Consider the following 57,671-nt stretch of genomic DNA (forward strand, 5'->3'; position numbering starts at 1 on the left):
GGCGCGGACGTGTGGGCGGCCGGCGGGGCCGCGGTGGGCGTCGAGGAGGGCGCCGGGGCGGGCGTACGTCCCGGGGCGCCCCCGGTCGGCCGGTCCGGCATCGGCAGCCCGTCGAGCCGGGCCGAGAGCTCCGCGCCGCCCCTCGCCACCGGGGAGGAGGGGCCGGGATCGTCGGCGGCTTGGGCGGGCACCGCCATCGCACCGGCCACGGCGACCCCGCAGAGGACGAGCAGCACCCGACGCAGCGCCGCCGGGCACCCGGCACGGGCGGTCAGGTCGCGGCCCGCCCCGCGCTCGAGCGCCAGCAGCGCGGTGAGCAGCGTCAGCCAGGACAGGGCGAGGAGGACCGCGACGCCCGCCAGTGCGGTGACCAGCTCGACCAGCGTCGGTGCGGGCCCGAGAGCGGTGGCGCGGTCGCCCGCCGTGCCCCGCCAGACCAGGACGACGAGCGCGGCCAGGCATGCGGTCAGGAGGAGTGCCCTGCTGCGCTGTGAGGCGGTCATCGTCTCGATCCTTGCGTTTGCGTGTGTTTGCTTCATGCAACGCGCGTTCACCTGTGGTGTCAAGAGATGCGACTCGACACCTGTGGAGAACCTCGCCGTGGCATTGACCAGCGGCCCGACGCCGGTTAGGGATGCGGGGTGGCGAGGACGGCGGGACCGGGTGGTGGCGAGCGATCGATCCTGGCGCTCCTCGACGACCTCGAGCAGCAGGCGCAGGGGGCCGCCCTGCTGGAGCGGGACCTCGAGGTGGAGGACCGGGCCCGAGCGGAGTTCGCCCGGGTCTCGTTCGGGTCGCGCGTGCACGCGCTCGACGGGCGCTGGGTGCGACTGCGGCTGCTCGGCGGCCTGCACCTGGAGGGTGCCGTCCTGCGGACGGGCGACGGCTGGCTGCTCCTCGGCGAGCAGACCGGGCGGGAGTGGGTGGTGCGCTCAGGGGCGCTGGCCGCGGTGCACGGCGCGCCGGCGCGGGCGGTCGCCGAGGAGGCCCTGGGGGTCGTCCGCCGGCTCTCGCTGACCTCCGTGCTGCGTGGGCTCGCCGCCGAGGACGGGGAGTGCCTGCTGCACCTCGTCGATGGCGCTCGACTGGAGGGTGCCCTGCGGCGGGTGGGCGCCGACTTCGTCGAGGCGCGGCTGCTCCCGCAGCCGGCCGACGGGCACGACCTCGTGCCCTTCACCGCGCTCGCGGCGGTGCAGCAGCGCCGGTGAGCGGCAGCGCTCAGTCCTGACGAGGACCCTCGGAGTCGGCCTCGACGAACGGGTGGTCGGCCACGAACCGGTCGGCCTCGGCGTACATCCGCTCGATGTAGGCCTCGAGCTCGGTGGCCTCGACCCGCCACTGTCCGCGGCCGCCGATCTTGATGGCACGCAGGTCGCCGCGGCGCACGAGGGCGTAGACCTGCGCGCTGGAGGTGTTGAGCACCTCGGCCACGTCGCTCAGCTGCAGGAATCGCGGCGCGCTCGGCATGCGCACACTGTGCCACCCGCGCCGTCCGGTGCGGTACGACGGCCCGCCGCCTGTGGAGAACCGTGCCGAGTCGGCGAAAACCAGGCACTCTTGACTCCGGCGCCACCGGAACGGATCGGTGGATACTCGCCGATCTCGGACCAGGAGCTCTCGATGAACGACTCCACCACCTCGCCGAACCGCTCCGCCGGAGCCGCGGTGGCACCCACCGCCAGCCGTCCTCGACGGCAGGGCTGGCGAGATCCACGGCTCCTGGTCGGGGTCCTGATCGTGGCGGTGTCGGTCCTCCTCGGCGTGCGGGTCCTAGCCTCGGCCGACGACACGGTCGCGGTCTGGGCGGCGACCAAGGACCTGCCCTCGGGCACCGAGGTGGGCCGCGGTGACCTCGTCAGCCGGCAGCTGCGGTTCACCCGGTCCGAGGACGCCGACCGCTACCTCTCCGCCGACGAGGCGCTGCCGAGCGACCGGGTGCTCGGCCGTGCCGTGGGATCCGGGGAGCTGCTGCCGCGGGCGGCGCTGGACGACTCCTCCGACGAGCTGGTGGAGGTGCCGCTCGCGGTCGAGGTCGACGCGGTGCCGGCGACCGTCCGGGAGGGGTCGGTGGTGGACGTGTGGGTGACGCCGGACGCCGCGAGTGCCGCGGGTGCCGGCGGCAGGCTCACCGAGGCGGAGCGGATCCTCGACGACGTGACGGTCGTGCGGGCGGCACGTGTCGAGGACACCCTCGCCCCGAGCGGCACCCGCCAGATCATCGTCGGCGTCACGCAGTCCCAGGCCGACGAGCTGGGACCCGCCCTCGGACGCAGCGCGGCGGGGCACGTGGTCATCACCAGGCAGGCCTGAGGTGGGGGTGCTCGACGGCGAGCGGCCGACGGTGCTGCTCGCGGCCGCCGGTGCCGGCTGGGAGCCCGCGGCGCTCGCCGTGCTCGCCTCGGCGTCGGTGGTCGTCGTCAAGCGCTGCGTCGACCTGGCGGACCTGCTGGCCAGTGCGAGTGCCGGCCAGGCCGACGTGGCGGTGGTGGCTGCCGAGACGCCCGGCCTGGACGCCAGCGCGGTGACCGACCTGCTGCGCCACGACGTCCGCACCGTCGCCGTGGGGGAGGAGGGGCGGGTCGCTCTGTCCCGGATCGGCGTCGTCGAGCTCGTGCCCGCCACCGACCTCGCTCACCTGCCCGACGCGGTGGAGAGCGCCGGGCGGCGCGACCTCGTATGCGACCCGGAGCCCGAGCCGGACGTCCCGGAGCTGCCGGGCGACGACGCCGTCCCGGGGCGGGTGGTCGTGGTGTGGGGGCCGACCGGAGGGCCTGGTCGGACGACCGTCGCGCTCGGCCTGGCGGCGGAGCGCGCGCACCGCGGGGTCGGACCGGGACGCCGGGCGGTGCGCGTGGTGCTCGCCGACCTCGACCCGTACGGCGGGTCCCTGGCTCAGCACCTCGGGGCCGTCGACGAGGTCTCCGGCGTGCTGGCCGCGGCCAGGTTCGCCAACCTGGGCGAGCTCGACGAGAGGCGCTTCACCGGGGCCCGTCGCCAGGTCTCGCCTGGGCTCGAGCTGCTCAGCGGCCTGCCGCGCGCCGACCGCTGGGTGGAGGTGCGTGAGGGTGTCACCGCGGACATCGTCACCGCCGCGGCTCGGATCGGTGACGTCGTCGCGGACACCGGTTTCTGCCTGGAGGACCTCGACACCGAGCTCGGCCGCGCGGGCGGCGGCCGCAACCGGATGACCCTCGAGGCGCTGGCGGTCGCCGACGAGGTGGTCGTCGTCGGGGCGGCCGACCCGGTCGGGCTCTCCCGTCTCGCCCGCGGCCTCCACGAGCTCGGCGAGGCGGTGCCCGGCACCCCCGTCCGCGTCGTCGTCAACCGGATGCGCGAGAGCCTCGGCTGGGACGAGGGCGACGTGACCCGGATGGTCGGGGGGTTCGCCCGCCCGCTCGGCGTGCACTTCCTCCCCGACGACCGACCGTCCTGCGACGCCGCCCTCGCCGAGGGCCTGTCGCTGGTAGAGGGCCGCGACGGTCCCCTGCGCCGGGCGATCGCAGAGCTGACCAGCGCCGTCTTCCCCGAGTCGGTCGCCGCCGCGGCGGGTCGTCGTACGTCACGGGGGGCGCGCCGGCGCCGCGGGTGAGGCCGGCCGATCAGGACGCGAACAGCAGCCAGAGTCCGCCGCCGGTGTAGGCCATCATCAGCACCACCATCGCCAGCTGGCCGACGACCCGGTGGCCGCGAGGCAGCAGCGTGAGGGCGCGGTCGTGCGCGGCGACGGCGCCGGTGACGTGCCCCACCACCACGGCGAGCACCTTGACCGTGGCCAGCAGGGACGGGTGCGAGGAGAGCCAGTAGCCGATCGTCCACCCGCCGGTGCCGAGGTAGTCCGAGCCGTCGACCATCGGGTCGCTGAGCTGGACCAGCGTGGTCTGCCCCTGCTCGACGAAGTACGTCAGGTAGTGCGCGACGAGGTAGCCGACGACGATCGGCACCACCGCGTGCACGAGTCGGCGCGGCAGCTCGCGGCGCGGGTACGACGACCCGACCCGCGTCGCTGCCGCTGCCGCGGTGAAGGTCACGAGCACCACGAGGCAGAAGCCGACCAGGGCGAGCGTCGAGGCCAGCGTCTGCGGCAGCGGCTGCGCCTGGAGGAGGTCGACCCACCGCAGCTGGTCCTTGAAGCTGTCGAACGCCGTGCTGCCGAACATCACCGCGAGCACCGCGACGGTGCCGGCGCGCACCGGGGTGCCCTCCAGCCCGGCGAGAGGGCTGCGCAGCACCAACCGGCCGTCCGCTCGCCGCCCGATCGGCGCGAGCCGTCCGACCAGCTCCGACCAGACCTCGAACGGGTCGGCCCGCGCGAACCAGGTGTCCCCGAAGACGGCGGCGCCGACCAGCATGATCGCGGCGTAGAGGACCAGCCAGAGACGTACCGAGTCCAGGAGCGTCGAGCTCGGGTCGACCAGCTCCTGCCAGACGAAGGCGAGCAGCCCGAGTGCGGCCGGCCACAGCCCCAGGCGGGCCGGGTAGGTCAGCAGCCCCCGTGAGGGGTGGCCGCCCGCGGCACGCACCACCAGCCGGTGCACGGTGCGCACCGGGCTGAGCAGCCGGTACGCCGGACCGATCAGCAGCGACGCGGGCACGATCCCGACCCACAGCAGCACGTAGAAGACCCCGAACACCGGGTTGGTGACCACGTCGGGGCCGGCGAACAGGGGCCAGGCGACGTACCCGGCGAACGCCAGCCCGACCGCGCGCAGCACCCAGCGGGTGACGGGGGAGTCGAGCACCCGGGCCGCGCCGGCCGGCAGCGGCCGGCCCGCCGTACGGGCGTCGTAGCGCGGGGTGCGCCAGGCCAGCGCGAGCACGACGAACGACGCGGCCAGCGCGGCGACGCCGGCCGCGACGGCGAGACCGGCCGGCACCGGGAGGTCGCGCGCGCCACCGACGCCGTGCAGCGGCAGCCAGACCGCGGGGGTCACCTCAGCGGGCCTCGAGCTGAGCGACCAGCGTGTCGCTCACGTGCTCCTCCATCTCGACGATCCCGGGCCGCGCGATGGTGAACGTCTTCGTGCTCGTGCCCGGGCCGAAGTCGAAGGTGGTCTCGGGGGAGGAGTGGACGTGCAGCTCGCCGTCCCGGTCGGAGACCACCCGGACGGTGAGCGGCTGCCCTGCCTCCACCTGGATCCGCTTGTTGCGCGGCGTCACCTTCTCGCCCTCGATCCGGACCGCGACGGTCTGCGACGAGGACGAGGACGAGGGCGAGGACGAGGGGGCCGAGGCGAGTGACGACGCCGACGACGACGGCGCAGCAGTGGACCCGGAGGACCCGGAGGACTCCGAGCCACAGCCGGCCAGGAGGAGGAGGGCGGCCGCGGCGAGGGCGGCGGCGTACGGGCGGCGGGGGAGCGTCGCAGGCATGCACCCATCCTGCCGGGTGGGTGGTTCTGGCAGACTCGCCGCGGCCCGTGCCGAGCAGCGCGGAACCCGAGCGGGAGGAGGAGGCGGTGGCCCAGCAGCTCAGCTCCGACGACCTCACGATCCTCGCCCGGGAGACCGCGCGCACGCCGCTGCACAACGCCACCCTCGAGATCTTCCAGCCCGGCCCGGACGGCTTCGGGTACGACGAGGTGCTCGCACACATCGAGGACCGGATCGCGTTCGTCCCGCGCTACCGCCAGCGGGTCCGCTCCTCGCCGGGACGCCTGACCAACCCGGTGTGGCTCGACGACACCGACTTCGACCTGACCTACCACGTACGCCGCTCGGCGCTGCCCCGGCCGGGGTCGATGGACCAGCTGCGCGACCTGGTCGCCCGGGTGGTCTCGCGGCGGCTGGACCGCACGCGTCCGCTGTGGGAGACGTACGTCGTCGAGGGCCTCGAGGGCGGCCGCGTCGCGCTGTTCTCCAAGTCCCACCAGGTGCTCGTCGACGGGGTGCGCACCGTCGACATCGGCCAGGTGCTGCTCGACGTCGACCCGGGGCCGCGTCAGCTCGTCCGGGAGGACTGGACCCCACGCCCCGCGCCGACCGGCCCGGGGCTCCTCGTCGACGGCGTGCGGGAGCTCGTGCTCGACCCGGCTCGCGCGGTCGACACCGTACGCAGCACCGTGGGGTCCGTGCGCCGTGGTGCGCAGGTGCTCGGTGAGCGGGCCGGGGTCGCCGTCGGGGTGCATCGACGTCGCCCGGGGGGTGACCTGCCGTTCACGCTGGACCCCAGCGAGCAGCGGCGGGTGGCACTCGTGCGTACCTCGCTGCGCGACTACCGCAGGGTGCGCCGGGTCCACGGAGGCACGGTGAACGACGTCATCCTCGCGACCGTCGCCGGTGCCGTCCGGGCCTGGCTGATGACCCGGGCCGAGGCGGTCGGTGCCGGGCGCCGGCTCCGGGCGCTGGTCCCGATGAGCGTGATCGACGAGGAGAGCGAGCCGACCAGCCTGGGCAGCAGCGTGATCGGTCACCTGATCGACCTGCCGATCGGCGAGGCGTCGCCGGTGGTGCGGCTGCACCAGGTGTCGTACGCCCTCCGCGCGCACTCCGAGACCGGACGGGCGGTCGCGGCGGACCGGATCGCGGGGGTCGCCGGCTTCGCGCCCACCACCTTCCACGCGCTGGGCACCCGGGTCGCGCTCGAGGACGACCACGACGTGCACCTCGTGCTGACCAACGTCCCGGGACCACAGTTCCCGATGTTCGCCGCCCGGGCCGAGATGACGCAGTCGTACCCGGTCCCGCCGCTGCTGCCCGGCTTCGGCCTCAGCATCGGCGTGACGTCGTACGACGGGTCGGTCAGCTACGGCCTGGTCGCCGACCGCGAGGCGCTGCCCGACGTGGAGGTGCTCGCCCAGTGCGTGCGCGAGTCCCTCGACGAGCTGGTCGACACGGCCAGCGACGACCGCAGCCGAGCCCCGAGAGGACGAGCATGACGACGAGCAGCGTGCGCACCTACCTCCCCACCACCCTGCGTGGCTTGGCCGAGCTGGCGGCGTCCGGCGAGGTCGCGCCCACCGGTGGTCACGCGGTCACCGACGCGGTACGCGCCGAGTGGCAGGACAGCTCGGAGGAGGAGTGGGAGTACGAGGCCCTCTGCCTGGCCGCCGACGACTGCGCCGCGCTGTGGGCCGAGGACGACGAGCGCCGCCGGGTCGTCCTGGCCGTCGACGTCGACGCGGCCGCGGTGCGGCTCGCCGAGAGCGGTGACAGGACGGGGGCGGGCGACCCCACCGAGGTGGTGGTGACCCGGGCGGTGCCGCTGCGCGACGTGGCGGCCGTGCACGCCGACCTGTCCGAGGCCGACGCCGAGCGGCGCGACGACCTGTGCTGGTTCGCCACCCAGGAGCTGGACCAGCTGCTGGACCGAGCCTGAACCCACCCCGGGCGGCTTTGGCGCCCGGGCGCGGTGAGTGACACGATCGACGGCATGGACGCCGTCACCACCCCTCCCGCACCCCGCAACGAGCCCACCCTGTCTTACGCCCCCGGCAGCCCCGAGCGCGCGAGCCTCGAGAAGGAGCTCGCCCGGCTGCAGGCGCAGGGCCCGATCGACCTGACCGCCACCATCGGCGGCGAGCAGCGCCTGGGCGGCGGCGAGGAGATCCCGGTCGTGCAGCCGCACGCGCACGCCAAGGTGCTCGGCACGATCCGCAACAGCACCAAGGCCGACGCGCAGGCCGCGATCGAGGCGGCGTCGGCGGCGGCTCCCGCATGGCGCGCCCTGTCCTTCGACGAGCGGGCCGCGGTCCTGCTGAAGGCCGCCGACCTGCTGACCGGGCCGTGGCGGGCGACGATGAACGCCGCCACGATGCTGGGCCAGTCGAAGACCGCGTGGCAGGCCGAGATCGAGGCCGCCTGCGAGCTGGCCGACTTCTGGCGCTTCAACGTCCACTTCGCTCGTCAGCTGCTCACCGACCAGCCGCCGATGAACCCCGAGGGCATCTGGAACCGCTCCGACCACCGTCCGCTCGAGGGCTTCGTCTACGCGATCGCGCCGTTCAACTTCACCGCCATCGCGGCCAACCTGCCGACGGCGCCCGCCCTGATGGGCAACACGGTCATCTGGAAGCCGTCGCCGACCCAGCAGTTCGCCGCGCACTACACGATGCGGCTGCTGGAGGAGGCCGGGATGCCTCCGGGCGTGATCAACATGCTGCCCGGCGACGGGATCGAGGTCTCGGACGTCGCGCTGGACCACCCCGACCTCGCCGGGATCCACTTCACCGGCTCCACCCCGACCTTCCAGCGCCTGTGGGGCACCGTCGGCGCGAACATCTCCTCCTACCGCTCCTACCCGCGCATCGTCGGCGAGACCGGCGGCAAGGACTTCGTCGTCGCCCACCCCTCGGCGGACGTCGACGTGCTGCGCACGGCGCTGATCCGCGGGGCGTTCGAGTACCAGGGCCAGAAGTGCTCGGCGGCCTCGCGTGCGTACGTCCCGGCCTCGTTGTGGCCGGAGCTCAAGGACGAGCTTGTCGCCGAGACGGACGCGATCGCGATGGGCGACCCGACCGACCTGTCCAACTTCATGGGCGCGGTGATCGACGACCGGGCCTTCGCCAAGCACAAGGCGGCCATCGAGCACGCGCGGAGCACGCCCGGGCTCGAGGTGGTCGCCGGCGGCACGGTCGACGACTCGGTCGGCTACTTCGTCCGACCCACGATCGTCGTCGCCGAGGACCCGACCGACCCGATGTTCAAGGACGAGTACTTCGGCCCGATCCTCGCCGTCCACGTGTACGACGACGCCGACTACGACGCGGTCGTGGACCAGATGGAGTCGTTCGCGCCGTACGCCCTCACCGGCGCGATCATCGCCCAGGACCGGCACGCGATCGCGGAGCTGAGCGAGCGGCTGCGCTTCGCCGCCGGCAACTTCTACATCAACGACAAGCCCACCGGTGCCGTCGTCGGGCAGCAGCCCTTCGGTGGCGCCCGGGCCTCCGGCACCAACGACAAGGCCGGCTCGGTGGGCAACCTGATGCGCTGGACGTCACCGCGCTCGATCAAGGAGACGATGGTGCCGCCGAAGGACTACCGCTACCCGCACATGGGCTGAGCGAGGCCCGACCATGAGGCTCCCGCACGAGAACGTCGCGACCGTGCTGGTCGCGCCGTCCGTGCTGGGCGACCTCGAGCTGGAGCTGATGGGCCACGACCTGTGGCTGTGGCGGGTGGCCACGGCACCGTTCGTCGTCGACGGCCAGCGGCGCGCCTTCCAGGTGCGCCGCCGGCTGCTGATGGCCAAGCGGGGGGAGTGGGACCTCGCGGCCGACTGGGTGCCGGTGTGGATCTCCTTCGGTCCGCGCTGGTACGACGCGAAGGACCCCGAGGCGCCGCTCCCGTGGTCGGCGCACGAGGTGCTGTGGGGTCTGCTGGCCCGCTACCCCGACAGCACCCGCTACCGCCTCGGGCTGGGCGGGGTCCCGCGCCTGCGCGTGCCCACCGAGGGCGACCGCGAGGACGGTTCTCAGCGGGCGAGGTAGTCCCGGCCGACCTTGTTCTCGGCCTTGAGGGCCTTGACCAGCAGGTCGGTGATCAGGCCCTCGAGCTTGCCCCCGACCAGCGGGATGCTCACCTTCGCGGTGACGGCGACGGTCTCGGTAACCCCGCCGTCGTCCTCGGCGAGGGTGATGGTGCCGGTCATCTCGCCCGGCTTGCCGGGGATGGCGACCGTCAGCCCGGCCTGGTCGGTCGAGGTCCAGTCCTCCTCCTGCAGGATGCCGATCTCGTCGCCGACGATCTTCTGGGCGAAGGACGGGATCCCGTGCGGGGTCTGCACCTGGTCGACGGTGACGTCCATGCCGTTCGCGACGTCGCCGCCCTTGGGAGCGATGACGACGTCGTGCCGCTTGACCCGCTGGAACTCGCAGACCTCCTCGCGGAAGGACTTGTCGGCCAGCATCGCGTAGACCTGCGCGACGGTGGCGCCGTCGTACCTCATCTCGTGGCGGATCGACTTGCTCACAGCACGGGTCCTTCCTGGTGCGGTACGGGGAACGCGCACATCATGCCCGAGGCGGGGTCAGCCGTCGGCGGGACTCTCGAGGATCAGCGTCGTCGGACCGTCGTTGACGCTCTCGACCGTCATGTCGGCGCCGAAGACGCCGCGCTCGACGAGCGCGCCGAGCCGCTCGAGCTCGGCGCAGACGGCGTCGTACGCGGGCTCGCTCACCGGCCCCGGCGCGGCGGCCGCCCAGGTGGGTCGCCGCCCCTTGCGGGCGTCGCCGTACAGCGTGAACTGGCTGACCACCAGCACGCCCGCCTCCTCGCCCGCCTCGGCGAGGTCGGAGAGGGCGCGTTCCCCGCGCAGCACCCGCAGGCCCCAGATCTTGCGAGCGGTCCAGGAGACGTCCTCGGGCCCGTCCTCGTGGGTGACGCCGAGGTAGACCAGCAGACCCGGCGCGGTCAGCTCGCCGACGACGGTCCCCTCGACGACGACGCGGGCTCGGCTGACACGCTGCAGGACGGCTCGCACAGGACTAGCGTCTCGCACCGTGAGCGTGCAGGAGACAGCGCCGGCCCCGGGCCGCGTCGAGACCAACGGTGTCAACGTGATCGCGGAGGCCGAGCGCAGGGGCCGCCCGCGCGACCTGTTCTGGCCGTGGACCGCGGCCTCGATCTCGGTGTTCGGGATCTCGTACGGCTCCTTCGCGCTCGGGTACGGCGTCAGCGCGCCGCAGGCGCTCGTCGCCGGCCTGGTGGGGATCGTGGCCGCAGGGCTCCTGGCCGGGCTGATCGCGATCGCGGGCAAGCGCGGGTCGGCGCCGACGCTGGTGCTCTCGCGGGCGGCGTTCGGCGTGCACGGGAACCGGGTCCCGGCGGCGTTCTCCTGGGTGCTGAGCGTCGGGTGGGAGACGGTGCTGACCTCGCTGGCGGCCCTCGCCGCGGCCACGGTGGTGCGCGAGCTCGGGGGGAGCGGCGGCAACGGGACGCTGGCGATCGCGCTGGTGGTGGTGATCGCGCTGATCGTGGGCGGCGGGTTCCTCGGCTTCGACGCGATCATGCGGATCCAGACCTGGATCACCTACGTCGGCGTCGTCCTCACGGTCGTGTACGTCGTGCTGGTCGCCGACCGCGTCGACCTCTCGGCCGTGGGCGACCTGCCCGGAGGCGGTGTCGCCGCCCTGGTGGGGGTCGGCATCCTGATGGCCACCGCGACCGGGCTGAGCTGGGTCAACGCTGCCGCCGACTACTCCCGCTACCTGCCGCGCAGCGCCTCGGGCCGCGGTGTCGCCGGCTGGACGGCGACCGGCCTCTCGGTGGCCAGCGTCGTGCTGTTCGTGGTCGGTATCGCGCTGGCGGGCTCCGACGCGCGGCTGAGCGAGGCGATCGGCGGCGACCCGATCGGTGCGCTGGCCTCGCTGCTGCCGACCTGGTTCCTGGTCCCGTTCGTCGTGGTGGCCGTCGTCGGGCTCGTCTCCGGCGCGCTGCTGGACATCTACTCCTCGGGGCTCTCGCTGCTCGCGCTCGGGCTGCCGGTGTCGCGTCCCACCGCGGCGCTGCTGGACGGCGCGATCATGGTGCTGGGCTCGGTGTACGTCCTGTTCGTCGCGCCGGGCGACTTCGTCAACCAGTTCCAGGGCTTCCTCATCACCCTCGGCGTGCCGATCGCCGCCTGGGCCGGCGTCATGGTGGCCGACATCGCGCTGCGCCGCCGGGACTACGACGACGCCGCGCTGATGGACCCCGCCGGCCGCTACGGCGCCGTCGGCTGGCCGGCCCTCGCCGTCTTCGGCGTCGGCACGGTCGTCGGGTGGGGCCTGGTCACCAACACCTACGCCGGCTGGCTGACCTGGCAGGGCTACCTGATGGGTCTGGTCGGCGGCAAGGACGGCGCCTGGGCGGGCGCCAGCCTCGGTGTCGTCGTCGCCCTGGTGATCGGGGTGGTCGGCTACGCCGCCCTCGCTGCCGGGCGGGTGCGGCGGTCGGAGGGGTGAGCGCGCCCTGGCTGGTGGCGATCGACCTCCAGCACGTCTTCGCCGACCCGGCCAGCCCGTGGGCGAGCCCGGACGCCGACCGGGCGCTCCGGGCGTCGCAGGAGCTGGTCGCCACGTTCGAGGACCGGGTCGTGCTCACCCGCTTCGAGCCGGACCCGGAGCCGCGCGGGTCGTGGGCCGACTACTACCGGGCCTGGCCGTTCGCGCTGGAGGCGCTGGAGCGGGACCCGCGGACGTACGACCTCCTGCTCGACCCGGGGGACGCGCCGGTCCTCACCCGTCCCACGATGGGCAAGTACGGACCCGACCTGCTGCGACTCACCGGCGGCTCCCGCGACCTCGTGCTGTGCGGTGTCGCGACCGACTGCTGCGTGCTCTCGACCGCGCTGGCGGCCGCGGACGACGGGGCGTGGGTACGCGTCGTCGCGGACGCGTGCGCGGGCTCCTCCGCCGAGGCGCACGAGCGCTCGCTGGCGGCCATGGCGGCGTACGCCCCGCAGGTCGAGGTGCTCTCCGCGGCCGACCTCGGGTAGCTGCTTCCCCGCACGGCGAGCGGGGTGCTCAGCGACCCTCGCGGGTGGCTATGGTCGGCGTGTGGCCACCCGACTCAGCACAGAGAGCACCCCGTCCCCCGATCCGAGCGACGAGCAGCGCACGGTCGTGCCGCCGGTCGTCGAGGAGCTGATCGAGGGGGCGCGCAGGCTGCCGCCGGTGCCGGGCGTCGACCTCGAGTCGCTGATCCGGGTGTACTACCGCGACCTGGACGCCGACGACGTCGAGGGCCGGGCCTCGCGAGAGCTGGGCGCGTCGGTCCTGCACCACCTCTCGCTGGCCCAGCGCCGGCCCTCCGGCACCGCGCTGGTCGACGTCTCGACCCCGACGACCGAGCGGGACGGCTGGTCGCTGCAGGGGCGGACCGCCGTCGAGGTCGTCACCGACGACATGCCCTTCCTCGTCGACTCGGTGCAGATGGCCCTGGAGGCGGCCGGTCACGAGGTGCGGCTGCTGGTCCACCCGCAGTACGTCGTCCGGCGCGACACCGACGGCAGCATCGTCGAGGTGCGGGGTCAGGAGGCCTCAGTCGCGGCCTCCGACACCGGGCACGAGTCGTGGATGCACATCGAGATCGAGAGCGTGGACGCCGCCGAGGAGCAGGCGGTGGCCGCCGCGGTGACCGCCGCGCTGGACGACGTGCGTCGCGTGGTCGAGGACTGGCCCCGCATGCGGCGCCGCGCCGAGGCGGTCTCGGCCAGCCTGCACGAGGACGCCACCCTGCGGGAGTCGTGGGAGTCCCAGCAGGCGGGCTCGTTCCTGCACTGGCTGGCCGACGACCACTTCACCTTCCTGGGCTACCAGGAGTACGACGTCGTGCCCGGCGACGGCGGGTCGCCGGTGCTCCGCGCGGTGCCCGGCACCGGGTCCGGCCTGCTGCGCAGCGACCGGACGCTGGAGGACGAGGCCGAGCTGGCCGGGGACCTGGCGGCGAGCGCCTCGGGCGCGGGGAGCACGGTGCGGCTGCTGCACATCTCCAAGGCCGCCGAGCGCTCGACCGTGCACCGCCTCTCGCACATGGACCAGGTGACGCAGCGGCTGGTCGACTCCTCCGGGCAGCTGGTCGGTGAGCGCCGCTTCCTCGGGCTGTTCTCCTCCGCGGCCTACACCGAGTCGGTGACCCGGGTGCCGGTGCTGCGCGAGCGGGCGCGGCGGGTGCTCGAGCTGGCCGGGCTGGAGCAGATGAGCCACGACGGCAAGGCCGTGATGGACGTGCTCGAGGGCTACCCCCGCGACGAGCTGTTCCAGACCTCGCCGGAGCAGCTGGTGCCGATCGCGAAGGCCGTCTCGCGCTTCCGCACCCGCCGCGAGCTGCGGGTGTTCCTGCGCCGCGACGACTACGGGCGGTTCGTGTCCTGCGTGGTCTACCTCCCGCGAGACCGCTACAACACCCCGGTGCGCGACCGCTTCACCCGGATCCTCACCGAGCGCACCGGCGCGGCGAGCATCGAGTTCACCGCCCGGGTCTCGGACGCCCTGGCCGCGCGGCTGCACCTGGTGGCCCGCCCGGCCGAGGGCGAGCAGCTGCTCGACGTCGACACCGTCGAGCTGGAGGCCGAGCTCTCGGCGGCCGCCCGGTCCTGGGACGACGACCTCGTCGAGGCCAGCTCCGCCGCCGGCGTGACCGAGCACGCGGGCGTACCCGCCCGGACGCTGCGCGAGAAGCTGGGCGGGGTCCCGGAGGCGTACAAGGAGGACTACGAGCCGCACGACGGGATGCGCGACCTCGCCCGCCTGGCGTCGATGGGACCCGACGAGGTCGAGGTGAGCCTCGCCCGGGAGCAGGACGGCGACGCGCGGCTGAAGATGTTCCGCACCGGGGACCCGGTCTCGCTGTCCACGGTCCTGCCCGTGCTGACCGCGATGGGTGTCGACGTGGTCGACGAGCGGCCGTACCTCTTCCACGGGCTCGGCACGGTGCCCAGCCACCTGTACGACTTCGGCCTGCACCGCTCCGAGGGCTGGCCCGCCGAGCGGGTCGCGGCCTTCGAGGAGGCGGTCCTCGCGGTCTGGGACGGCCGCGCCGAGAGCGACGGGTTCAACGCGCTGGTGCTGGCCGCCGGCCTGTCCTGGCGACAGGTCTCGGTGCTGCGTGCGTACGCCCGCTACCAGCGGCAGGGCGGGTCGTCGTACTCCTCGGAGTACGTCGAGGAGACCCTCGCCGGCAACGTGTCGCTGGCGGCGGACCTGGTGGCGCTGTTCGAGGCGCGCTTCGACCCCGACCGCGGCGAGCCCGACGCGCCCGAGCGCGTCGCCGCCTGCGAGGAGATCGAGGAGCGGATCGCGGCCGGTCTCGACGAGGTCGCGGCGCTGGATCAGGACAAGATCCTGCGCTCGATGCTCGGCCTGGTGCGGGCCACGCTGCGCACGAACTACTTCCAGGGCACGCTCGTGGACGGGGAGCGGGTCGACCACGACTACCTCTCGTTCAAGCTCGACCCCCGCGAGGTGCCGGACCTGCCCGCGCCCCGGCCGCGCTTCGAGATCTGGGTGTACTCCCCGCGCGTCGAGGGCGTGCACCTGCGCTTCGGCCGGGTCGCGCGCGGCGGACTGCGCTGGTCGGACCGGCGCGACGACTTCCGTACCGAGGTCCTGGGCCTGGTCAAGGCGCAGATGGTGAAGAACACCGTGATCGTGCCGGTCGGCGCGAAGGGCGGGTTCGTCGGCAAGCGGCTGCCCGACCCGAGCGACCGCGAGGCCTGGCAGGCCGAGGGCGTCGCCTGCTACACGACGTTCATCTCCGGCCTGCTCGACCTGACCGACAACCTGGTCGACGGCCCCGAGGGCGCGCGGCGCGTCGTCGCCCCGCCGCAGCGCGTCGTGCGTCACGACCCCGACGACACCTACCTCGTCGTCGCCGCGGACAAGGGCACCGCGACCTTCTCCGACATCGCGAACGGCGTGGCCGCCGACTACGGCTTCTGGCTGGGCGACGCGTTCGCCTCCGGAGGCTCCGTCGGCTACGACCACAAGGCCATGGGCATCACCGCCAAGGGCGCCTGGGTCTCGGTGCAGCGGCACTTCCGCGAGCGCGGCATCGACTGCCAGACGCAGGACTTCACCGCCGTCGGGATCGGCGACATGTCCGGAGACGTGTTCGGCAACGGGATGCTGGAGTCCGAGCACACCCGGTTGGTGGCCGCCTTCGACCACCGCGACATCTTCCTCGACCCCGACCCGGACCCGGCCGCGTCGTACGCCGAGCGGCAGCGGATGTTCGCGCTGCCGCGCAGCTCCTGGCAGGACTACGACACCGCAGCGATCTCCGAGGGTGGCGGCGTGTACTCCCGTCGGGCGAAGTCCGTGCCGATCAGCGCCCAGGTCCGCGAGGCGCTCGGGCTGCAGGACGGCGTGACCTCCCTCAGCCCGCCCGAGCTGGTCCGGGCGATCCTGCTGGCGCCGGTGGACCTGCTGTGGAACGGCGGGATCGGGACCTACGTCAAGGCGTCCTCGGAGACCAACGCCGACGCCGGCGACAAGGCCAACGACCTGGTCCGCGTCGACGGCAAGGAGCTGCGCTGCGCGCTGGTCGGAGAGGGCGGCAACCTCGGCCTGACCCAGCGGGGCCGGATCGAGTACGCCGTCCGCGGCCGCGCCGGCGAGGGCGGCCGGATCAACACCGACTTCATCGACAACTCCGCCGGTGTCGACACCTCCGACCACGAGGTCAACATCAAGGTGCTGCTGGACAGCGCGGTCGCGGCGGGGGAGCTGGACGCGGAGGCCCGGCACACTCTGCTCGCCTCGATGACCGACGAGGTCGCCGCGCTGGTGCTGGCCGACAACGACGAGCAGAACCTCGCCCTGGCCAACTCGGCCTCACGGGCCTTCTCGCTGCTGCACGTGCACGAGGAGATGATGCGCTGGCTGGAGCGCTCCGGCCGGCTGGACCGCGAGCTCGAGGGACTGCCCTCGCGGCGCGAGGTGGCGGCCCGGATCGAGCAGGGCGGTGGGATGACGGTGCCCGAGCTCTCGGTGCTGCTCGCGTACGCCAAGATCGTCCTGTCCGACGAGCTGCTGGAGACCGACATCGCCGAGGACCCGTTCCTGCGCGGCGAGCTGTTCTCCTACTTCCCGGCCCCGCTGCGCCAGGAGTACCGCCAGGCGATGCAGGACCACCCGCTGCGTGCGCAGATCGTGGTCACGCAGATCGTGAACCGGCTGATCAACGAGGCCGGCATCACCTACCTCCACCGCCTCGGCGAGGAGACCGGGGCCTCGGTCGCCGAGCTGGCCCGGGCCAACTTCGTGGCGCGGGAGGTGCTGGGGACCGAGGCGCTGCTGGAGGAGATCCACGCCCAGGACTTCCTCGTCGACGCCGCGGTGCAGACCCGGATGCGGGTCGAGGTGCGCACCCTCGTCGAGCGCGTCTCGCGCTGGCTGGTGGACAACTTCCGCGCCCCGCTGGACTCGGAGGCGATCGTCGAGCACTTCGGCGTGATCGGCCAGCAGGTGATCGCGGACCTGCCGTCGCTGATGAGCGGCCGCGAGCTGGCCGCCTTCGAGGAGCGCCGGGAGGAGTACGTCGCCCAGGGTGCGTCCGAGCACCTGGCCGCCAAGGTGGCCGCGCTGCCGCCGGCGTACATGGTCGTCGGTGTGGTGGAGACCGCGCGCCGCGAGCAGCTGGACGCCGCCGAGGTGGCCCGGGTGCACTTCGCGCTCGGTGAGCGGCTCGGGCTGCCGACCCTCGTGCAGCGCATCCTGGCGCTGCCGCGGTCCGACCGCTGGGAGTCGCTGGCGCGGGCGGCCCTGCGCGACGACCTGCACGGGGTCCACGCCGAGCTCACCGCCGAGGTGCTCGCGCGCACCTCCGGCGACGAGTCCGCGGCGGCACGGGTCGACGACTGGGAGTCGATCGACCATGCCCGGGTGTCGGCGGCCGCCGACACGCTCGGCGAGATCTGCTCCGAGGAGTCCTCCGACCTGGCCCGGCTCTCGGTCGGGCTGCGGGTGGTGCGCTCGCTGGTCGGCTGAGTCGCGGGGCTCAGGGACGCAGCAGCCGGTCGACCACCGCGGTGAGCTCGTCGCGCATGGCGGCGTCGTCGTCGCCGGCGGCGATCCGGTTCGCCGCCACGTCGAGCGCGGCCCGCACCAGCGAGGTCAGCAGGGTGACGTCGCCACGGGCGATCGAGCCCGCGCGCTGGCCGGCGCTGACGAGGTCGCCCAGCTCCTCGGCCTCCCGGCGGTGCTCGGGGGTCGTGGCCCGGTCGATGAGGTGGGGATCGGTGAAGACCTCCTTCAGCGCGCGCATCTCCGCGGGGTGCTCGCGGTAGAAGCGGAGGCTGGCGCTCACGAAGCCGTGCACCGATCCCAGTGGGTCGCCGGCGGCGTCGACGGCCGGGCGCACCTGCTCCCGCCCCAAGGAGTACGCCCGCGCGACGACGAGGGCGAGGAGGGCGTCGAGATCGCCGACGTTGTAGCCGATCACGCCCCGGCTGACGCCCGCGCGCCGGGCGAGGGCGCTGATCGTCAGGCCTGCGACGCCGTCCTCCCCGATGATCTCCGTCGCGAGGTCCACCAGCTGGTCGCGGCGGGCCGACTGGTGGAACGTCTGACTTTTGACACCCATGACAAAAATAATACAGTGGTGGGGAAGAGCGTGACTCCCGGACCTGCTTCTGGAGGACCCGATGGACCCGCAGGACATCTTCACCGCCTCACTCCTCGTTCCCGCCGCCGTGCTCGGCGTGGTCGCCTGGCGCGCGGCGCGCCGCGGTCGTACGAGCCTGGGGCTGGGCGTCCGCGACGGCGCGGTCGGCGAGTTCCTGCGCGGCATGCTGTTCTCGGTGCCGTTCCTCGTCGTGCTCGCCGTGGTCTTCCCGCTGCTGGGCCTCAGCGACGTGGTGCGGGTGCAGGGGCCGGACGGGGTGCTGATCGGTATCTGGGTCTACTTCCTCGTCCTCTTCGCGCTCGAGGAGCTCGCGTTCCGCTCGCTGCTGATGACCGGCCTCGGCGTCGTGGCCGGTCGCGGCGTCGCCTGGGTCGTGACCGCCGTGCTGGTCGCGCTGCCGTACTCGCTGAACCCGGACGCCGGCGTGCTCGCCGTGGTGGGCGCCGTCGTCACCAACGCCCTGACCGGGTTGGCCCGCTGGCGGTCCGGCCGGATCTGGTGGGGCCTGGGACAGCGCTGGGTGTTCAACTCGGCGGCGCTGACCCTGGGGTTCACCGAGAGCGCGTTCTCCGCCGACCACCCGGTCGTGGTGCAGCGGCTGACCGGCCCCGACGCGCTGACCGGAGGCGCGTTCGGTGTCGAGGGCGGTCTGGTCGGCGTCGTGCTGCTCGTGGTGATGACGCTGGCCGTACGACCCTTCGCCACCGGCCGCCGCGGTCCGTGGGAGGTCCGTCGGTCCTGACCTCGCGCCGCGCGTTGTTAGCGTGGCGCTCGTGACCGAAGCACAGCTCTCCGCCCTCGAGCGGCGCGTCCTCGACCACCTGGACGAGGACCGCCTGGTCGCCCAGCTCGCCGCGCTGGTGCGGATCCCGAGCATCTCCGGCAGCCCGGAGGAGGTCGAGGTCGTCGAGCACGCCAGCGACCTGCTCAGCGATGCCGGCATGGTCGTCGACCAGTGGGAGATCGACATCGACGAGCTGGCCGAGGACCCGTGGTTCCCCGGCGTCGAGGTGCCGCGGGACCGCGCCCTCGGGCTGGCCGCCGTCGACCGGGTCACCGAGGACCGGCCCGCGCTGGTGCTGCAGGGACACCTCGACGTCGTCCCCCCGGGCGACCCGCGACCCTGGGGCCTGACCGACCCCTTCTCGGCCGAGCTGCACGAGGGCCGCCTCTACGGGCGCGGCACCTGCGACATGAAGGCCGGCTTCGCCGCCAACCTGGCCGTGCTCGACACCCTGCGCTCGGCCGGGGTGACGCTGGCCGAGCCGCTGGCCGTCCACGCCGTCGTCGGAGAGGAGGACGGCGGCCTGGGTGCGTTCGCCACGATGCGTCGCGGGCACCGCGGCCAGGCGGCCGTGATCACCGAGCCCACCGGCGACCGCCTGGTGGTGGCCAACGCCGGCGCGCTGACGTTCCGCATCGAGGTCCCCGGCCGCTCGGCGCACGGCAGCCTGCGCCGCGAGGGCTACAGCGCGCTCGACGCGTTCCTCCCGATCCACCAGGCTCTCGCCACGCTCGAGGCGGACCGCAACCGCGAGGTCGACCCGCTCTTCGGCGACCGCGACCTGCCGTACTCCCTGTCCATCGGGATGCTGCACACCGGCGACTGGTCCAGCAGCGTGCCGGACCGGCTCGTCGCCGAGGGGCGCTACGGCGTCATGCTCGGCGAGGAGCCCTGGGCCGCCCGGATCGCCTTCGAGGACGCGGTCACCGAGGCCAGCCTCAAGGACCCGTGGCTGCGCGAGCACCGTCCTGTCGTCACCTGGCCCGGAGGCCAGTTCGCCAGCGGCCGGCTCGACCTCAAGCACCCGCTGATCGGCGAGGTCTCGGCCGCGGCCGTCGACTCGGGCGCCGCCGAGCCCGGGGTCCGCGCGGAGGTGTACGGCAGCGACCTGCGGATCTACTCCGGCATGGGCGGCATCCCCACGCTGCACTACGGCCCCGGCGACCCCACCTGGGCGCACGCGCCGCTGGAGCACGTGCACGTCGACGAGGTGGTCTCGGTGGCCCGGGCGCTCACGGTGCTCGCGCTGCGACGCTGCGGGGTCGCCGAGTAGCGCGAGGCGTCGCGAAGTGCGCGAGGCGTCGCGAACACGGGACGTCTCGCGGGCGGCCACCGGCCGATACTCTGCCGGGGTGCTCGGGACCCTGCTGCTGACCCCCACCGCCGTCGTACGACGTGCCGTCGGCGCGGTGCTGCCGCTGCCGAGCCCGCTGCGCGACCGGGTCGTGCTGGTGACCGGGGCGTCGTCGGGGATCGGTGCGGCCACCGCCCGGCAGGTCGCGGCGCGGGGAGCGACGGTGCTGCTGGTCGCACGTCGCGAGGACCGGCTGACCGCCGTCGCCGACGAGATCCGCGCCGCCGGCGGTGACGCGTCGTCGTACGTCTGCGACCTCACCGACACCGCGGCGATCGACGGGCTCGTCGCCCGGGTGCTGGACGAGCACGGGCGCGTCGACTACCTGGTCAACAACGCCGGCCGCTCGATCCGGCGCTCGCTGGAGCTGTCGTACGACCGCTTCCACGACGTGGAGCGGACGATGGCGGTCAACTACTTCGGACCGGTGCGCCTGATCCTGGCGCTGATGCCGCAGATGCGCGAGCAGCGGTTCGGTCACGTGGTGAACGTGCTGACCTGGGGCGTGCAGATCAAGGCGCCGAAGTTCTCGGCGTACATCGCCTCCAAGACCGCGCTCGACGTGTTCAGCCGGATCGCCGGGCGCGAGGCGTTCGGGGACAACGTCACCTTCTCCAGCGTCCGGATCTCGCTGGTGCGCACCGACATGGTCGTCGCGACCGAGGCGTACCGCCGCACCCCCGCGCTGACGCCGGACCAGGCGGCGGCCAAGGTCGTGCGCGCGCTCGAGGACCGGCCGCTGACCGTGGACACCCTCGCCGGGTCGCTCGCCGAGGTGGCCAACCTGGTCGCGCCGCGGCTCTCCGACGCCGTGATGTGGGCGGCGAACGCCGCGTTCCCCGACTCGCGGGCCGCGCGTGGGCTGCCGCCGAGGCGCGAGGTCGGCGAGACGGGCAGCTGACCCGGCCCGGCTAGCTGGCCTTGCGCGTCGGCTGCTTCTTGGCGGTGGTCTTCTTCGACGAGGACTTCTTCGTGGTCGAGCCCTTCGTGCCCGCCGACTTCGCGGTCGTGCTCTTCTTCGGCGACGCCTTCTTGGCCGCCGTCTTCTTGGTCGTGCTCTTCTTCGCCGGGGTCGCGGCAGCGTCGTCGTCGCTGGTCTTCTCCCCGCGCGAGGCCTTCGCCGCGTCCACCGAGCGCTGCAGCGCGGCGAGGAGGTCGACGACCTCGCCGGAGGACTTGGTCGACTCCGGCGTGCGCTCCACCTCGCCGCCCTCGATCTTGGCCTTGACCAGCGCCTCGACCGCCGTGCGGTAGTCGTCCTCGTACTCGTCGGCGTCGAAGTCCCCGGCCAGCGTCTCGACCAGCATGGAGGCCATCTTCACCTCGCTCGCCTTGGCGTCGGAGGTGTCCACGGAGCCGAAGTCCGGGGTGCGGATCTCGTCGGGCCACATCATCGTCTGCAGCACGATCACGTCCTCGCGCACCCGCAGCACCGCGAGCGAGGTCCGGTTGCGGATCGCGATCGTCACCAGCGCCATCCGGTCGGAGTCCTCGAGGGCCTGGCGCAGCAGGGCGTAAGGCTTGGCCCCGGTCTTCTCCGGCTCGAGGTAGTAGGACTTCTCGAACAGCATCGGGTCGATCTGCTCGGAGGGCACGAACTTCTCCACCGCGATCTCGCGGCTGGCGGTGACCGGGAGGTCGGCCATGTCGTCGTCGTCGAGGATGACCATCTCGCCGTCCTCGGTCTCGTACCCCTTGGCGATGTCGGAGTACGGCACCTCCTCGCCGTCGAGCGAGCAGATCCGCTGGTACTTGATCCGGCCGCCGTCGCTGGCGTGGACCTGCCGGAAGGAGATGTCCTGCGACTGCGTGGCGGCGTACAGCTTCACGGGCACGCTGACCAGCCCGAAGGAGACGGCACCCTTCCAGATCGCTCTCACGTGACCAGTGTTCCGCGTGTGGCGATCGTGCGCCAGTGGTCGGCGCAGGTGTCTAGGGTCGGGCCATGCCCCGCACCTCCTCCCCGGGCCGCCCGATGCTGGCCACGAAGGGCGACCGGGTGCCCGAGAGCGACGGCTGGGTTCACGAGGTCAAGTGGGACGGCGTGCGCGCGCTCGTGGACTGCCGAGCCGGCGCAGGTGGGGTCTGGACGCGCACCGAGCGCGACGTCAGCGTGGCGTTCCCCGAGGTGGCCGCGCTGGCGACGTCGTACGACGACCTGCTCGTGGACGGCGAGATCGTCCGCCTCGGCCGGGGTCGGCCGACGCTGGCCGGGCTCGCCGACCGGATCCACCTCACCGACCCGCGCCGGGCCGAGCGGCTGGCGCAGACCGACCCGGTGACGTTGCTGGTCTTCGACGTGCTCCGCGCCGACGGTGCGGATCTCGCCGGCGCGCCGTGGCACGAGCGTCGCGCCGTGCTCGAGGGACTCGGCCTCGACGACGTCTCCTGGCAGGTCCCTGCGACGTACGACGACGGGCCGGCGCTGCACGCCGCCGCGCGCGAGCAGGGGCTGGAGGGGATCGTGAGCAAGAAGCGGGACGCGCGCTACCGCTGGGCCACCCGCAGCCGGGACTGGCTGAAGTTCCCGATCCGGCCGACCGCGTCGTTCGTGGTGGGCGGCTGGCGCGGCGAGACCGACAGCCCGCAGCGCCTCGGCGCCGTCCTGGTCGGGGAGCCCACGCCGGACGGACTGGTCTACCGCGGGAAGGTCGGGTCCGGGCTCGCGGGCAAGGCCGGGAGGGCCTTGCTGGAGCGGCTCTCGGCCAGCGACGAGAGCCCGTTCGTCGACGAGGTGCCCCGCCTGGACGCGCGCGGCACGCACTGGGTCGAGCCGAGGGTGGTCGTCGACGTCGAGCACCTGATGCTCAGCGACGCGGGGCGGCTGCGGCAGCCGTCGTACCGCGGCGTGCGCGACCTGGGGCCGGAGGACCTGTGAGCGCGGAGGAGGAGACCCGGGTCGAGGTCGACGGCCGGACGCTGAGGCTGTCCAACCTCGACAAGGTGCTCTACCCGCGCACGGGAACCACCAAGGGCGAGGTGCTGCACTACTACGCGCAGGTCGCGCCGGTGCTGCTGCCGCTGGTCGCCGACCGGGCGGTGACCCGGATCCGGTGGCCGAACGGCACCGAGCAGCACCGCTTCTTCGAGAAGAACGCCCCGGCCGGCGCACCGTCCTGGCTGCGGATCGCGAAGGTCCCGACCACCGGCTCCCGTGGGGGGTCGCGCCACGGGGACCACCTGGAGTTCCCCGTCATCGACGGGCTGGCCTCCCTGACGTACCTCGCCAACCTCGCCGCGCTGGAGCTGCACGTGCACCAGTGGCGGGTCGGGCGCAACGGGCAGCCGAAGCGCCCGGACCGGCTGGTGATCGACCTCGACCCGGGAGAGGGGGCCGGGCTGGCGGAGTGCGCCGAGGCGGCCCTGCTGGTGCGCGAGCGGCTGGCGGCCGACGACCTCGACACCCGCGCGGTGACCAGCGGCAGCAAGGGCATCCACCTCTACGCCGACCTCCCCGGCACGCAGAGCGCCGACGAGGTGCGCGACTACGTCCACGGTGTCGCCGAGGAGCTGGAGAAGGCCCACCGCGGCCTCCTGCTCTCGCAGATGACCAAGGCCAAGCGGTCGGGCAAGGTCTTCCTCGACTGGTCGCAGAACGCCGCCTCCAAGACGACGATCACGCCGTACTCGCTGCGCGGCCGGGAGACGCCGTACGTCGCCGCGCCGCGCTCGTGGGACGAGATCGAGGCGGGTGCCGAGGACCCCCTCGCGCTCGAGCAGCTGACGTACGCCGAGGTGCTCGACCGGGTCGCCGGGAGAGGCGACCTGTTCACCTCCTGAACCGCAGCGTTTTGTCCGGATCTGTGGGAACGTGCTGCCGTGCGCCGCCTCCGGATCCTCGCCCTGGCCCTCCTGCTCGTTCTCGCTCTGGCCCCGAGCCCGGCCGGTGCCGCTGCGGCCCCGCTGCCCTCGCGGGCGGTCTGGCTCCAGCAGGTCGACCAGTCGCTGGTCGGCTCCTGGGGCTGGCTGAACGACCGCGCCGCCGCGCGCAAGCCGGGGGAGTACCTCGCGGTGGTGATGGACATCGACAACACCTCGCTGCAGACGTACTACGCACCCGGCCAGGCCGTGCCGGGCACCCTGAACCTGGCGAAGCACGCCCGTGCGCTGGGGATGACGGTCTTCTTCGCCACCGGTCGCTACCAGTCGGACGTCGCCGGGGTCACCGCCTCGCTCAAGCGCACCGGGTTCCCCGTCGGGACCGTCTGCGGCCGCGCCCCTCGTGAGCCGCTGGTGCACGGCAAGGTCCGCTGCCGCCACCACCTCGAGGAGGCGGGCTGGACCGTGACCGAGATGATCGGCAACCGGAGCACCGACTTCGCCGGTGGGCACTGGGAGCGACGCTGGCAGCTGCCGTCGTACGGGGACCGCCTCGGCTGATCCCTCGCCTCGTCCGGAGGCGCTTCGGAAATGTTGCGAGTAAGGGTTTGACGTCGACCGTCAGGGGGCATGATGACCAAGGAATCAATCGACATCGCCCCGGCCCATTCGGGGACCCAGGAGGTAGCGCCATGACTCGTGTTCTCTCGACCCCGGAGGCCAAGACGGCCATCCAGCAGCTGCGGACGCTGATCACCGGTGGGTTCACCGACCAGATCACGCAGATGGACGCGCAGGGCAAGACGCTGTCGGACCCGAACGTGTGGGACGGGCCGCTGGCGGAGAAGTTCCGGTCCTCGACGTGGCCGGAGACCCGTTCGGCGCTGGACAAGGCGAAGCAGGAGCTGGAGGAGCTGCGTACCCAGCTGGACCAGATCTCGCAGAACATCATGTCCGCCGGCGGCGGTTCCTGAGACTTTCCGGGAGCTGCTCCGTGTGGCTTCTCTGTCTCCTCGGACCGTGTCGTGCGGTGCGAGGGGGCGGAGTGGGGGCGCGGTGCCTTCGGGAATGTGGCCTGCCGCTGGGTGGGCGAGTGAGGAGTGGTCATGGGTGACCCGATGAAGGGCATCGAGGACGATGTGAAGTTCGACTTCGACTCGGCAGCGTCGTTGATTCGTCTGTGCGATCACTCGGCGTCGCAGATCGACGGGCAGGCGGCGTCGCGGGCGTCGTACGTGACGACGGCGATGACGGACTTCGAGGGTCACTACTCCGAGCTGTTCACCCAGAACGCGAACGTCGCCAAAGCCGACAGCACCGAGGTCGCCGCAGCGCTCCGCACCGTCTCCTCCGATGTGAGGGAGCTGGTCAAGGAGGCGCACGAGGAGAACAAGCGGCGTGCGGATGCGCGGGCGTGGAAGAAGAAGCACGACGACCGCGGCACCTTGGACAAGGTGGGCGACTTCCTCTCTGGTGGCGACGACTGCCCGATCCCGGAGCCGACGACCCCGATCAACAAGAAGCCCTCAGCGCCGCCGACGAAGCACCGTCAGCCGTTGTCGGGTGCCGGCGGCGGCGGTGGCACCTCGTCGGCCCGGCCGGAGGACCTGCGGTCCTTCGCCAACGGGTCGGCGACGCTGAACGAGGTCTTCGCCGGGCGCCCCGGCGTGCTGACCTCGACGCAGTCGACCTTCCAGTCCGGGACCGACTGGGGCCATCTGGACGCCAGCGGCGTCTTCACCGCGTTCGGGCAGTGGCTGTCCCAGAACGCCAACGACGTGCGATGGGCTCGTACGGTCGCGACGGCGTTCGAGGCCGCAGGGGGGTCGGGCGCGATGACGCTGCCGAACTCCGCGATCCACGCGGCGCTGCAGGCAGCCGGAGTGAGTGCGACGCGTCAGGACATCGCGATCACGATGCCGACCGCGATCGGGCACCCGCCGACCACGGGCTACGCCAACGACCCGGTGAACACCGCGACCGGCAACTTCGTCGAGACCGAGTCCGACCTGGAGTTCTCCGAGGCCGCCTCCGAGCTGTGGTGGCGGCGCTCCTACAACTCGGTGCACGACCACGACGGCCCCTTCGGGCACGGCTGGTCGTCGTGGTGCGAGTCCGGCCTCACCTTCACCGACGAGGCGGCGGCGTTCACGACACCCGACGGTCGACAGGTCTCGTTCCCGAGGCTGGGCCAGGGGTGGGATCGTGCGAGCGGGGAGTCGCTGTGGCTCGACCGCGTGGGATCTGCGGAGAGCGGGTCGCTGGTCGTCAGCGACAACGCTGGCGGTCGGTGGGTCCACACCAACGGTGGTCGACTGGTCGAGGTCTCGCGCGGTGAGGGCACCGCCGTGCGTCTGGAGTGGGAGGGTGACCGTCTCGTCGGTCTTGCGCACGAGCGCGGGCGCAGCATCAGGGTCGAGTGGGACGTGGACCGGATCGTCGCGGTGCACGCCTCCGACGGCCGAACGGTGTCGTACGCCTACGACCGTTCAGACCGCCTGATCGCGGCCGCCGGACCCCTGGGCACCCGCCACTACGCGTGGACCGCGCCCGAAACCGGTCCGGGCTTCGTCGCGACGGTGACCGACGCCGACGGCGTCGTCGAGGTGGACAACTCCTACGACGAGCACGGCAGGGTCACCCACCAACGCTCACCGTTCGGCCGTACGACCCGCTTCGCGTACCTTCCCGACCGGATCACCGTCGTCTCCGACGAGGACGGCGAGCGGGCCAACACCTGGATCGCCGACGACAAGGGCCGCCTCGTCGGTGTGATCGACGCCCACGATCAGCGCCAGTCCACCGCCTACGACGCCTACGGCAACGCCGTGATGGTCACCGAACGGGACGGCACGGTCACGGTCCGTGAGTACGACGACCGTGGCCGGATGGTCCGCGAGGTCGTCCCCGACGGTGCGGACGTGACCTACGACTACGACGAGGCGGACCGCCTGGTCGCCGTCGAGGTGGTGGACGGCGCCGGACAGGGCGCAGGTGCGAGAACCGGCATCGACTACACCGGCGAGCAGCGGAACCCGTCCGCCATCACCGACCCCGAGGGCGGCGTCACCCGCATGGAGTGGGCGAACGGGCTGCTGCAGTCCCTCACCGACCCTGCCGGAGCCGTCGTGAGGTTCGCCTACGACGCCCACGGCGAGGTTGCCTCGATGACGGATGCGCTCGAGCGCAGCGCCTGCGTCGAGCGGGACGCGGCCGGTCGTGTGACGGCCGCCGTCACACCCGGTGGAGCACGGACGACGTACTCCTACGACGACGCCGGGCTGCTGGAGAGCCGTACGGATCCCGACGGCGCGACCTGGCGGTTCGAGCACACCGCCGCGGGTCGTCGGCATGCGGTCGTCGACCCGCTGGGGGGCCGCACCGAGACCGAGCACGACGATGCGGGCGAGCAGTCGGTGCAGATCGACCCGCTCGGCCGTGCCGTACGCAGCCTGTACGACGACCTCGGCAACCTGATGGCGCTGGACCTCCCCGACGGCCTGCGGTGGGAGTTCGGGCACGACGCGCTGGGCAGGCTCACGACCGTCCAGGATCCCGACGGGGGACTGACCCGCAAGGAGTACGACGTCACCGGTGACCTGACGGCCTCGGTCGACCCGACCGGTGTGCGGCGTCAGGTCAGGGTCTCGGCCGGTGAGGGTGGGCGGCGCCTGGAGCTCCTGGAGGGGCGGCGCAGCGTCCGCCTGGACCTCGACAGACTCGGACGGATGGTCTCAGAGACCTCCGAGGACGGCGCGACCCAGCTGGTGCGCTACGACCTGTGCGGTCGGCCGATCGAAACCGTGGACCCGTCGGGAGGTCTGACGCGCCTGGTGCGCGACGCCGCAGGGAGGGTGCTCACGCTGATCCGGCCGTCCGGCGCGGAGGTCGGGTTCGGCTACGACGACGCCGGTCAGCTCGAGACCGTCACCGACGAGACCGGGGGCACGGTCAGGCTGGTCCGCGACGACGACGGTCGGGTCGTGGAGACGCACCTGCCGTCGGGGGACACGGCGACGACTCGCTACGACGTGTGCGGACGCGTGGTCGCCGAAAGGATCCCGGGTGTCGGCACGACCACCTGCGCCTACGACGCAGCAGGTCGCCTCGTCGAACGCCGCGACCCCACCTCGGGGCGACGTCGGTTCCGGTACGACGCGGCGGGTCAGATGGTCGCGGCCACGGACGGCAACGGGGGGACGACGCAGTACTCCTTCGACGCGAACGGGCGCTGCACCACGATCACCCGGCCGGACGGCTCGGTGGTGCGGCGGGAGTACGACGCGACCGACCACCTCGTCGCCGAGATCGACCCAGCGGGCAGGCGTACGACGGCCGAGTACGACGCCGCCGGCCGGCAGGTCGCACAGACCGACGCGGCCGGGTCCCGCACGGAGTGGCGCTTCGGTGCCGACGGGCTGCTGGCGTCGACCTGGGTCGACGGGGCGCAGCGTGCCTCGGTCGATCGGGACCCGTCCGGTCGACGAGTGCGGATCACCGAGCGCGGTGCACTCGACGGTCAGATCGTGGTGCACGAGCTGACCTACGACGCCGCGGGCCGCCTGGTCTCGCGGACCCGTGACGGCGCTGGTCCCTCGTGGGAGTACACCGACGACGGGCACCGCTCGTCGATGACGCTGCCCGACGGGTCGCGTGCCGGCTACGCCCGCGACGCCGCGGGGCGTCTGCTGGGCGTCAGCCACCCGATCCTCGGCACGGTCACGGTGGAGCGGGACCCGGACGGCCGGATGGTCGCGGCGTCGGCCGACGGTCGTACGGAGCGCTGGTCCTGGACCGACGGCTTCGTCACTGGACACACCGTCGACGGATCCTGCACGAGGATCGACTACGACGACGAGGGCCGACTGGTGTCGGTGGGCGACGAGCACCGGGTCACGGCCTACGCTTATGACGAGGCCTGCCAGCTGGTCGCCGCCGCGACGCGGACGGCCGACGGCGAGGACGTGGTCCGGTGGCGCTACGACGCAGCCGGTCGGCTGGTGGAGCAGCTCGGCTCCGGTGCGACCCGCCGGCTCGACTACGACGAGTCGGGCAGGCTCACCCGGGTCAGCGCGGGCGACGACGTCGTCACCTACCGCTACGACGAGTGCGGGCGACGGACGCGAGAGGAGCGGGAGGACGGCTCGTCGCGCGACTTCAGCTGGACCGACGGCTGGCTCTCGGCGATCACGGTCACCGACCGACTCGGCGACGCCCGGCGTACTGACCTCGTGGTCGACGTGCTGGGCGAGCTCGCCCGCGTGGGCGGCGACTCCGGCTCGTCCGGTGAGGTGTTCGTCGACTCGGCCGACCCCTGGAAGCCGGTCCTGTCCGTCGGTGCCGAGCAGGTGCTCGGGGCACCCGGGTTCACCGGTGTCCTCGGAACCGACGGCGGGTGGACCGCGCGGGGCTGGCGCGAGGTGCGCGAGACGACCGGCGACCCGTGGGGTGCGGCGAGGCCGCCTGCGCGCGGTGTCTCGCTCAGCCCGACCGGGGCCCTGCTCGTCGAGGGGACCGAGTGGATGGGCAACCGTGTCTACGACCCCTCCACGGCGGCCTTCTTGTCCGTGGACCCCATGGACCCGCTGGCCGGCGCGGGCTGGGCGGGCAACCCGTACGCCTTCGCGGGCAACGATCCCGTGCACGCCACCGACCCGCTCGGGCTGCACCCGGTCACCGACGAGGAGCTGCGGGCCTACAACTCCAACAACGGCATCACCGGCTGGGCCAAGCAGAACTGGAAGGGTCTCGCCCTGGCGGCGGCCGGCGGTCTGGTGATGATGATTCCGGGCGGCCAGGTCATCGGGATGGGCCTCATGTCCGCAGGCGTGGACGCCGTGGTGCAGCAGACGACCACCGGCCACGTGAACTGGAAGCAGGTGGCTGTCTCCGGGGTGATGGGGATGGCGACCGCCGGGAGCGGTGTGCTTGTGGCACGGATGGGCGTGAGCGGCACGCAGGCGCTGGTCCGTGAGGGCGGGCTCAACGTCGGCATCGGAGCCGTCGGCAACGGCACCAGCTACCTTCTTGGCGATGGTGACAAGTCCGTTCGCGGCTTCCTCGGAGCGACGGGCAGCGGCGCCGCGACCGGTGTCCTCGGCACCGGCGCCGGGAAGCTCGCTGACCGGGTCACCGACGGAGTGGCCAACCCGAGCACGCTTCGCTCGATGACCTCCCACGCCGTGGGTGTGGCCGGTGACGGCGTCAGCGGGTCGACCGGCGACATCGTCAACCAGAGCATCAGCACGGGACACGTCGACGTGGGTCACGCCGTGAAGGTGGGCGGTGCGTCGAGTGCCGGTTCCGCGGCTATCAAGGGCGCTCAGTCGCAGATGCCCGAGCCCGGTGTCCACACGCTCCCGCCCGGCGTGCACGGGCCGGAACCGCGGCCCAACCTCGTCAACTACCACCACGGAGCCGGTCTGCTCAGCGCACCGGTAGGCGCGATCGCGAACGCCGCGTTCGGGGCGAGCTGATCTGCTCACGGGTCCCGTACCGGCGCTGGACCCGTGAGAAGGTCTGCACGTGAGCGACCTTCCCCCCGGCGTGACCCGCTACCCGGCCGACCGCAGGCGCGTGACCGCAGGCAGGTCCGGCTCCGCGGCGGCACTGTTCTCCGCCGTGCTCGTCGTGGTCGCCGTTGTGGCTGTGCTGGAGGGTGCGGACGCGGTGCGCGTGCTCGTCGTGGCACTCGTGGCACTGGTGGTGCCTGTGGCGACGGCGGCGCTGCCCTGGACCCGGGTGCGCACGGTGCTCTCGGTCGTCGCTGCGCTGGCGGTGTTCTTCGCGCTGGGGGTGGGGGGTGCAGCCAACGTGTTCCTCCTCTTCACGGCGCTGAGTGCTCTCGCCGCCGGTCTGACCCTGGGGGCGGTGCTCGAGCGGCGGTGGCGCTGGCAGCGACGTCTCGCCGGCGCCGAAGGGGCGCCTCCCGCCGGCAGGGACCCCCGTGGCGGGAAGGACGTCGGCGTCCTGGCCTGGTGGGCCGACGTCGATCATCAGTACGAGATGGTCGATCCCACGGTCGAGGTCGTGCTGGACGCTGTTCGGGCGCTGGACGGCCGGGAGCGGAGCGTGGTGTCGGTCTACCGGGGTACGGGTCGGCTAGACGTCGCCGGGAACGCCTCGGGCGTGCTGGTCGTCCAGCAGAGCGACGACCGGGCGCACTGGTGCCAGGTGGTCGGGCCGGACGGCGTCCCCGGCTCCGAGGACGCCTTGGGCGTCGTCGTGGCCGGTGCGGTGCTCGGGGTGCAGCGCCGCCGCACCACCGACAGGGAGACCGCCGAACGGGTCATGAGGACGTGGCTGGTCGACGGCACGCGCGACTCGTCCGTGCGGTGGGAGCCCCACTCCGCGTGGGGGAGGGCGCAGGACCTGCGGCCCGCCTGGCTGCGGAGCACCGACTGAGTCCCGGTCCGACCACGAGGGGACTCAGCGGGCGGTCGTGCTGCCTGCGCAGCTGCGCGACCTGCGGCGCAGGTCGACCACGGTCGCGGCGTCCTGTTTGGGCGCCCCCGTGTTTGGACGTTCTCACCCTCTGACGAAAGGGTATGATCCTCGCGATTCGGCCCTTCTTCTCGGGAGTTGTCGTGACGGACTACGTGGGTGGCCACACCGATCTGATCAGCGCGGGTGGGACGGCGCTCGGCCGTTCGGCGACCGCGGTCGCCGGCACCAGCGGGCCGCTGCAGTCGGCGGGGTCGAGCGCCGCTGGCGCGACCGGTGATGCCACCGCCACCGCGTCGCTGAACCGCTGTGGGCTGGCGTGGTCGCGCCTGGCTCACGACCTCGCCACCCAGGTCGAGGCGATCGGTCGCCTGGCCGACTCCACCGCCAAGGACCTCGACCAGGCCGGCGGCGCCTGATGGCTGAGTTCGTCCCGCCCGACGGCGATCCCGGGCTGCTGCGCGCGGCAGCCGGCAACTTCCGCAGCATCGCCGCCCACTTCGATCAGCAGGCCACGACCATCCGCACCCAGGCGCAGACCGCGCTCGACACAGGGGAGTGGAAGGGCGGCCACTCGCTGCGCTTCCGCGCCGGAGCCGACGGGGTCACGGCGCAGGCCGCCGACGCCGCGACGAGCCTCGGATCCGTGGCCGAGACCCTCACCGTGCTCGCGGTGAACCTGCAGACCACCATCGAGGAGGTCGAGAAGTGCAAGCGCATGGCCGAGCACGCCGAGGCCGAGGCACGTCATGACGTATCCCGTTTGGATCCCGACTCACCCACCTTCGAGACCGCCCGCGGCGCCACTCTCAACTGGGCCGACATCGCCTACTGGAACTACGCCGGCCAGGCCGAGAAGGCCAAGACTCGCTACGAGCAGCAGGCCCGTGCAGCGGCCAGCAGCATCGACGCGCTGACCGACCGGGCCGTCCCCGGAGGCAGCGGCCTCTCGTTGAACCAGATCGCCGCCGCGGTCGACGCGAGCACCGGCCTCGACGACTTCGCCGGCGTCGATGCGCTGTCAGAGGCTCAGGCGTGGGCAGCGCTGGAGTCCTGGACCGACCCCGACAGCGGCCTCGGCACGCTGCTCGACGGGCTCAACGTGTACGGCGCCACGTCGATGGCGCCGTCGGCCGCTGCGCAGTGGTGGAGCACCCTCACGCCGCTGCAGCAGATGGCCGCCATCCGCACCAACCCTGAGCTGGGCAACCTCGACGGCGTCGCCTACTGGGCCCGCGACCTCGCCAACCGCTCCCAGATCGGGGTCTACCGCCACCAGCTCGAGCAGCAGCTCGCCGCGCTGCGAGCGCTGAGGCCCGACGGTCCCACCCGCGACGTCGGATCAGCAGATCGAGAGCAACAGATGCGGCTGATCGAGGACAAGCTGAAGTCGCTCAAGGAGGTCGCAAGACTGGCCGAGCAGCCAGACCATCACGTTGTGGGTCTGGACCTCAGCCACGAGCGTGCTCAGGCGATCATCGCTCAGGGCGACCTCGACTCCGCCAGGTACACCTCGGTCTTCACCCCGGGCCTGACCTCCACGGTGCAAGGGATGCAGGACAACGACGACGACATGCGCTCGCTTCGCGACCGTGGTGCACGCAACCTCGTGGACGCGATGTCGGCCGCGCAGATCCACGCCGCGGGAGGGAAAGCGCAGGCGTACCTGCAAGCGCAGCGGCAGGTGGCGACGGTGACGTGGCTCGACTACCAGGCGCCCCAGCTCAGTTCCGACTCGATGCTGAGCACGAACTCCGTGGCGTCCTCCCACACGGCGAAGGAAGGCGGTGCAGCGCTGGCTGACTTCTACCGCGGCCTCCACCAATCACGTACGCACGGCGTCCACGACGATCCGCACGTCCTCGCTATGGCGCACTCCTACGGCACCACGGTCCAGGGATACGCGGCCCGGCACCACGGCACCGGTATCGACACCGCCTACTTCTCCGAATCGCCCGGGATGGCCGCGGACTCCGCCGACGACCTCGTCGTCCCGCATGGTCAGGTCTTCTACTCCGAGGGCGACAACGACCAAGTCGCCGATGCCCGCCAGTTCGGCATCGACCCCAGCGAGATGCCCGGCGTCAAACATCTCGAGACCCGCGCGGCCACCGACCCCACGACCGGCTTGCCGCTCGCCGGTGTCACCAAGCATCCCTTCGCTGCCTACGCTGCCGATCACACGACCTCGGGCTACAACCAGGCCAAGCTGCTCGTCGACCAGCAGGAAGATCTGATCTACGGCAACGACACCGACACGCTCGACGATCTGCGCCTGCGCGACCGCCTCGACAACCCACTCACCGTGGGGATCCCCTACGTCGGGCCGGGTCTGTACGCCTTGAACAAGGGATTCGAGGCCCTTGGCGACTAACCTCTCTGCCATGTCGGCCGAACGCCTCCGCGCCGCTTGTGCTGCTGCTCTCGCGGCGCTGGCGCTGGCGGCGTCGGGGTGCAGCAACGGCTCCGGCTCGTCCGACGACTCCAGCGCGAAAGGCGACGATGTGAGCCCCACCGAGCAGCTCCTCGCGCGGCCCAGCAGCGAGCAGGCCGCCACGATGTACCAAGGTCAGCTGGTCCGCGTTCGGGACGCATTGAAGAAGCTCGCGCCCGACGCCGACTGGGACGACACCCCACCGATCAAGACCGGTGGAAGCCTGTGCCGGGACCCGTTCGGTGATGTCGACGGCGCCCAGGTGTTCGGCTTGTTCACCGGGGGCGGGGGAGCGATACCGGACGAGGACTGGGATCAGGCCATCAAGACGACCGCCGCGGTCCTCGAGCGCGAGGGCTACGACCGCGTTCACGTCACCGTCAACAAGCCCGGTCTGCACGAGGCGTCCTTCTACGGTGAGTACGGCAACGTCGTGACCATCTCCGGTCAGCGCAGCACCAGCATCGACCTGGCGGACTCGGGCTGTTTCATGAGCGCCGAGGCACAAGCGGCGGCTCGCAGCGGGCAGTGAACGCCGCGATGACGGGGGTACGCCGGCTGCGCTCTGTCCTCGAGAGGACGGTCGGGCCCGAGCCGGCGTCGAACTGCTGAGGGCCTCTCAGCGGCGTCGCAGGGCCCGGTAGACCGCGCGAGCAGGGGCACGCAGCGCCTTGGGCAGTACGTCGGCCCGGCCCGTCGGGTGCAGCGCGGCTTCGAGCTCGCTGACCCGTCGACGCAGCCGGGTGCGCTGTGCGCCGACCCGGTTACGCTCGCGGCGAAGCTGCGACACGAGCCGCTGCAGCTCGGGAACGGTGTTGGGGTTGCGCTGCAGCTCAGCAGTGTTGCCGTCGAGGTCCTGGACGACCCAGCGCGGGTCGCCGTACACGTCGATCGTCACGTCGCGGAACGGCACCTCGGCCTTTGTCAGCCCCTCGCCGAACAGCTCACGCAGCTGGGCGCGGTTGCGCTCGACGCTCGCCGCGTCGGTGAGCAGCAGCTTGTTCGGGATGAGTGCGTAGGGCACGAGCGTGCCGCCGCCGTCGAGGTACTCGAAGATCCCCGTGATCACGCCGAGGTAGTGCTGGTTGACGAAGTCGTCGGCGGCCACGACCCCACCCTCTGCGAGGGTCTTCTCGGCCAGCCTCAGGTCGTTGGCGACGTGGTAGTGCAGGTGCCCGCCGTCCACGCTGAACAGCCGGAACCGCCGCCCTTCCTCGCAGAAGCCCTGGTCCTCGAGGTCCAGGCTGGATCCCTCGTGGATCTCCACCCGGTCGGTGAGCCCCCACGACTCCAGCGAGGCCTTGAAGTCGCGCAGCGCGTCGACCGAGGTGGCCTCCATGTTGAGGTGCTGGGCGTCGAAGATGTCGATGGCGAGCGCGGTCTGGTCCTCGGGGAGGCCGACAGTCATCGCGATGAACGACTTGCCGCGGTGCACGCCGATCTCGGCGACGCGGCCCTCGACCTCGCCGCGCTGGACGTACTCGAGCGTCGAGAGGTAGAGCGCGGTCGATCCGATCAGGTAGCCCTGGACCCGCTCGAGTCCCTCGGTCAGGAAGCGGAACTTCTCCGGCGGGAGAGGCGGGGCGAGCAGCGTCTGGTCGGGCATCGGCATCCTCGGTCGTGCGGTGGCCTGGCTCGACGCACCGTACGCGAGATGACTCCCACGTTCAGGGTGCGACGCGCTGCTGGTGGAAGATGCAGAGGCATGGGCGTGCACGCCTGCGCCGAGTCAGGGGGAGGTGCCGCACGCCGCGGCGTGGAGGAGGAACGACCGGGACAATGGCGACGTACTACCTGAGCTCGCTCGACAGCTCCCTGTTCGCGCCGGTGCGGACGTGCAGGGTTCGCAAGCACCTCGTGTTCGACACCGGCAAGTCGGCGCTGCTGGCCCACATCGACCCTCCCGTCGTGGGGCAGAGCTTCGGCTTCGCCCACGACGTGTCGACGGTGGTGCTGGCTTCGCGGGTCGAGGGCCGGGAGATCGACGCGATCGAGGCGCTGCCGTTCTTCGTCCACATCGCGACCCCGCGTCACGGCTGGACCGACCTGGAGAGTCCGCTGCGCGCCGACGACCTGGTCACGATGGCGTGGGGCGAGCTCTACCCGACGGCCGAGGCGGCCGCGGCGCACTCCTTCGACTGAGACCTGCGCGCCGCTCAGCGCGCGACGCGCTGCTGGCGCCGGTAGAGCCGCCCGGCCTTCTTGCCCGTGCGTCGGCACTCGGCGAGCGCGGGTGCCACGGGGCCCGCCGCGGCGTCGGTGGGGATCTGCTCGACACGCTTGCGGGCCGCTTCGACGTCGCCGGCGTCGAGTGCTTGGCGTGCCGAGCGAGCGCCGTCGGCGACGGCTGCCGGGCCGTGGGCCGACGCAGCCTGCTCGAGAGCAGTCATCGACTCGCCGAAGCGGGCATAGCTGCGGGTGGCCATCCCCGCGACGAGGGTGTTGATGCCCAGGAGGGCGAGTCCGGCGAGGCCGACGCTGAACACGATCCGCGCCACCGGCGCGAGAGTGCTGTCACTGGCTCCGAAGGTGACGACTCCGGCGATGACCAGCACGAGCACCGCGACGCCGAGCACCGCGACGGTCGGAACGCTCTTCGAGGACGAGGGGCTGTCGGGCATGTCAGCCGCCCTTCGTGTAGCCGCTGGGCGCCATGAACTGCGTGTACTCCACGGACCCGCCCTGCGCGAGGTAGCCACGCGCGGTCGCCGGCCCGGCGGGCGCCTTGCGCGGCAGGCTCACGCCGAGCAGGTCGCCGTCGTAGTCGACGTTGGGCACCAGCAGCATCCCGCAGCGCGACTTGCGGACCGCGTTGGTCCAGTGGCCGTACGTCGTGCGCAGGTCGTCCGCGCGCCCGGCGACGACGAGCTTCACGTTCGGCAGGTTGGCGGCGACGAGCCCGGCGATCGACTGGTCGGAGTCGGCGAAGGACTCCGCGTCGTCGATCAGCAGGACCAGCCGGCCGCGCTGCACCCGTGCGGCCGCGACGAGCGCCGCCACCTGGTCCTCGCCGACGCAGCGGGACAGCCCGGCGTCGTGCAGGGGTGAGCGGCGACCGGCGAGCCCCCAGACCGCGAGCTCCTCGGAGTCGGCGCGAGCACCCTCCTCGAGCGCCTCGCGGACGGCGAGGAGCACGGTGGACTTGCCCGAGCGGGCCGGACCGGCGATGAGGACGTGCTCGTTCTCGTAGACCTCGCAGTACGCCGGCTGCAGGTCCGACTCGCGGATGCCGACCGGGATCCGCCACGGCTCGCCGACCAGGCTGGCCTGCGCCTTGAGGTCCGGCACGGTGACGAAGTCGGGCAGCTGGCCCACGACGGTCGGCTTGGGTTCGACCGGTCCCCACACGCTCGCGACCTGGGCCACCGCCTCGCGCAGCGACCCGGGCGGCGTGGCGACGTGGGCCTGCAGCTTGGTCTCGGCGACCACGCAGCGGCCCGCGATCGCGGGCGGTGCGAGCTTCTTGGGGACGCCGGCCGCGGCGTAGTCGTAGTTGTCGGCCAGCCGGAAGAGCATCTTCTGCGTGGTGACCTCGTCGATCGCCGACGGGACCGCCTTGGCGCGCGTGGTGGCCACGGCGGTCCACATCCCCACGTCCGGGCCGTCGGCGTACGCGCGGTAGAGCCCCTCCAGGTGCTGCATGCCCTCGAAGTCGTCGTACTCGTCCTTCAGCGTCGCCAGCCCGTCCAGCAGCAGCACTGTGCGCCGGTGCCCGCCGGGGTTGGCCTTGCGCTTGTCGACCTCGGCGCGCAGGTACTTCAGCAGCCGGATCTGCTGCTCGCGGTTGGCCGCACCGGAGCCGACGTACGCCGCCGTGTGCGGCAGGTCGGCCAGCGGCGCGAGGTCGCGCGTACCCATGTCGAGGACGAGGATGTCGAGCTCGTCGGGGGAGTACGTCGCCGCGAGCGTCAGCGCGATCGTGGACAGCGTCGTCGAGGTGCCGCTGCCGGGGATGCCGATGAACATGATGTTCCCGCGGTCCATGTCCCAGCCGGCCGGGAGCTGCCGCTGCCCGTCGGGGTCGTCGGCCACGGCGAACTGCAGCGTTCCGTCCTCCATCGCGCCCACGTCGCCCTGACCCTCCGGCTCGGTCACCGAGAGGGAGACCCGCTCACCGAGCGGCTCGGGCCACACCGGGCGCGGCGGCCCGTAGCCCGCGGCGTCGTTGGCCTCGACCACCGCGTCGATCAGCAGGTCGAGGTCGGTCGCGGCGTCCTCGCGCACCGGGCCGGCCTGCTTCTGCTCCGGCTCGCGGCCGAAGAGAACGGGCTGGGCGTCGATCATCAGCGACGACTCGGTCTCGGCCCGGCCGGTGACCAGCGCGGTCTGCACGGGGGTGATGTCGTCCTGGCCGAGCTTGATGTACGCCCGGCCCATCTGGGTGCGGCCGATGGCGGACGCGTCCGGCACGCCGATGACGTTGCTGGAGTCGTCGCGGCTCTGCACGCGCAGCGCGACGCGCAGGTTGGTGTTGGCCAGGATGTCGTCGTTGACGACGCCGGCGGGTCGCTGGGTGGCCAGGATCATGTGCACGCCGAGGGTTCGACCGACGGCGGCGACGGAGACCAGGGACTGCAGGACGTCGGGGTACTCCTTGGCCAGCATGGCGAACTCGTCGACCACCAGCAGCAGGCGCGGCATCGGTACGGCGGGCTTGGTGGCGAGGTAGGCGTCGAGGTTGTCGATGCCCTCGCCGGCGCTGGCGAACACCGTCTGGCGGTAGCGCATCTCCGCCTCGAGCGCCCGCAGGGCGCGGTCGGCGAGCTGCTCGTCGAGGTTGCTGACGGTGCCGATGGTGTGCGGCAGCCGCTCGCAGGCGGCGAACGCCGCGCCGCCCTTGAAGTCGATGAGGATGAACGTCAGCCGGGTCGGGTCGTTGAGCGCGGCCAGGCCGGCGACGAAGGAGCGCAGGAACTCGCTCTTGCCCGACCCGGTGGTCCCACCGACGAGACCGTGCGGCCCGTCGCGGACGAGGTCGAGGGTGAGCGCACCCTGCTCCCCGACGCCGATCGGTGCGCGGATCCCGCGGGCGGAGCCCCAGGACCGGGTGATCTCCTCACCGGAGATCTCGTGCACGCCCAGCAGCGGGGGCAGGCGTACGAGGCCGGGCAGCGCGGCGCCGGGGACCACCAGCTCGGGGTCCTCGAAGCGGGCGAGGTCCATCGCGCAGCGGCGCGCGGTCTCCAGGTCGAGGCCGGCCAGCACCACCTGCTCGACCGTGGCGGAGTCGCCCGGCTGGACGACGGTGGCCTCCGCGTCGGCGTCCACGGTCACCACGACGGTGCAGGACGCGGGCAGCTGCTCCTCGTGGGCGGCGATCACGATCCCGGACACGCGGGTACGGGTGCCGTCGGGGTCGCTGGCGGGGGAGAGGTCGCGGTTGCGCCCGAGGAGCGTGCGCGCGGGGGCGTCGCGGCCCTCGGTGAGCACGTCGGAGTCCAGCACCAGCATCAGTCCCGGCGTGGGGTGACCCTCCAGGTTGTCGCGCAGGCTGCGCAGCAGCGACTCGCTGCGCTGGCGGTCGGTGGACGTCCACTGCCCGCCGGACCCGTCACCGAGGCGACGCACGTGCGGCAGCCAGGTGGTCCACGACCACTCCTCCTCACGGCCGCGGTCGCAGAACACGCCGACGGTCAGGTCGGCGGGTCCGGCGTGGACGGCCGCCTGGGCGAGCAGGCTGCGGGCCACCGCCAGGGCCCCCGCGCGGTCGCCGACGACACCGATGACGCCGGCGTCGCTCAGGTCGGCGATGATCGGCGCCGCGGGGACGCGGGTCTCGGCGACGACCTCCTTGACCGCGTCGTCCGGCCGGCCTGCGCGGTCGGTGTCGACCGGCGGCTTCCACGGCACGTCGCCGATGCCGACGTGCAGCTTGAGGAAGTCCGCCGCGCCGGTGCGCCGCTGCCACAGCTGGGTGGTGGGGAGGGCAGCGCGGCGGATCGTGGTCGCAGGGTCCGGGCACTCCTCGCGCCGCCGGGTGCGCTCGATCGCCGCGGCCTCGCCGATGTCGGACTCGAGGGTGTCCAGGGCCTTCTCGAAGCGGACCTTCTCCTGGGCCGTCTCCTTCTTGAAGCGGCGCTTGCCCTCGAAGTACGTCCCGACCGCGATCACCGGGCTCATCAGTGCGATCAGCGCGAAGCGCGGACCGGACACCATGACCATCATCGCGGCCAGACCGAGCGGTGCCACGACAGCGGCGATGCTGAACTTGTTGGCCGCGGTGGGGTCCTTGCGCGTGGGCGGCTCGATCTTGTCCGGGTCGTGGACCCTGCCCGGTCGCGGCGGGCGGTTGAACGGCGCCGTGCCGGACTGGGTGAGGTTGTGCAGCGACCCCGGCGACGGGGCCAGGCTCTCCTTGGCGTCGGAGCGCACGGTGAACGCCGCGCCTCCGGCGACGACGACCGCCTCGTCGGTGACCTCGACGCCGGTCGCGTCGATCTTCGCGCCGTCGACGAACGTGCCGTTGGTCGACCCGGCGTCACTGACGCGTACGGACTTGCCCTCGCGGACGATGCTGACGTGGGTCCAGGACATCGAGGGGGAGTCCACGCAGATGTCGGCCTGCGGGGACCGCCCGAGCACCAGGGGGCGTCCGGTCGGGACGTCGACGGTCCGTCCCGCGTGCAGGCCCCCGGACAGGGTGACCGCCCACCCGCGGATCGGCTCGACCCGGTCCTCACGCTCGCGGGCGAATCGCGTGCCCTCGAGGAGGGTGAGGTCGGAGAGCGGGGTCCCCGCCGGGTGCTTCTCCTCGCCGACCCACCAGGTCTCCTCGGCCGGGGGCGGTGTGCCCACGGCGAGCTGCACGAGGTCGGCCACGCTGGCCCCCTCGGCGACCTGGGAGACGTCCAGCTCGTGGCGGGTCCCCTCGGCGTCGATCACGAACCGCACGATGTGCTCCCCTCGATCCGTCCGGTGGTCCGGGTGACCAGTCTGTCAGCGTTGGTCCGAGGCGAACCAGAAAAGCCGAGTCTTCTCGCCCGCGGGCCGCAGGCCGGGGTCCTGGGCGGTCGACTTCAGCAGCACGACCGACCCCGACGGGACCGCCTGCTGGCTACGCAGGTTCAACGCCGGTCCGGCGATGCCGTCCGCACGGTCGACCTGGAGCCCGGACATCGCCTTGGCGACGTTGCCCGGTGCGGTGCTGGACGCCTTGGCGGCCGCCGTGACCAGGGTGACGACGGCGTCGTGGCTCGCCGCGTCGGCGGCGTACGCGACGTCCCCGAACGGCTGGCTGTCGAAGAGGTCCTTCGCGGAGCTCTGGCTCAGGCTCCGCAGCGCCGAGAAGTACGCCGAGGCGCTCGACCCGTCGCGTCCGCTGGTCATCGCCGCGGTGTCGGCGTCGGGCGTCCCTGCCGTCTGCAGCTCGCTGCTGGTGGAGCCGCCCGCCTCGTCCAGCGTGGTGGCGAAGTCGGGGCTCAGCGCGTCCGGGGTGAGGTAGACGGGGGCGTCCGTGCCCTGCCCCTGCACCGCCGCCACCACGGCGGCCTGGAGCCGCGCCGGCCCGGAGACGACGACCGCGTCGGGCGCCCGCGCGATCAGCCGCTCCTGGGCGGCGTCGGCCGCCGCGCGCTGCTTGGCGTTCTGGCCGGAGCCGTCGGTGACCTTACGGGTCGGGAACAGGCGGGCGGCGAGGGCGGCCGCGTCGCCACCGGCCTGGTACTTCACGGTCCGGGCATCGGGCAGTCCGGCGAGTGCGCCACCGCCGGCGTCGACGACGACGGGTCGGGCGGCACCGGTGGCCTCGACGGCGGCCGAGACGACCCGGTCGGACTGGTCCTGTGACGGGCCGGTCTGCCAGGCGCCGTCGGGGAGGTCGGTGTCCTCGGAGTAGGGGAGCACCACCGGGGTGTCGGCGTCGGTGGCCGCAGCCACCTCGGCACCCACGTGGTCACCGGACGTGGCGAGCACGATGCCGGACACCTTCTGGCGTACGAGCGAGGCGACGGCCCGCTCGCCGCCCTCCTCGGTCCCCGCGTCGTTGACCGCGACGAGCTTCACCGCGATGCCGCCCTGCCGGTAGCGGTAGGCCGCCACCTGGGCACCCTCGGCGGCGCTGGCCCACTCCTGGCCCTCGCCGGGCTGCGAGGTCAGGCTGACCACCACACCGATCGTGACGGCCGAGACCGTCCCGCCGGGCCGCAGCGCGACGGGTGCGGGCGTGGCCCGCGCCTCGTCGGCGTCGTCGTTCCCGCACGCGGCGAGGCCGGTGACTCCGACGGCGAGCGCGAGCGCAGCCGTCGTCCGTCGCACCAGCACGCTCCTCACGCCGCTCACGGGGTGATGTGCATGCTGTAGACCGTCGTGTGCCGGGCGCTGTCGGGCAGCTGGATCACGAACGGCGGCAGTGCGGCCTGCGCCTCCTGGCCGGCCTGGGCCTGCGCCTGGCCGAGCAGGATCGAGGCGACGTCACCCTGGCGGACGTTGGCGTACGACGAGGCCGTCGTGATCGCCTGCGCCAGCTGGAAGTTCGCCGTCCCGGTCTGCGCCGCCGACCGTGCCATCGCGCCGAGCAGGCCGGAGCCCTTGACGTCGCGCGTGCCGAGGTCGAGCAGGACGTCGGTGATGTCGCCCTGCAGCAGGGTCCGCGCCGCGGACAGGTCCTTCACCGACGACCCGACGCCGGCGTTCACCTGACCGAGGCCCTTGTCGACCGAGGCCGAGACGTTGTCGGCGGACTGCTTCTGGCGCACCGCGAAGGTCGACTTCTGCTGCTGGATCGTCGTCTTGGACTCGTTGGCGATCTCCCTGGCGCTCTGGGAGAGCTTGCCCAGCGAGGAGTCGAAGAGCGTCGCGACCTCCGCGGCGCTCGCCTTGCCGGAGTCGGAGATGGTCTTGATCTTCTGGTCCTTGGTGGCCTCGACGAGCTTGTTGTAGTCGGTGCCGGTGCCGCGCTTGTAGGTGGTGCCGCTCACCGCGGTGACCACGTCACGGGCGTTGTTCTGGGCTTGGGCGAACGCCTTCTGGAACTTCTCGCACGTGGTCGTGGCCTCTTGGTCCGCCGTGTCCGATGCGTTGGCATCGTCACTGTTCGGGAGGTCGCAGCTCGTCGAGCCGCCGTCGATGGCGTCACCGGCGGTGCCCGCGACCTCTCCGGCCCTCGTGGTGAGCACCTTGTTGAAGGCCTCGAGCGCGTTGAACGCCTTGATGATGTCCTCGAAGTGGAAGTTGCGGTTGATGCTGTCGATGACGTCCTGCACCTGGTCGGTCTGGCTCTCCAGCTTGTTCAGCGCGTCGTTGACGCCGCTCATCTTGGTGCCGATGCCGCCGGTCAACCCCGGGTCGAAGCCCGACTTCAGGTCGCTCCAGCGGGTGATCTGCTCGTCGATCCGGCTGCGCAGGTTGAAGTCCGGGTCCGGGTTGACGGAACCACCGCTGCAGTTCTGGTTCGACGTGTACTGCCGGAGGTTCTCGACCTTCTGGTAGTCCTCGCTGCCGACCTCGCCCGCGACCTGGCAGATGGCCCCGTCGAGGAGGTCGTTGACCTGCTTGGCGACGTACTCGGAGTTCAGCCCGTCGGTCGCGGTGGTGAACAGGTAGTCGTTCAGGTCCTTCAGGGCCGTCCGCGCGTTGCTGATCGCCTCCCGGACGGCGTCGGAGTTGAAGCTGAGCGCTCCGCCGTTCTGGTTGTCCCGGGCCGCGCGGACGGCGAACTCACCGGTGCGCTGACCGTAGTTGCGGACCTGGGTGGCGAGGGTCTGCAGCCCGCAGTCGTTGGCGTCGCGGATCTTGTCGTCGCCGTAGTCGTTGGGCGTGCCGCCGTCGTCGATCGACACGTCGCACTTCTCGTTGCCGTTGACGGCCGCGTTCAGGCTGCGGATGGAGTCGGTGAAGGCCTTCACGGCCTTCTGGCCCGAGGAGTCCAGGGCCGAGGTGAGCGTCTTGACCTTCTCCTCTGCACCGAACAGCGCGCAGGTGGCCGACCCCTGGTCGTCGGTGTTGTCGTCATTACAGGCCTCGGCGTTGTCCGGGCCGATGGCGTCGAGGATCCGCTTCTGCAGCACGCTGGAGCAACCGTTGGTGGCCTTGGAGTAGCCGTCGAGCAGGGCGACGATCTCCTGGAGGTTGCCGTAGATGCTCTTCGCGCCCGACGGCGGCGTGACCGTCGCCGAGCACTGGTCGGCGCCGTAGGTGATCTTGGCCGTCGGCTGCGGGGCGTTGGTGTCACCGAGCAGGGTGTTGATCGCTTGGTTGGTGGCCTGCAGCTCCGAGAGCGTGGCCGACTGCGTGCCCTTCAGTGCGCTGGTCAGGTCCTGGCCCAGCGACGTCGAGCTCTGCTGGAGGCCCTTGACCGAGCTGGCGATGGTCTTGGTGCTGCCCTTGAGGTCGCCGACCGTCTTCGCGCCGAGCTTGTCCGAGGAGTTCTTCAGCGTGGTGCGGACGGTGCCCATCGACTTGCCGGCCTGGCCGAGCACGCCGTTGACCTTGCCGATCAGGTCGATCGTGCGACGGGTCAGGGCGAGCTGCGAGGAGTTCTCGGGGGAGAACGCCTCGTTGAGCACGCCGCCGATCGAGGGGTCGGTCACCAGGCCGGGCTGGACGGAGAGGTCGAAGTCGGGGACCTCGAAGTCCTTGGCGTTGACCGAGAGGTCCATCGTGGTGCTCGCGCCGAGCTGCGGCGGGGCGAGCAGCGTGGCCCACTGGACCTGGGCCTTGCCGTCGGAGTTCTGGCTGAGCACGCCGTTGGTGCCGCCGCTCTTGCCGTTCTCCTGCGCGACCACGTCCGACGGCTTGGTGTCGGGCAGCGCGGTCGAGCCGACGACCGTCAGCGGGACGCCGACGAGCGCGGAGCGGGACTGCTGGGTGCCACCGACGTCGAAGGTGAGGTTCTTCGCCTTCTGGGTGAGGTTCTGCACCGTGAGGGTGATGTCGACCCGGCCGGTGTAGCCGTCGAGGTCGGAGAGGTCGGTGCCCGTGCCCTTCGCGGTCCGGTACGACGTCAGCACACGCACCGGCAGCTGGTCGGCGACCTTGCCGGGGGCGTAGCTGTCGTCGACGCTGAACTGCTTGCCCGAGGCGGTCGTCCCGACCGTGGTGCCCTTGACCGAGGTCAGCCGGCCGTCCTGGCCGACACCGACGTCGACCGACTGCAGCACCTTGCTGGCGTCCGCGAGCTGGTCGCTGCTGTCGTTGCCGGTCAGCTGGATCGCGGCGACGGCACCACCGGCGAGCACGACGGCCCCGGCGACGCCGGCCACGAGGGCCTTCGGGAGATGGGAGACCGTCTCGAGGAAGGGTCCTGACATCAGGTGGCTCCAGGTGGTTCGGGGTGCGGTGGCAACGACATAACGAGCAAATCGCCGGAACGGTACGGGTGGGGCGGTCGCGAAACCGGGAGAAGCGTAAGCCAGAAGCACAGCGCTGTCACAGCGATGTGACGAAGGTGGTCGCCTCTCATGATGGTGTGACGTACGACCGTCGATGTCCGTTTTGCTCCGGACCTGGACGAACGGGTCGATCCTGGACCCGGATCACCCGATCGGCTGTGGTCTCGGATTCGTTGGGTTAGCCTTCGGTCCGACGTTGAACGTGGCACGAAGGGGGCAGCAGTGCCGCAGCACGACAACGACTCGGGGACCGGTTCGCCCACCGCCTCGGGCACCAGCACCACGACCGAGGTCGACCTCGCGCTCGGCGCGTCGTACCGCCTCGTCGAGGTGGTCGGCCGTGGCGCCATGGGCGAGGTCTGGCGCGCCGTGGACCGCCGTACCGACGAGCCGGTCGCGGCGAAGGTCCTGCGCGCGGAGCACGTCGCCGACCGCGACCTCGTCGGCCGGTTCGTGCAGGAGCGGTCGGTCCTCGTCAACCTGCGCGACCCGCACCTGGTCGCCGTGCGCGACCTCGTCGTCGAGGGCGACCGCCTCGCCATCGTCATGGACTACGTCGGTGGCGGCTCGCTGCGCGACGTGGCCCGCGAGCGGCGCACCCTGCCACCGGCCCTCGCCCTCGGCGTCGTCCGCGACGTGCTGCTCGGCCTGGCCGAGGCGCACGACCAGCGCCTGGTGCACCGCGACATCAAGCCCGACAACGTGCTGCTCGCGCCCGGCTGGGAGGAGCTCGGCACGGGAGCCGTCCGGCTGACCGACTTCGGCATCGCCCGGATCGTGCAGGAGGGCCCGTCGACCACGACCGGCCTGCTCGGCACCCCGGAGTACATGTCGCCGGAGCTGATCAGCAACGGCGTCGCCGGCCCACCGTCGGACATCTACGGCGTCGGTGTCCTGCTCTACGAGCTGCTCGCCGGCCGCACCCCCTTCGCCGGACCGGGGACGGACTACACGATCGCCCACCGCCACGTCAGCAACCAGGTCCCGGTCCTGCCGGTCGCCGACGAGCTCTCCGGCGTGCTGGCGCGGATGCTCTCCAAGGACCCGCGCGAACGCCCCGGTGCCCGCGAGGCCGCGGCCCAGATGGACAAGCTGATCCCGACCCTGGCCCACCACCAGGCGCTCGAGCCGCAGGCCGCGCCCGAGGACTTCGCGCCCTCGCAGGGCCCGGTCACCGTGGTCCGTGGCCTGTCCAAGGCAGAGCCCGACGAGCCGGTCGAAGAGCCCGGGGAGCGCCTCGCGCTGGCGGACATGGACCTCGGCGCCCCCGGGTCGGCGACCGTCGTACGCCCCATGGAGCGCAAGGTCGCGCCTCGCCGCCACGTCGCGGTCGACGAGGAGACGCCCAAGCCGCCGTGGTGGAAGGACGTCCGGATCCTGGCCGGCATCGCCGGCACGATCCTGCTGGTCGCCGGCGTGCTCGTCGTCGTGCAGATGGGCGGAGGCTCGGCCAAGGCGAAGGACGGCGGCGACGGAGGGCCGGTGAACGCCAGCGTCTCGGACCAGAGCGCCCTGCCGACCGGCCTGCGCACCGCACGGTCGGCCGAGTACGACCCGGAGACCGGCACGGCGACCCTCACGGTCACGTTCGCCGCCCAGGCGGCTCCGCTGTCCGGACCGTTCCTCGTGGTGATCCCCGGTCTGGGCAAGACCTGCCCGACGCTGAACTGGACCGAGGGCAAGGCCACGATGAACGCGCCCAGCACCGGCATCACCACCGCGTGCGCCTGGAGCGTCGACCCCGGCCCCATCGAGGCGCAGGGCAACGTCACCGCCACGGCGGAGGTCCGGCTGGGCTCGATCGACGACGACGCGCAGACGGCGGTCAACGACTGGCTGCAGAAGGGGTTGGACGCCACGACGAGCGCGGTGTCGGACAGCGAGACAAGCTCGGTCGCGTACCCCGCCCAGCGGTTGACCGACATCCAGGTCAGCACCCCGCAGCAGGTCGTCAGCGGCCGTCCGCTCCCGGTGACGCTGGTCCCGGTGTGGCCCAACGGCCCCGACAAGCTCAACCCGCTCTACAAGAGCCCGAGCGTCCAGAACCCCTCCGGGCTCCTCGACGCCGTGGCCGGCGGTGAGGACGGGGTCAGCTTCAGCGACGGGTGCAACGGAGGTCTGCTGGTCTCCAACGGCGGCCACTCGGTGACCGCCCTGTCGGCCAGCGACAACTGCGTGCTCGACGCGCGGGTGGGCAACTTCGCCAGCCTGAAGAGCGAACCCTTCACGATCGCCAACCGCGGAGGCTGACCCGCCCCCGGCCGGCTCAGCCCAGCGGCGCGGTGACCTCGATGTTGATGTTGTCGGGGTCCTGGATGGACAAAAAGGCGATCCCGGCGTCGGTGAGGTCGACGATCTCGCCGTGGGTGACCCCGACCTCGTCGAGCGCGCCGACGGCCGCCTCCAGGTCCGACCGGGCGGCGACCGAGAAGCTGAGGTGGTCCAGGCCCGTCGCGTCCGGGTCGAAGGGCTCCTTGCCGACCGGCCGCAGCCCGAAGAGGTTGCCGTCGGGCGTCTGGTAGACCACGCCGCCGTAGAAGCCGGCCGAGGCCTCGGCCACGCCCGGCTTCCCGTAGTTCTCGGTGTCGTCGATCGCGACGTCCCATCCGAAGAGCCGGTCGTAGAACGCCCGCGAGCGCTCGATGTCGGTGACGGTGATGCGTACGTGGTGGTAGCCGGTGCTGTCGATCAGTGCCATGTCGGTGGGGTACCCGTCACCGACGTCAGCAAACGAGCGTCCGAGCGTCCGCCGTACCCGAGAGACGGCGGACCGGCGGGGAGCACCCGCTGTGGCGCTCAACGACCGGCCCCGGGATCGGTCACGCGTGAGGCGACGGTGCCGGGAGCGGCTCAGTGCCTGCCCGTTGCTGCCCCAGCGCTCATGGCCTCGAGGCCGGTCTCTGGAGGACGCCGATCGCCATCCGCGGCGTCGAGGTGCCTGCATGTGCCTGTTGCACGAGCCTGCAGAAGCAAAGAACAGCACGAACCACATCCGGCTTCCGCCCGCTTTCACTGCTTACGGGATGTCATGATTCGGTGCGACGAGGAGGATGCATGATCGGTGCGTTGCGGCGACCTAGTGCTGCCGACGGCACGGACTGTGGATCGTCGTGAGCAGCGCTCGGCGGCCGACGAGCGTTGTGTCTCTTCGGGTGCGCCTCGTCTTGACGGTGACATCCACTGTCTTGCTGATGTGCGGCTGCGCAGCTGAGAAGGAAGAGTCGACCGACTCTGCACCCGTCACGCCCGGCTCGTCGAAGTCGATGGAGCAGGCGATCAAGGAAGTGCAGCAGATGCGCAGAGAGATGACCGCCGCCCTCGAGCAGGCTTTCGGCCCACCGCGGTGGGGTCTCGCCCCCGACTTCCAGCCCGTGCTCGAACGTGCGGGGTGCCCCGACGACTCCTCAGAGGACGGCGCGGAGGTGGCTGGCCTCCCGACGTGGTCCACTGCGACGGTCTATCCGGAGAGTCATTGGCGCGACGCTGCTGATCGCGTAGCGAAGATCGGCCGCAAGTACGGCTTCGATCGCGTTCGAACCGTCGTCGACAGGCCGGGCGACCTGGAGATCGACGGGCGCGCACCGGACGGTGGCCAGTACGTCTTCGGGTTCGGCGACAGCGCGATCCTCCAGATCACCACCGGCTGCTACGTGTGGAAGGACAAGCCGCAGGGCCTGGTCCGAGACAGCAGGTCCTGAGCCGGAGCACCCTCCGCGGCTCAGTGTCCGCCGAGCGCTCCGCTGAGCCGCTCGCGCCGCTCACGGCTGGCCTCGTTGAGGCCGCGGATCTCGACAGTCGTGCCGCGGGCGGCGTAGCGCTGCTCGACGGCGTCGAGCGCGGCGACCGTCGAGGCGTCCCAGACGTGCGACTCGCTCAGGTCGATCACCACGTGGGCGGGGTCGCCGGCGTAGTCGAAGCGGTGCACGAGCTCGTTGGAGGAGGCGAAGAACAGCTCCCCGACGACGCGGTAGACCCGGGTGTGCGCGTCGTGCGAGACGTCCTCGACCCGCGTGAAGCCGGCCACGCGGCGCGCGAAGGCGACCATCGCCACCAGCACCCCGACGACGACACCGATGGCGAGGTTGGAGGTGGCGACGGTGACGACGACGGTCGCGAGCATGACGGCGGTCTCGCTGCGCGGCATCCGGCGCAGCGTCGCCGGCCGGATGCTGTGCCAGTCGAAGGTGCCGACCGCGACCATCACCATCACGGCGACGAGCGCCGCCATCGGGATCAGCGCGACCACGTCGCCGAGCACGACCACCAGGACCAGCAGGAACGTGCCGGCCAGGAACGTCGACAGCCGGGTCCGCGCACCCGAGGCGCGCACGTTGATCATCGTCTGGCCGATCATGGCGCAGCCGCCCATGCCGCCGAACGCCCCGGTGACCAGGTTGGCCACCCCCTGGCCCCAGGCCTCGCGGGTCTTCGAGGTACGGGTGTCGGTGATGTCGTCGACCAGGGTCGCGGTCATCAGCGACTCCATCAGCCCCACCAGCGCCATCGCGAGGGCGTACGGGCCGACGATGCGCAGCGTGTCGAGCGTGAGCGGCACGTCGGGCCGGAACAGTGCGGGCAGGCTGTCGGGCAGCGCGCCCTCGTCGCCGACGTTCGGCACCGAGAGCCCGGCCAGCAGCGTGACGGCGGTCAGCAGGACGATCGCCACCAGCGGCGAGGGCACGACCGAGCTCAGCCGGGGGAGCAGCACGATCACCGCCACCCCGACGGCGACCATCGGGTAGACCAGCCACGGCACGCCGACCACGTTCGGCAGCTGGGCGGCGGCGATGAGGATCGCCAGGGCGTTGACGAAGCCGACCATCACCGAGCGCGGTACGAAGCGCATCAGCTTCGCCACGCCGAGGACCGCGAGCAGGATCTGCAGCAGCCCGCCCAGCAGCACCGTGACGACGAGGTAGTCCAGCCCGTGGTCGCGCACCACCGGGGCGACCACGAGCGCGATCGCGCCGGTCGCGGCGGAGATCATCGCCGGACGGCCGCCGACGAACGCGATCGTCACCGCCATCGTGAACGACGCGAAGAGCCCGACCCGGGGGTCGACGCCGGCGATCACCGAGAACGAGATCGCCTCGGGGATCAGCGCGAGGGCCACCACCAGGCCGGCCAGCACCTCGACGCGCAGCCGGCGCGGGTCGCGCAGTACGGCTCGTACGGGCATGGGGGTGTGCTCGGTGACGACGGCAGGGCTCACGGTGCTCCGGGGACGGAAAAGGACGGAGCGGCCGACGCTACCGAGGAACGGCGCCGCTGGTCGCGCCCGGAGCACTCGGTGAGCGCGACGTCACACGAGGATCCGGTCGGACGGCGACCCGCGGAGCGAGGCCGCGCGACGCGGCGCGGAACGCGGCGTCGACCTCCTCGAGCGAGTACGCCGTCGAGACCAGCCCGCGCAGCGCGCCCGCCCGGGTGCTGCCCGAGAGGAAGGCGACGGCCTCCACCAGGTCGGCGGGTGCGTAGTTGTGGCTGCCCACCACGGTGACCAGACGTCGTACCAGCTGCTCGGGGTCGACCGCCACGGTCGGACCGGGCGAGACCGAGCCGACCAGCGCCACCCGCCCGGCGAGATCGACCACGTCGAGCGCAGCGGTGACCGCCGAGTGGTGGCCGGACATCTCGAGCACCACGTCCGCGCCGTACGACGCCGCGAGCTGCGGCAGCTGGGCGGGCTCGGCGACGGCGACCGCGCCGAGGGAGCGGGCGAGGTCCAGGCGAGCCGGGTCGACGTCGCAGGCGACCACCGAGGCTCCGAGGTCGGTGGCGTGGGCGACGGCGGTGAGGCCTAGCATCCCGCAGCCGATCACCACGACCGCGTCGGCGGGGCCCAGCCCCACCCGTCTCGCGGCGCAGGTGACCGTGGCGGTGGCGCAGCCGGCCGGCGCGACGAGCGCCGCGGGGAGTTCCTCGGGGACCCGGACGACACCGGTCCCCGGGAGCAGGTGGACGTACGACGCGAGCGTGCCGTTGAGGCGCCAGCCGTCGGTGCGCTGCTGGTGGCCGTACTTGCGCACGTGCACGCACTTCTGCGGGACCCCGCGCCGGCACGGCCGGCACCCGCCGCAGGAGGTGCCGATCGTCCAGACGACCCTGGCCCCGGTCGCGACTGGCGCGCCGGGGCCGGTGCCGACGACGCGACCGACCGCCTCGTGGCCGAGCACGCTCGGTGTCGGGCCCAGACGGTCCCCGGCGACGGTGTGCAGGTCGCTGCCGCAGATCGTGGCCAGCTCGACCTCGACCAGGCTCTCGCCGGGGCCGAGGTCCGGCAGGGCATCGTCGGCGAGGGAGAAGCCGTGGCCGTCCCACACGGCCGCCGAGGCGTTCACCGGAGCGTGGCCTCCGCCTGCGCCACGAGGGTCGTGCCGACCCAGAACGCGTCGTAGTTGTGCACCTGGGCCGGTACGGCGGACCGCTCGACGCGGCGGTTGACGACGAACGGCACGTCCTGCTCACCGAGCGCGCCGTGCGAGCGCAGCGGCGCGTCCAGACCGGACAGGTCGTGCGCCTGCGGCGTGCGTCCCAGGGCCGTGTCGGCGTGGGCGAGGACGACGACGTCGCCGATCCGGTCCGCCGGCAGCGAGAGGCGGTCCGCCGCCTCCTGCCGGGTCAGCGCGAGCTCCACCCCGGGCAGGCGGGCGACCCGAGCGGCGACGCCCGCGGCGTCCTCGCCGTCCGCGAGGTGGACGACGGCGTACGAGCCGAGTGCGCCGTGGTGCGCGACGTACGGGTCGGTGATCGGCAGCACCACGTGCGCCGGCTCCACGATCTCGTCCTCGAGGTACACGATCCGCTCCTTGGCGCTCATCCCGTGGTCGGCGGTGAGGACGACGACCGCACCGGCGTCCTCGAGCCTGGCGCACCACCGGTCGAGGACCGCGTAGAAGTCCTGCGCCGCCGGCGTTCCCGGCGCGTGCTTGTGCTGCACGTAGTCGCTGAGCGAGAGGTAGACGAGATCCGGGCGCCGGGTCTCGAGCAGCACGCACCCGGCCGCGAGGACGAGCGCGGACAGCTCCGCCGAGTAGACCTCCGGCTGCGGGAGCCCGGTCGCCGCGAGGAGCGCGGCGGGAGCCCGCTCGGCCGAGACGCACGTCCCCGTGCTCAGCCCGGCCCCGAGGATCCTGGGCAGCTTGTCCTTGGCCGTGACCACCGCGACGTCGAGCCCGGCGCCCTCGGCGGCGGCGAAGAGCGTCGGGACCCGGAGGGAGGCCGGGTCGCCCATCGGGCGCTCCTCGCCGGTCTCGGTGTCGAGCCAGGTGTTGCCGCTGATCCCGTGCCCGGAGGCCGGCAGGCCGGTGGCGATGCCGCAGTTGTTGGGGTTGGTCAGGGCCGGCATCGCGCAGTGCGCCGGCCACGACGTCCCGGTCCGCAGCGTGCGCTCCAGCCAGGGCATCAGCCCCGCCGCCACGGCGGCCTGGTGGTACGCCGGCGCGCTGCCGTCGACGCAGACCACGACCACCGGGGCAGCAGGGAGCTCGTACGCCCTGCCGTTGGCGGTGAAGCGCGCCATCTACTCGGCCAGCCGGCGGCGGACGTAGCCGCTGGCGACGTCGACCACGACCACGAGGACCAGCACCATGAGGATGTACGTGAGCATCTGGTCGAAGGCGAACAGCGAGATCGACTGGTTGATGAGGAAGCCGATGCCGCCGGCGCCCACCAGGCCGAGCACCAGCGAGCTGCGCACGTTGACGTCGAAGCGGTAGAGCAGCAGCCCGACGAGCTGGGGGACGACGCTGGGCAGCACCACGTGCGCCGCCAGCTGCGGGCTGGAGGCGCCGGCGATCCGGAGCGCGTCGATCGGGCCGGTCTCGATCTCCTCCATCGACTCCGACCACAGCTTGGCCATGATCCCCGTGTTGTGGCAGATGATCGCGAGCACACCGGCGAACGGGCCGAGTCCGACCGCGGTGACGAAGATCAGGGCGAACACGATGTCGGGCACGGCACGGAAGAACGACATCACCGCGCGGGCGACCTGGTAGGCGACCGGGTTGCGCGAGGTGGGGCGCGCGCCGAGCACGGCGAGGACCAGCGACGTCGGGATCGACAGCGTCGTACCCATCAGCCCGATGGCGAGCGTGACGCCGCACGCCTTCAGGCCCGGCTGGACGACCTCGGCCCAGTCGAGGTCCGGCGGGATCGCGTCGCCGAGGAAGTCAGTGATCCCGGACCAGCCCTCGACCAGTGCGCCGATCGAGAAGTCGGTGGCGATCCAGGCCCAGACGTGGACGCCGACCAGCACCAGGACGAGCACGGCGGCGCCGGCGAGGCCGGCCGTACGCCGTGGTCGCGGCGGGACCGGAAGGCGCTCGACCGGCTGCTCGGGGGCGGTGGCGAGCGTGGCGGTCATCGGGCACCTCCGGTCGTGTAGAGCGCGCGGACCTCGTCCTCGGCGATCTCCTCGGGGCTGCCGGAGAAGACGATCCGCCCCTGCTGCAGGCCGACCAGGCGGTCGGCGTGGCGACGGGCGAGGTCGGGCTGGTGCAGGACGGCGGCGACGGCGATGCCGTCGTCCGCGAGCCGCCGCAGCAGCTCCATCACCTGTTCGGCGGCCTCCGGGTCGAGCGCGGAGACCGGCTCGTCGGCGAGCAGCACCGGTGCCCGCTGGCACAGCGCCCGCGCGATCGCGACCCGCTGCTGCTGGCCGCCCGAGAGCCGACCGGCCCGGTCGTGCGCGCGGTCGGCGAGACCGACGCGGTCGAGGCACGCCATCGACTCCTCCCGCAGCGCGCGGGGGAAGGCCGAGGTGCTCCACGACCGCCGCAGGGACAGCCGACCCAGGGCTCCGGCGCAGACGTTGTCCAGCACCGAGCGGCGACGGACCAGGTGGATCTGCTGGAAGACCATCGCGGCACCAGGGCGCTCGTCGGCGCCGGCGATGCTCACGGTGCCGCCGTCGGCCTGCGCGAGGCCGACGACGCACTTGAGCACGGTCGACTTGCCGGAGCCGTTGGCTCCGAGCAGTGCGACCAGCTCGCCCGCGGCGACCCCGAGGTCGACGCCCTCGAGGACGGTGCGCTCGGCGTACGTCTTGCGCAGGCCGCGGATGCTGAGGACCTCGGCAGCGGCCACCGGCCGGGCGACAGGGGTGAGGGCGGGGGCGCTCACGAGACGTCCTTCTCGGTCAGGCCGAGCTTCTGGGCCAGCTCGAACAGCGGCTGGTAGTCCTTCTCGCCCACCGCGACGAGCTGGCCGGCGGGCTCGACGTCGAGGTAGCCCGCGGCCGTCGAGACCGCCGAGGCCGGCAGGTTGAGCAGCGCCTTCTTCACCGCCGCCTTGAGCTTCGGGTCGGCCTTGCCCGCGATGGTGATCGGGTCGTTGGGGATCGGGTCGGAGGTCCAGATCTCGCGGTAGTCGGCGGCCTTGAACTGGCCGGCCTCCGTCGAGGTGGCCTCCTGCTGGGTGTTGATCTCGGCGGCGTCGACCTTGCCGTTGGTCAGCGCGAGCAGCGCCTCGGGGTGACCGCCGGCGTACTGCACCTTGAGGTCGCTCTCCTTCAGCCCGGCGTCCTTGAGCGCCTGGCGCGGCAGCGCGTCGCCGGAGGTGGAGCCGGGCTCGGAGAGCGCCAGCGACTTGCCCTTCAGATCGGCGATCGAGGTGACGGGGGAGTCCTCGGGGACCCAGATGCCGGCCTTGTACGTCGACAGCTCGCCGTCGCCGGTGCCGAAGGACGCGACCGCCTCGGCGTCGGCCTTCTCCTTGGCGAAGACGTAGCCCAGCGGGCCGAACTGGCCGAGCGTGAGCTTGTCGTTGCGCATCGCGAGCACCTCGGCGGAGTAGGTGTCGACGATCTGGACGTTGACGTCGCAGTCGAGCTCCTTGCTCATCGCCTTCGCGATGGTCTGGTACGCCGGCGTCAGCTTGGCCGGGTCCTCGAAGGGCTCGACGCCGAAGTTGATGCCGCCGTCGGGGCACACGGAGTCCGACGCGGACGCCGAGGACTCGGCCCCGCAGCCGCTGAGGCCGAGGGAGAGGACGGCGGTCCCGGCCAGGGCGGCCAGGGGGAGCAGGTGGTTGCGCTTCACGGTGGTCTCGTTTCTGGGTCAGTGGGGCGGGACGGGTGGAGCGGTCAGAGGAGCTGGTCGAGGACCGTCGGGGCGAGCCCGAAGGACGTGGTCATGCCGATGCCTGAGGTCACCGAGACGACCCGGACGAGCGGGTGCGGCGCGGCGACGAGGAAGTCGGTGCGGGAGGACGAGGCGTAGACGCCGCGCCAGCGGCGCCGCACGGTCAGCGGTGCCCCGAGGAGCCGGGCGCCCTCGCGCAGCAGCAGCGCGGCGTCGGTCTCCTCGTCGAAGGCGTCGTGGGTGACGGCGCGGTGGTGGGTGTCGCCGAGCACGATCGAGCCGTCGGGTCGCTGGGTGAGCATCAGGTTCACGTCCAGCGCGAGCAGCTCGGGGGCGTCCGCGGCGAAGCGAGCGGCGACCGCGTCCGCGCTGGGCATGGCGGCGAGACCGGCGTACCTCGCCATGGACAGGCCGGTCAGCAGCGCCGGTGCGATCCGTACGTCACCGGGCGGGGCGACCTCGAGCATCTGCAGCCGGCAGCGGCGGACGGCGTACTCCTCGGCGAGCGAGGGGAAGAGCCGGTCGACGTCGTGGCCGACCGCGTGGACGACGTGGCGGGCGCGGACCTCGCCGCGTCCTGTGCGGACGAGGACCTCGTCGCCGGACGGGACGATCTCGCCGACGTGGGTGCCGAACCGGATCCCGACGCCGGCCTCGCTCAGCCAGCGGGCCAGGGCGGGGACCGCCTCGCGGGGGTCGACGCGCAGGTCGAGGGGGAGGTGGGCCGCACGCTGGAGGTCGGGGACGTCGACGCCGCTGCGCTCGGCCGCCGCGGCCGGGTCGAGCAGGCGTACCTGCTCGGCACCGCGCTCGGCGGCCAGCTCCTCGAGCACGGCGACCTCGTCCTCGGCCCGGGCGAGCACCAGCGTGCCCGCCTCGGTGACCTCGAACCCCGCCTTGCGTCCGAGGTCGAGCCAGGTCTGCCGGGCGACGAGGGCGAGGTCGAGGGCGCGGCCTCCCTGGGCGGTGGTGCAGACGTGCCCGAAGTTGCGGACCGACGCGCCGACCGCGTGCTCGTCCCGCTCGAGGACGACCACGCGAAGGCCGCGGTCGAGGGCCTCGGCGGCGTGGGCGAGCCCGACGATGCCGGCGCCCACGACGACGAGGTCGACGGCGGTGTCTGCGCGGGGCGAGGTGCTGCTCATGACGTCGAGCGTCCGGGGCCGGAGCCCCTGGGTCAACGGGTTACGTGGACTTGTCTGAACAAGTTTACCGACCGTTCACCCGGATTCGCAGGAGTTCTCCCGCTCGTCACGTGCATGTGCTGCCGGTTGTCTGGTCAAGCGTCTACGGTGGCGTCGTGAACGTCCCACGGACCACCCTGCACGCCCAGGTCGCCGACGGCATCCGCGAGCAGATCCTCGGCGGCGAGCTGCCGGTCGGCGCGAGCCTGCCCTCCGAGGCACGGCTCTGCGCGAGGTACGACGCCTCCCGCGGCACCGTCCGCGCCGCGCTCGCCGCGCTGCGCCACGAGGGACTGATCGAGGGCGGGCAGGGGCGGCCCTCGGTGGTGCGGGACAACGCGGCGGCGCAGTCGTTCGACACGTTCCTCTCGTTCACCGCGTGGGCGCAGCAGACGGGTCGTACCCCCGGTCAGCGGACCGTCGAGATCGCGCGTCGCAGCGTCGGCGCGGTCGCCGCGGCGGCGCTCGGTCTCGAGGCCGGTACGCCGGTGGTCGAGGTGCTGCGGCTGCGGCTGCTCGACGGCGAGCCGGCGATGCTGGAGCGCTCGACGTTCGTCGAGCCGGTCGGACGGCTGCTGTTCGACTTCGACGCCGACTCGGGCTCGATCTACGCCCACCTCATCGGGCAGGGCGTGCCCCTGCACCAGGCCCGCCACACCTTCGACGCCGTCGCCGCCGAGGAGGTGGATGCCGAGCACCTCGACGTACTCCCCGGGGCGCCGCTGCTGCGGGAGCGCCGCCGGGCCGTCTCGTCCGAGGGCGAGCCGCTCGAGTACGCCGAGGACCGCTACCGGCCCGACCGGGTGACCTTCAGCATCGACAACGTCCGCCCGCAGGTCTCCGGCGCGAGCGCCGACCTGCGCGTCATCAAGGAGATCTCATGACTGCCACGGCCCACGCCTTCGACCTCGTCAGCCTCGACATGGCCGGCACCACCGTGGAGGAGGGCGGGCTCGTCTACCGCGTGCTCGACCAGACGGTGGCCGACGTGACCGGCCGCCCGGTCCCGCACGACCTGCTGCTGGCCTGGAAGGGCACCAGCAAGCGGGAGGCGGTCGCGGGCCTGCTCGCCGGGATGGACGCGCCGTGCGCCGAGGCCGACGTCGACACCGCGTTCGAGGAGTTCTCCGCGCGTCTCGTGCAGGCGTACCGCGACACCCCGCCGGAGCCGATGCCCGGCGTGCCGGAGATGTTCGCGA

The 57,671-nt window shown here is 72.4% G+C and carries 47 protein-coding genes and 1 pseudogene (1 of these 48 running past the window's edge); 27 read left to right on the top strand and 21 right to left on the bottom strand.

The annotated features are described in order from the left end of the window. Positions 1 to 503, bottom strand: a pseudogene (locus IEX42_RS16580) (hypothetical protein); the annotation flags it as partial. A gap of 138 nt (positions 504 to 641) precedes the next feature. On the opposite strand from IEX42_RS16580, the gene IEX42_RS16585 reads away from it, so the two are divergent. Further along, on the top strand, positions 642 to 1,208 hold the full coding sequence (locus tag IEX42_RS16585; RefSeq protein WP_188781210.1) for a hypothetical protein: 567 nt from the start codon (positions 642 to 644) through the stop codon (positions 1,206 to 1,208). Positions 1,209 to 1,218: 10 nt separating this feature from the next. On the opposite strand, the gene IEX42_RS16590 is transcribed toward IEX42_RS16585, so the two are convergent. Continuing rightward, on the bottom strand, positions 1,219 to 1,467 hold the full coding sequence (locus IEX42_RS16590) for a helix-turn-helix domain-containing protein (RefSeq protein ID WP_188781211.1): 249 nt from the start codon (positions 1,465 to 1,467) through the stop codon (positions 1,219 to 1,221). A gap of 153 nt (positions 1,468 to 1,620) precedes the next feature. Here IEX42_RS16590 and IEX42_RS16595 point away from each other — a divergent pair, with 153 nt between their 5' ends. Continuing rightward, the gene (locus IEX42_RS16595; protein WP_188781212.1) at positions 1,621 to 2,310 is read left to right on the top strand and encodes a CpaB family protein; all 690 of its coding nucleotides are present in this window, start codon (positions 1,621 to 1,623) and stop codon (positions 2,308 to 2,310) included. A 1-nt stretch (position 2,311) separates the two neighbouring features. Then, complete coding sequence (locus tag IEX42_RS16600) at positions 2,312 to 3,589, top strand: CpaE/TadZ family protein (RefSeq protein WP_188781213.1); 1,278 nt, start codon at positions 2,312 to 2,314, stop codon at positions 3,587 to 3,589. 10 nt (positions 3,590 to 3,599) lie between these two features. On the opposite strand, the gene IEX42_RS16605 is transcribed toward IEX42_RS16600, so the two are convergent. Beyond that, entirely contained in the window at positions 3,600 to 4,931 is a 1,332-nt protein-coding gene (locus IEX42_RS16605; protein ID WP_188781214.1) for a hypothetical protein, read from the bottom strand. A 1-nt stretch (position 4,932) separates the two neighbouring features. Further along, positions 4,933 to 5,370 carry a hypothetical protein gene (locus IEX42_RS16610; RefSeq protein WP_188781215.1) on the bottom strand — a complete coding sequence of 146 codons (438 nt, stop codon included), beginning with the start codon at positions 5,368 to 5,370 and terminating at the stop codon, positions 4,933 to 4,935. 86 nt (positions 5,371 to 5,456) lie between these two features. Here IEX42_RS16610 and IEX42_RS16615 point away from each other — a divergent pair, with 86 nt between their 5' ends. The 4 genes from IEX42_RS16615 to IEX42_RS16630 are packed head-to-tail and all read left to right on the top strand — an operon-like array spanning position 5,457 to position 9,428. After that, complete coding sequence (locus IEX42_RS16615; RefSeq protein WP_188781216.1) at positions 5,457 to 6,875, top strand: wax ester/triacylglycerol synthase family O-acyltransferase; 1,419 nt, start codon at positions 5,457 to 5,459, stop codon at positions 6,873 to 6,875. Beyond that, on the top strand, positions 6,872 to 7,315 hold the full coding sequence (locus IEX42_RS16620; protein WP_229661002.1) for a DUF6912 family protein: 444 nt from the start codon (positions 6,872 to 6,874) through the stop codon (positions 7,313 to 7,315). The genes IEX42_RS16615 and IEX42_RS16620 overlap by 4 nt, the downstream gene beginning before the upstream one ends. Before the next feature lie 54 nt (positions 7,316 to 7,369). Beyond that, entirely contained in the window at positions 7,370 to 9,001 is a 1,632-nt protein-coding gene (pruA, locus tag IEX42_RS16625; protein ID WP_188781217.1) for an L-glutamate gamma-semialdehyde dehydrogenase, read from the top strand. A 13-nt stretch (positions 9,002 to 9,014) separates the two neighbouring features. Next, a complete protein-coding gene (locus tag IEX42_RS16630) occupies positions 9,015 to 9,428 on the top strand; it encodes a hypothetical protein (protein WP_188781218.1) in 414 nt (137 codons plus the stop codon). Here the strand turns inward: IEX42_RS16630 and IEX42_RS16635 are convergent. Then, positions 9,413 to 9,910 (bottom strand): DUF2505 domain-containing protein, encoded by a 498-nt coding sequence (locus IEX42_RS16635; RefSeq protein ID WP_188781219.1) that lies wholly within the window; start codon positions 9,908 to 9,910, stop codon positions 9,413 to 9,415. The two genes, IEX42_RS16630 and IEX42_RS16635, sit on opposite strands and share 16 nt — an antisense overlap. A gap of 57 nt (positions 9,911 to 9,967) precedes the next feature. Beyond that, complete coding sequence (dtd, locus tag IEX42_RS16640; RefSeq protein WP_188781220.1) at positions 9,968 to 10,420, bottom strand: D-aminoacyl-tRNA deacylase; 453 nt, start codon at positions 10,418 to 10,420, stop codon at positions 9,968 to 9,970. Between the two features lie 19 nt (positions 10,421 to 10,439). On the opposite strand from dtd, the gene IEX42_RS16645 reads away from it, so the two are divergent. The 3 genes from IEX42_RS16645 to IEX42_RS16655 all read left to right on the top strand — a co-directional run bounded on the left by IEX42_RS16645 (position 10,440) and on the right by IEX42_RS16655 (position 17,408). Further along, positions 10,440 to 11,882, top strand: coding sequence for a purine-cytosine permease family protein (locus IEX42_RS16645; RefSeq protein ID WP_229661003.1), 1,443 nt, complete (start codon positions 10,440 to 10,442; stop codon positions 11,880 to 11,882). Next, positions 11,879 to 12,415, top strand: coding sequence for a cysteine hydrolase family protein (locus IEX42_RS16650; protein ID WP_188781221.1), 537 nt, complete (start codon positions 11,879 to 11,881; stop codon positions 12,413 to 12,415). The genes IEX42_RS16645 and IEX42_RS16650 overlap by 4 nt, the downstream gene beginning before the upstream one ends. Before the next feature lie 61 nt (positions 12,416 to 12,476). Further along, positions 12,477 to 17,408: an NAD-glutamate dehydrogenase gene (locus IEX42_RS16655; protein WP_229661004.1), complete on the top strand. Its 4,932-nt coding sequence runs from the start codon at positions 12,477 to 12,479 to the stop codon at positions 17,406 to 17,408. 10 nt (positions 17,409 to 17,418) lie between these two features. On the opposite strand, the gene IEX42_RS16660 is transcribed toward IEX42_RS16655, so the two are convergent. Next, complete coding sequence (locus IEX42_RS16660) at positions 17,419 to 18,003, bottom strand: TetR/AcrR family transcriptional regulator (protein WP_188781222.1); 585 nt, start codon at positions 18,001 to 18,003, stop codon at positions 17,419 to 17,421. Positions 18,004 to 18,064: 61 nt separating this feature from the next. Here IEX42_RS16660 and IEX42_RS16665 point away from each other — a divergent pair, with 61 nt between their 5' ends. The 3 genes from IEX42_RS16665 to IEX42_RS16675 all read left to right on the top strand — a co-directional run bounded on the left by IEX42_RS16665 (position 18,065) and on the right by IEX42_RS16675 (position 21,084). Next, positions 18,065 to 18,787, top strand: coding sequence for a CPBP family glutamic-type intramembrane protease (locus IEX42_RS16665; RefSeq protein ID WP_188781223.1), 723 nt, complete (start codon positions 18,065 to 18,067; stop codon positions 18,785 to 18,787). Positions 18,788 to 18,818: 31 nt separating this feature from the next. Beyond that, the gene (locus IEX42_RS16670) at positions 18,819 to 20,102 is read left to right on the top strand and encodes an ArgE/DapE family deacylase (RefSeq protein WP_188781224.1); all 1,284 of its coding nucleotides are present in this window, start codon (positions 18,819 to 18,821) and stop codon (positions 20,100 to 20,102) included. Between the two features lie 79 nt (positions 20,103 to 20,181). After that, positions 20,182 to 21,084, top strand: a complete 903-nt coding sequence (locus IEX42_RS16675) for an SDR family NAD(P)-dependent oxidoreductase (protein WP_229661005.1) — start codon at positions 20,182 to 20,184, stop codon at positions 21,082 to 21,084. Positions 21,085 to 21,094: 10 nt separating this feature from the next. Here IEX42_RS16675 and ku read toward each other — a convergent pair whose 3' ends face one another. Continuing rightward, complete coding sequence (ku, locus tag IEX42_RS16680; protein WP_188781226.1) at positions 21,095 to 22,063, bottom strand: non-homologous end joining protein Ku; 969 nt, start codon at positions 22,061 to 22,063, stop codon at positions 21,095 to 21,097. Positions 22,064 to 22,128: 65 nt separating this feature from the next. On the opposite strand from ku, the gene IEX42_RS16685 reads away from it, so the two are divergent. The 9 genes from IEX42_RS16685 to IEX42_RS16725 all read left to right on the top strand — a co-directional run bounded on the left by IEX42_RS16685 (position 22,129) and on the right by IEX42_RS16725 (position 34,411). Further along, on the top strand, positions 22,129 to 23,061 hold the full coding sequence (locus tag IEX42_RS16685; RefSeq protein WP_229661006.1) for an ATP-dependent DNA ligase: 933 nt from the start codon (positions 22,129 to 22,131) through the stop codon (positions 23,059 to 23,061). Then, the gene (gene ligD / locus IEX42_RS16690) at positions 23,058 to 23,963 is read left to right on the top strand and encodes a non-homologous end-joining DNA ligase (RefSeq protein ID WP_188781227.1); all 906 of its coding nucleotides are present in this window, start codon (positions 23,058 to 23,060) and stop codon (positions 23,961 to 23,963) included. Before IEX42_RS16685 ends, ligD begins: the two co-directional genes overlap by 4 nt. A gap of 39 nt (positions 23,964 to 24,002) precedes the next feature. Then, positions 24,003 to 24,563 (top strand): HAD family acid phosphatase, encoded by a 561-nt coding sequence (locus tag IEX42_RS16695; RefSeq protein ID WP_188781228.1) that lies wholly within the window; start codon positions 24,003 to 24,005, stop codon positions 24,561 to 24,563. Positions 24,564 to 24,694: 131 nt separating this feature from the next. After that, entirely contained in the window at positions 24,695 to 24,976 is a 282-nt protein-coding gene (locus IEX42_RS16700; protein WP_188779502.1) for a pyrophosphorylase, read from the top strand. Positions 24,977 to 25,108: 132 nt separating this feature from the next. Further along, the gene (locus tag IEX42_RS16705) at positions 25,109 to 30,478 is read left to right on the top strand and encodes a DUF6531 domain-containing protein (RefSeq protein ID WP_188781229.1); all 5,370 of its coding nucleotides are present in this window, start codon (positions 25,109 to 25,111) and stop codon (positions 30,476 to 30,478) included. Positions 30,479 to 30,527: 49 nt separating this feature from the next. Beyond that, entirely contained in the window at positions 30,528 to 31,406 is an 879-nt protein-coding gene (locus IEX42_RS16710; protein WP_188781230.1) for a hypothetical protein, read from the top strand. Positions 31,407 to 31,588: 182 nt separating this feature from the next. Next, a complete protein-coding gene (locus IEX42_RS16715; RefSeq protein WP_188781231.1) occupies positions 31,589 to 31,864 on the top strand; it encodes a hypothetical protein in 276 nt (91 codons plus the stop codon). Beyond that, positions 31,864 to 33,819: an alpha/beta hydrolase gene (locus IEX42_RS16720; RefSeq protein WP_188781232.1), complete on the top strand. Its 1,956-nt coding sequence runs from the start codon at positions 31,864 to 31,866 to the stop codon at positions 33,817 to 33,819. The genes IEX42_RS16715 and IEX42_RS16720 overlap by 1 nt, the downstream gene beginning before the upstream one ends. Positions 33,820 to 33,829: 10 nt before the next feature. Continuing rightward, the gene (locus IEX42_RS16725; RefSeq protein ID WP_188781233.1) at positions 33,830 to 34,411 is read left to right on the top strand and encodes an LppA family lipoprotein; all 582 of its coding nucleotides are present in this window, start codon (positions 33,830 to 33,832) and stop codon (positions 34,409 to 34,411) included. Positions 34,412 to 34,498: 87 nt separating this feature from the next. Here the strand turns inward: IEX42_RS16725 and IEX42_RS16730 are convergent, their stop codons facing one another. Then, the gene (locus IEX42_RS16730; RefSeq protein WP_188781234.1) at positions 34,499 to 35,485 is read right to left on the bottom strand and encodes a class I SAM-dependent methyltransferase; all 987 of its coding nucleotides are present in this window, start codon (positions 35,483 to 35,485) and stop codon (positions 34,499 to 34,501) included. 173 nt (positions 35,486 to 35,658) lie between these two features. Here IEX42_RS16730 and IEX42_RS16735 point away from each other — a divergent pair, with 173 nt between their 5' ends. Continuing rightward, positions 35,659 to 36,021, top strand: coding sequence for a hypothetical protein (locus IEX42_RS16735; protein ID WP_188781235.1), 363 nt, complete (start codon positions 35,659 to 35,661; stop codon positions 36,019 to 36,021). A gap of 14 nt (positions 36,022 to 36,035) precedes the next feature. Here the strand turns inward: IEX42_RS16735 and IEX42_RS16740 are convergent, their stop codons facing one another. The 4 genes from IEX42_RS16740 to IEX42_RS16755 are packed head-to-tail and all read right to left on the bottom strand — an operon-like array spanning position 36,036 to position 45,125. After that, complete coding sequence (locus tag IEX42_RS16740; protein WP_188781236.1) at positions 36,036 to 36,500, bottom strand: hypothetical protein; 465 nt, start codon at positions 36,498 to 36,500, stop codon at positions 36,036 to 36,038. A gap of 1 nt (position 36,501) precedes the next feature. Next, the gene (locus IEX42_RS16745; RefSeq protein ID WP_188781237.1) at positions 36,502 to 40,770 is read right to left on the bottom strand and encodes a type VII secretion EssC family protein; all 4,269 of its coding nucleotides are present in this window, start codon (positions 40,768 to 40,770) and stop codon (positions 36,502 to 36,504) included. A 45-nt stretch (positions 40,771 to 40,815) separates the two neighbouring features. Further along, a complete protein-coding gene (locus tag IEX42_RS16750) occupies positions 40,816 to 42,132 on the bottom strand; it encodes a hypothetical protein (RefSeq protein WP_188781238.1) in 1,317 nt (438 codons plus the stop codon). Positions 42,133 to 42,152: 20 nt separating this feature from the next. Then, a complete protein-coding gene (locus IEX42_RS16755; RefSeq protein WP_188781239.1) occupies positions 42,153 to 45,125 on the bottom strand; it encodes a hypothetical protein in 2,973 nt (990 codons plus the stop codon). 303 nt (positions 45,126 to 45,428) lie between these two features. Here IEX42_RS16755 and IEX42_RS16760 point away from each other — a divergent pair, with 303 nt between their 5' ends. Then, positions 45,429 to 47,456 (top strand): serine/threonine-protein kinase, encoded by a 2,028-nt coding sequence (locus tag IEX42_RS16760; RefSeq protein ID WP_229661007.1) that lies wholly within the window; start codon positions 45,429 to 45,431, stop codon positions 47,454 to 47,456. A 16-nt stretch (positions 47,457 to 47,472) separates the two neighbouring features. On the opposite strand, the gene IEX42_RS16765 is transcribed toward IEX42_RS16760, so the two are convergent. Then, positions 47,473 to 47,904 (bottom strand): VOC family protein, encoded by a 432-nt coding sequence (locus IEX42_RS16765; RefSeq protein WP_188781240.1) that lies wholly within the window; start codon positions 47,902 to 47,904, stop codon positions 47,473 to 47,475. Positions 47,905 to 48,358: 454 nt separating this feature from the next. Here IEX42_RS16765 and IEX42_RS16770 point away from each other — a divergent pair, with 454 nt between their 5' ends. Further along, positions 48,359 to 48,904, top strand: a complete 546-nt coding sequence (locus IEX42_RS16770) for an LppA family lipoprotein (RefSeq protein WP_188781241.1) — start codon at positions 48,359 to 48,361, stop codon at positions 48,902 to 48,904. Between the two features lie 20 nt (positions 48,905 to 48,924). Here the strand turns inward: IEX42_RS16770 and IEX42_RS16775 are convergent, their stop codons facing one another. Genes IEX42_RS16775 through IEX42_RS16805 form a run of 7 tightly spaced genes read right to left on the bottom strand, consistent with a single transcriptional unit; the run spans position 48,925 to position 56,433 of the window. Next, the gene (locus IEX42_RS16775) at positions 48,925 to 50,418 is read right to left on the bottom strand and encodes a SulP family inorganic anion transporter (RefSeq protein ID WP_229661008.1); all 1,494 of its coding nucleotides are present in this window, start codon (positions 50,416 to 50,418) and stop codon (positions 48,925 to 48,927) included. A gap of 37 nt (positions 50,419 to 50,455) precedes the next feature. Beyond that, positions 50,456 to 51,547 carry a zinc-binding dehydrogenase gene (locus tag IEX42_RS16780; protein ID WP_188781242.1) on the bottom strand — a complete coding sequence of 364 codons (1,092 nt, stop codon included), beginning with the start codon at positions 51,545 to 51,547 and terminating at the stop codon, positions 50,456 to 50,458. Continuing rightward, on the bottom strand, positions 51,544 to 52,728 hold the full coding sequence (locus tag IEX42_RS16785) for an alkaline phosphatase family protein (protein ID WP_188781243.1): 1,185 nt from the start codon (positions 52,726 to 52,728) through the stop codon (positions 51,544 to 51,546). The genes IEX42_RS16780 and IEX42_RS16785 overlap by 4 nt, the downstream gene beginning before the upstream one ends. Beyond that, the gene (gene phnE, locus IEX42_RS16790; RefSeq protein ID WP_188781244.1) at positions 52,729 to 53,571 is read right to left on the bottom strand and encodes a phosphonate ABC transporter, permease protein PhnE; all 843 of its coding nucleotides are present in this window, start codon (positions 53,569 to 53,571) and stop codon (positions 52,729 to 52,731) included. Then, positions 53,568 to 54,329: a phosphonate ABC transporter ATP-binding protein gene (locus tag IEX42_RS16795; RefSeq protein WP_229661009.1), complete on the bottom strand. Its 762-nt coding sequence runs from the start codon at positions 54,327 to 54,329 to the stop codon at positions 53,568 to 53,570. The genes phnE and IEX42_RS16795 overlap by 4 nt, the downstream gene beginning before the upstream one ends. Next, a complete protein-coding gene (locus IEX42_RS16800; RefSeq protein WP_188781245.1) occupies positions 54,326 to 55,246 on the bottom strand; it encodes a phosphate/phosphite/phosphonate ABC transporter substrate-binding protein in 921 nt (306 codons plus the stop codon). Before IEX42_RS16800 ends, IEX42_RS16795 begins: the two co-directional genes overlap by 4 nt. 44 nt (positions 55,247 to 55,290) lie before the next feature. Further along, a complete protein-coding gene (locus tag IEX42_RS16805; protein ID WP_188781246.1) occupies positions 55,291 to 56,433 on the bottom strand; it encodes a TIGR03364 family FAD-dependent oxidoreductase in 1,143 nt (380 codons plus the stop codon). Between the two features lie 155 nt (positions 56,434 to 56,588). Here IEX42_RS16805 and IEX42_RS16810 point away from each other — a divergent pair, with 155 nt between their 5' ends. Continuing rightward, entirely contained in the window at positions 56,589 to 57,356 is a 768-nt protein-coding gene (locus tag IEX42_RS16810) for a GntR family transcriptional regulator (RefSeq protein WP_188781247.1), read from the top strand. Further along, positions 57,353 to 57,671: the 5' portion of a phosphonatase-like hydrolase gene (locus tag IEX42_RS16815; protein ID WP_188781248.1), read on the top strand. Its footprint extends 380 nt past the window's final position; 319 of the gene's 699 nt are visible here — the first part of the coding sequence; its start codon is at positions 57,353 to 57,355; its stop codon lies off the right edge, out of view. The genes IEX42_RS16810 and IEX42_RS16815 overlap by 4 nt, the downstream gene beginning before the upstream one ends.

This window comes from Marmoricola endophyticus, from assembly GCF_014644415.1.
GTDB classification, from domain to species: Bacteria; Actinomycetota; Actinomycetes; order Propionibacteriales; family Nocardioidaceae; genus Marmoricola; species Marmoricola endophyticus.

Excerpts from the sequence above, each read along its gene's own strand:
- IEX42_RS16590 (WP_188781211.1), bottom strand. The coding sequence starts at position 1,467 with ATGCCGAGCGCGCCGCGATTCCTGCAGCTGAGCGACGTGGCCGAGGTG.
- IEX42_RS16595 (WP_188781212.1), top strand. The coding sequence starts at position 1,621 with ATGAACGACTCCACCACCTCGCCGAACCGCTCCGCCGGAGCCGCGGTG.
- IEX42_RS16610 (WP_188781215.1), bottom strand. The coding sequence starts at position 5,370 with ATGCCTGCGACGCTCCCCCGCCGCCCGTACGCCGCCGCCCTCGCCGCG.
- IEX42_RS16620 (WP_229661002.1), top strand. The coding sequence starts at position 6,872 with ATGACGACGAGCAGCGTGCGCACCTACCTCCCCACCACCCTGCGTGGC.
- pruA (WP_188781217.1), top strand. The coding sequence starts at position 7,370 with ATGGACGCCGTCACCACCCCTCCCGCACCCCGCAACGAGCCCACCCTG.
- IEX42_RS16630 (WP_188781218.1), top strand. The coding sequence starts at position 9,015 with ATGAGGCTCCCGCACGAGAACGTCGCGACCGTGCTGGTCGCGCCGTCC.
- IEX42_RS16660 (WP_188781222.1), bottom strand. The coding sequence starts at position 18,003 with ATGGGTGTCAAAAGTCAGACGTTCCACCAGTCGGCCCGCCGCGACCAG.
- IEX42_RS16665 (WP_188781223.1), top strand. The coding sequence starts at position 18,065 with ATGGACCCGCAGGACATCTTCACCGCCTCACTCCTCGTTCCCGCCGCC.
- IEX42_RS16685 (WP_229661006.1), top strand. The coding sequence starts at position 22,129 with ATGCCCCGCACCTCCTCCCCGGGCCGCCCGATGCTGGCCACGAAGGGC.
- IEX42_RS16700 (WP_188779502.1), top strand. The coding sequence starts at position 24,695 with ATGACTCGTGTTCTCTCGACCCCGGAGGCCAAGACGGCCATCCAGCAG.
- IEX42_RS16705 (WP_188781229.1), top strand. The coding sequence starts at position 25,109 with ATGGGTGACCCGATGAAGGGCATCGAGGACGATGTGAAGTTCGACTTC.
- IEX42_RS16720 (WP_188781232.1), top strand. The coding sequence starts at position 31,864 with ATGGCTGAGTTCGTCCCGCCCGACGGCGATCCCGGGCTGCTGCGCGCG.
- IEX42_RS16725 (WP_188781233.1), top strand. The coding sequence starts at position 33,830 with ATGTCGGCCGAACGCCTCCGCGCCGCTTGTGCTGCTGCTCTCGCGGCG.
- IEX42_RS16730 (WP_188781234.1), bottom strand. The coding sequence starts at position 35,485 with ATGCCCGACCAGACGCTGCTCGCCCCGCCTCTCCCGCCGGAGAAGTTC.
- IEX42_RS16735 (WP_188781235.1), top strand. The coding sequence starts at position 35,659 with ATGGCGACGTACTACCTGAGCTCGCTCGACAGCTCCCTGTTCGCGCCG.
- IEX42_RS16740 (WP_188781236.1), bottom strand. The coding sequence starts at position 36,500 with ATGCCCGACAGCCCCTCGTCCTCGAAGAGCGTTCCGACCGTCGCGGTG.
- IEX42_RS16755 (WP_188781239.1), bottom strand. The coding sequence starts at position 45,125 with ATGTCAGGACCCTTCCTCGAGACGGTCTCCCATCTCCCGAAGGCCCTC.
- IEX42_RS16765 (WP_188781240.1), bottom strand. The coding sequence starts at position 47,904 with ATGGCACTGATCGACAGCACCGGCTACCACCACGTACGCATCACCGTC.
- IEX42_RS16785 (WP_188781243.1), bottom strand. The coding sequence starts at position 52,728 with ATGGCGCGCTTCACCGCCAACGGCAGGGCGTACGAGCTCCCTGCTGCC.
- phnE (WP_188781244.1), bottom strand. The coding sequence starts at position 53,571 with ATGACCGCCACGCTCGCCACCGCCCCCGAGCAGCCGGTCGAGCGCCTT.
- IEX42_RS16805 (WP_188781246.1), bottom strand. The coding sequence starts at position 56,433 with ATGAGCAGCACCTCGCCCCGCGCAGACACCGCCGTCGACCTCGTCGTC.